Raw genomic sequence first — 56,966 nt, 5'->3', positions numbered from 1 at the left:
TATGATAAGACCTATATTACACGGACATATTTCTCATGTGCTGTAATGTAATATGTTTCTCCATTTGAATTCATTACTTGGTATTGATGTCCCTTACCTACGGAAATACGGTCAATTATTTTCGGAAAACCAACCCCTTTATTGATCGTATTAACGAGAGCTTTATCTTCCCACGAAGGAGTTGCATAATATCTTAGTTGGTCTACCTTACTTTCCACACGCCTCCCTATATACCAACGTTTGTTATTTCTTTGTCTACCGGTTGATTCCATTGATTGATACGGATGATTGATTAACTGACAAAATCCTTCGACAATGGCTTCGGCGTATGCTTTCCAATTATCCTTTAAGCGTTTTTGATCACCCTTAGTAGAATCAGCGAATCCATACTCAATAATAGTGGTAGCTACATTTCCTGTTTCTCGGTTCATAAAATAAAAATCGCGTTGACTATTATTTGGCAACGACCTCGTAAATATTCTCCTTACTGGCTGACCGGCGTTTTTTAAATGCCTTGCTAACATTTCAGCATGCTTTCCGTCATTGGTAATCGAATGAATAAACTCTGCCCCATCGCCACCTCCGGCATTTATATGATTGGAGTGACAAAAGCTTGCCCCACTTTCTCGTACACGTTTCGTTCGTTCTGTACTTGTAAGCGTTTGATCTCTAGTTCTTGTCATAGCAACAGGAACCCCCAAACACTGATATCGCTCATACTGATACAAAGAAATAGTCAAAACAAAATCTTTTTCAAGCCATTCTTGATTAGAACCTCCTCCGGGATCTCTTCCTCCATGCCCTGGATCAATAATAAGTATTGGTTTCAAAATAGCTCCTCCTCTCTTATAACATGATAAAAGACAGTAAACTATCCTAACCTGTCTTCATCGATATAATCGCAACATGAATTTCATTGCGTGTCTATAATAGAAGGATGTAGTCTTTAATGTAGTGGGTTTTTCGATTCTATCGCAAGCTTTAGTTTCTTTTGCATGTCTCCAATTCCTTGAGTTCCCAATAATGGATAGATTATTTCTTGATCCGTTAAGAAGAGTTGATCGATTACTTTTTTGTGTTTTTTTCCTGTTAATACAATAATTTGTTCATATTTAATGAGATCTTTTTCTTTCCATTGTTTCATTAATTGTTGATTAGTAATCACAGAAGGAGATCTTTTCATTCCAAATGTGAGATTATAGTTAGACGGTATTATCTCATATGGTAATTGAAACCCGTGTTTAGCAGACATAATTACCCATTGATCACAAAATAACGTTGCATATTGTTTGGTCAATCGATGTAAGACTCCAATATAAGCTTCATCTACTGTTACTCCTTGTTTTTGGGGATATTTATCCCAAATCTTCTTTTTACCACATGGAATAATAGCTAGCTGCATACGTTCAGCCCCTCTCTATCCTTATTATAACATGTATAGAAAGTGTCATAAATTTAGATATATTTTATAAGAAAATAGGAAGATAACGCTTTCGCTATTTTATTTTTTCCTTTATAGAAAAAATCAGAAAATTTTCACTAAACCTGTTGACCAATTTTAGAAATGATTGTATGATTGTCGACAACCAAATAATTAATTTTATTTTTTCTCATTCTTTTATTGTTTGAATTTTTCAAAAATTTTGTTTTCACTAAGAAATACTGTTCAAAAAAAGCTGTTGAAAATTGATTAAAAAAAGCTTTGGTCCTTTTACTGAACCCCTTGAACGTCCTCTTAGAAGAACAGGAACATAAGTTAAAGTTAGGAGCTGGCAACATGCGTAGTGACATGATAAAAAAAGGAATGGATCGAGCTCCCCACCGTAGTTTATTACACGCAACAGGGGTTAAAACAAGTGATTTAGGTAAGCCATTTATCGGTGTCTGTAACTCTTATGTCGATATTATCCCGGGTCACCGTCACTTAAATAAATTTGCAGAAGTAGTGAAAGAAGCTATTCGTGAAGCTGGTGGAATTCCATTTGAATTTAATACGATTGGTGTCGATGATGGAATCGCTATGGGACATATTGGAATGCGATACTCCCTACCTAGTCGTGAAATAATCGCTGATAGTGCAGAAACTGTAATTAACGCCCATTGGTTTGATGGGGTCTTCTATATTCCAAACTGTGACAAAATTACACCTGGGATGTTAATGGCATCGGTTCGAACGAATGTACCATCTGTATTTGTATCTGGTGGTCCCATGGAAGGTGGCATATCTCCGAGTGGTGAACACTTATCCTTAATGTCCATGTTTGAAGGTGTTGGAGCCGTTCACTCAGGAAAAATGACAGAAGCTGAATTAAAAGAGCTAGAGACTTTAGCTTGCCCAACATGTGGATCTTGTTCGGGAATGTTCACTGCTAACTCGATGAACTCATTAATGGAAATGTTAGGAATGACTGTTCCGGGTAATGGAACGATTGTTGCAACCTCTGATGAGCGACACGAATTGATCTATCAAGCTGCACATCATCTAATTGACTTAGTTAAAAAAGATATAAAACCTCGTGATATCATTACAAAAGATACTATTGATGACGCGTTTGCTTTAGACATGGCTATGGGTGGTTCAACGAATACCGTCCTTCATACATTAGCTATTGCAAATGAAGCTGGGATTGATTACGATCTTAAACGAATTAACGAAGTAGCAGAAAAGGTGCCTTACTTAGCAAAAATAAGTCCAGCGTCACAATATACGATGCATGATGTGCATCTTGCTGGTGGAGTAAGTGCTATCATCCGAGAGTTATGTAAATTAGAGGGCGTTATTCATAAAGATAGAATCACAATCACTGGAAAGTCAATTAGTGAAAATGTTAAAGATCACAAAATCTTAAACGAAGCCGTCATTCATCCACTCGATAACCCTTATAGTCCTGTTGGTGGCTTATCTATTTTACATGGTAACATCGCACCAAATGGAGGGGTAATTAAAGTAGGCGCAGTTGATCCTTCCATTAAGAAATTTGTTGGTAAAGCTGTCGTTTTTGAATCGCAAGACGAAGCTCAAGCAGGGATCAATGATGGAACCGTTAAATCCGGGGACGTTGTCGTTATTCGTTACGAAGGACCAAAAGGCGGACCGGGTATGCCGGAAATGCTTGCCCCTACTGCTGCAATTGCTGGTCGCGGATTAGATAAAGAAGTAGCGTTAATTACCGATGGTAGATTTTCTGGTGCGTCCCGTGGAATTTCCATTGGACACATCTCTCCAGAAGCTGCTGAAGGTGGACCAATTGCATTTGTAAATAATGGTGATGAGATTATCATAGACTTACCTTCACGAACCATTGAATTATCTGTAAGTGATGAAGAATTATCTAAACGGAAAGAACAATGGAAGAAGCCAGAACCGAAAATAAAAACTGGTTATTTAGCCAAGTACGCTAAATTAGTAACATCCGCTAACACTGGTGGAGTAATGGATTTCTAATTTCATAAAGAGAAAGCGATGATAAGAACAAAGGAATAAATCATTGTATTCACAGAGAGCCGGGGTTGCTGGAAGCCCGGAAATACAACTTATTCCGACATCGTCTTGGAGCGTTAAATTGAACGGTTTACACCTGATAGATTTAACCGGGTAAATTCACATTTACCCGTTATCAAAAGAAGCATTATGATCATAATGCTTCCTAAGGTTGTATTTAAGAAAATACAATGAATCAGGGTGGTACCGTGAAAAGAAAAGATCTTTTCTCCCTTGTAATTCTGCATTGGCGCAGTTTATTTGGAGAGAATTGGTCTTTTTCTTATTTTTTATTACAAAATACAAACAGCAACTACACTAAAAATTCACAATTATTCTATAGGAGGGATTAATGTGGTAAAGGCAAAAGCAGAACACCAGGACAACAACCCAACAATCTCACATGCACCAAAAACAGGAGCAGATCTGTTAATAGAAGCTTTAATTGATGCAAATGTCGACACGTTATTTGGTTATCCTGGAGGAGCCGTTTTACCGATTTTTGATGCGTTATATAAAAAGAAGAGTTCATTTAATCAAGTATTAGCTCGGCATGAACAAGGATCTATTCATGCAGCAGAAGGTTATGCAAGAGTTTCAGGTAAACCAGGTGTTGTTATTGCAACTTCTGGTCCTGGCGCTACCAATTTAGTAACAGGAATAGCCGATGCAATGATTGATTCTTTACCACTCGTTGTATTTACTGGTCAAGTTAATCAAGCAGTAATCGGTACCGATGCTTTCCAAGAAGCAGACATTATGGGAATTACAACACCAATTACAAAGCATAATTATCAAGTAAGATCAATTAGTGATCTACCACGCGTCATTAAAGAAGCTTTTCATATTGCAACAACCGGTCGTCCGGGGCCTGTTCTAATCGATATTCCAAAGGATCTTGCAGCAAATCCTTGTGCAGACAAATATGATGAAGCATTTTATTTACCAGGATATCAACCGACGATTAAACCAAATCCTTTGCAAGTTAAAAAATTGAAAGAAGCATTGGAAACTGCTCAAAAACCAGTAATTTTGACTGGCGCAGGTATTTTATTTAGTAAAGCTACGGAGGAAATTTTGAGTTTTGCAAAAACACACCAAATACCGGTTGCTTCTACTTTATTAGGTCTAGGTGCTTTTCCTGGGGAAGATGAATTATTTTTAGGAATGGCTGGTATGCATGGAACTTACGCTGCTAACCAAGCTTTATATGAAACAGATTTATTGATCAATATTGGCGCACGTTTTGATGATCGCCTGACCGGAAATTTAGACCATTTTGCTCCTTCTGCAATCGTCGCACATATTGATATTGATCCTGCAGAGATTGGGAAAAACATCACCACACATATTCCGATTGTTGGCGATGCTAAACTTGCTTTAAAAGAAATGTGTAAACAGATTAAAACAACACCTGATTTTAGTACCTGGCTCAGCCATGTGCAAGAAAACAAAGCGAATTACCCACTTTGGTATACGAAACCCGAGACAGATATGATTGGGCAATGGGCTATTGAACAAGTATTTAAAGAAACAAATGGAGATGCCATTATCACTACCGATGTCGGTCAACATCAAATGTGGACGGCACAATTTTATAAATTCAACAAACCAAACCGTTGGGTTACCTCTGGTGGCTTAGGGACGATGGGCTTTGGTTTTCCAGCAGCGATCGGTGCCCAATTAGCAGCACCTGAAGATATGGTAGTCGCAATCGTTGGTGATGGTGGGTTTCAAATGACTCTGCAAGAATTATCGATTTTGCAAGAACGTAACTTGCCAGTCAAAATTATCATCGTCAATAATGCAGCACTTGGTATGGTAAGGCAATGGCAGGAGAAATTCTATGAAAAACGCTATTCTGAATCTGTTTTCAGCATTCAGCCTGACTTTGTAAAATTAGCTGAAGCATATGAAATTAAAGGAGTTAAAATCGATACACAAGAAGAGCTATCAGAAAAACTCCCTGATTTACTTGCTTATGATGGACCTGTATTAATTGATTGCCGTGTGCTTCAACAAGAAAATGTATATCCGATGATTGCACCTGGTAAGGGACTTCACGAAATGATAGGAGTGAAACCATGAAGCGAATTATTACAGCAAAAGTAAGAAACAGAAGTGGTGTGCTAAACCGAATTACCGGTCTATTACAAAAACGTCAATTTAACATTGAGAGCATTTCTGTAGGCAGGACAGAAACAGAAGGAATTTCGAGAATGACATTTGTTGTAGAAGTTGAAGATTTTCAAAAATTAGAGCAGGTAACAAAACAATTGAATAAACAAATTGACGTATTAAAAGTTTCCGATATTACAGACAAAGCAATCGTTGCTCGGGAATTGGCCCTTATTAAAATCGTCAGCAATGGGCAACTCCGGGCAGAAATCCAAGGCATTATCGAACCGTTTCGTGCAACAGTCATTGATGTGAGTAAAGATACACTTTCTATTCAAGTAACTGGGAAATCAGAAAAGGTGGAAGCATTAATCGAATTATTACGACCATATGGAGTAAAAGACATTGCAAGAACAGGTGTGACTGCATTCATGCGGGGGCAACAACCTCAAGCCGGGCAAGAGCAAGCACCGTTCTCTTTACTTCATTAAGAAACAGGCAAAACAAAAGTTAAATGTACTTTACATTTACTATAAAACAAAAATTGAGAGGATTGATCACTATGACAAAAGTAGTTTATCACAATGACATTCAAGAAGAGGTATTAAAAGGAAAAAAAATCGCAATCATCGGATATGGTTCACAAGGTCACGCACATGCATTGAACTTAAAAGAAAGTGGTTTTGATGTAGTAGTTGGTCTTCGAAAAGGGAAATCATGGGATAAAGCAGTAGAAGATGGTGTTGAAGTTAAATCTGTTGCAGAAGCAACAAAAGCTGCTGAAGTAATAATGATTCTTCTTCCTGACGAGTACCAACCTGCTATCTATAATGAAAGTATCAAAGATAACTTAGAGGCTGGTAATGCGCTAGTCTTTGCTCATGGTTTTAATGTTCACTTTAATCAAATCGTACCGCCTGCTGATGTTGATGTATTCTTAGTTGCACCTAAAGGGCCAGGACACCTTGTTCGTCGTACTTTTGAAGAAGGTGCTGGAGTACCTGCATTGTATGGTATTTACCAAGATTATACTGGGAAAGCAAAAGAACTTGCTCTAGCATACGCAAAAGGTGTAGGTGCTGGTCGTGCTGGTATTCTAGAAACAACATTCCAAGAAGAAACAGAAACAGATTTATTCGGTGAGCAAGCTGTTCTATGTGGTGGAGCTACAAGTCTTGTAAAGGCAGGGTTCGAGACACTAACAGAAGCAGGATATCAACCGGAAGTTGCTTATTTTGAATGTCTACATGAATTGAAGCTAATCGTAGACTTGATGTATGAAGGTGGACTGGAAGGAATGCGTTACTCCATTTCTGACACAGCACAATGGGGAGATTTCGTTTCTGGACCACGAGTTGTGAACGAAGAAACAAAAGCTCGAATGAAAGATGTTTTAACAGATATTCAAACAGGGAAATTTGCGAAAGATTGGATTTTAGAAAATCAAGCAAACCGTCCACAATTTAATGCAATTAATAGAAATGAAAGTAACCATCCAATTGAGAAAGTAGGTAGAGAGCTTCGTGATTTAATGCCATTTGTTAAGCAAAAGGCAAACGCAAAGAAGGAAGTGGTCTCTGATGACTCAAATTAAGATTTTTGATACAACACTTCGTGATGGTGAGCAATCACCAGGAGTGAATTTGAACCAACTAGAAAAGCTAGAAATTGCTAAGCATTTAGAACGCTTGGGTGTAGATGTAATGGAAGCAGGATTTCCTGCTTCCTCCCAAGGGGATTTTGAGGCAGTAAAGAAGATTGCTGAAACCATTAAATCTTCAACAGTTGCCGCTCTAGCAAGAGCAAATAAACAGGATATTGATCGTGCTTGGGATGCCATTCAATATGCCCAAAAACCACGAATTCATGTTTTTATTGCCACCTCCCCTATTCATATGCAAGATAAATTAAAAAAAACACCAACAGAAGTTATCGATATTGCTGTAAACATGGTACGTTATGCTAAAACAAAATGTAACGATATCGAATGGTCTGCTGAGGATGCATCTCGTTCTGACTTGCAGTTTCTTGCTACCATTATTGAAAAAGTAATTGATGCTGGAGCAACCGTTATTAATCTTCCGGATACTGTTGGTTACACAACACCGAAAGAGTATGGGGAAATGTTTCGTTATATAAAAGAAAATGTACCAAACATCAATCAAGTTGATTTATCAACCCATTGCCACGATGATTTAGGGATGGCGCTAGCTAATTCTATTGCCGCTGTGCAAAATGGTGCTACTCAAGTAGAAGGAACGATTAATGGTATCGGAGAACGCGCTGGGAATGCCGCTTTAGAAGAACTAGCTGTAGCTTTTAAAATTCGAGAAGATTTTTACCCTTATTCAACTAATCTTGTCTTAAAAGAGATCAAGCGCACAAGTGATCTGATTAGCAAATTCACAGGTATGGTTGTACCTGGTAACAAAGCAATTGTCGGAAGAAATGCATTTGCACACGAATCTGGCATTCATCAAGATGGTGTTTTAAAAAACACACAGACTTATGAAATAATTACACCTGCATTAGTTGGGGTTCAGTCCAACAACCTTGTCTTAGGAAAACACTCCGGACGTCATGCCTTTAAAGATAAAATTGATCAATTAGGCTTCACGCTTACAGAAGAAAAATTAGCCGATGCATTTAAGGCATTTAAACAATTAACCGATCGCAAAAAAGAAGTAACGGATGATGATTTGTTTGTCATATTAATGGATATCCAAACAGATGTTAGTAATCGAAAACAATATCAGCTCCTCTCCTTCCAAGTTCAGTATGATAGTCGAAACTTACCGACTGCAACTGTTACCTTAAAAACTCCAGCCGGTGACGAGATCGAAACTGCACAAACTGGAAACGGAAGTGTAGAAGCTTTATATAATACAATTGAAGCACTTATTAGTGAACCTATTCAACTTACTGACTTCAATTTAAGTTCGATAGGAAAAGGAACAGATGCTCTAGCCGAAGTACATGTGAACATGAATGTAGACAATATTCCTGTCAGTGGACGTGGAACGGCCCAAGATGTATTAGAAGCTGCTGCTCATGCCTTTCTAAATGCTGTTAATCGTGTCTTTTTCACCCATTCATCGAGTCAAAAAAGCGAATAAAATGGAGGATATAATCATGCAGAAAAAAATTGTCCTTCTTCCAGGTGACGGAATCGGACCAGAAATAATGGATGCTGCTGTTGATATATTAGAAACAATTGCCAAAAAGTTTAACCATCAATTTATCTTCGATTATCAACTAATTGGCGGCGCAGCAATTGATCAATTGAACACCCCCCTCCCCCAGCAAACCATTAACTCTTGTGAAGTTGCTGATGCAGTTTTATTAGGAGCAGTTGGAGGGCCTAAATGGGACAATAATCCTTCTGATTTACGTCCAGAGCGTGGATTGTTAGGGATTCGAAAGGCGCTTGATCTTTATGCAAATCTAAGGCCAGTAAAAGGATTTAAACAATTACTTAGTGCCTCCCCATTAAAAGAAGAAATCATTCAGGGGAGTGACTTATTAATTGTTCGTGAGCTTACTGGCGGCCTTTATTTTGGGCAACCTAGTGAAAGAAATGCTGATCAATCCGCTGTGATCGATACCCTCGCCTATACGCGCAAAGAAATGGAACGGATCATTGATAAAGGATTTCAGAGTGCACAAATTCGAAACAAAAAACTCACTTCCGTAGATAAAGCTAACGTATTAGAATCTAGTAAGCTATGGAGAGAGATTGTTGAAGAAAAAAAGCAAATGTATCCTGATGTTGAAGTAGAACATGTGTTAGTGGATGCAGCTGCTATGAAACTCATAACAAATCCAAGTAGTTTCGATGTCATTGTAACAGAGAACATGTTTGGTGACATTTTAAGTGATGAAGCATCTGTTTTAACTGGTTCATTAGGTATGTTACCTTCTGCTAGTTTAGCAGAAAACGGAGTGGGCCTATATGAACCTGCACACGGTTCCGCACCTGATATCGCTGGTCTTGGTATTGCTAATCCCGTAGCTATGCTTTTATCAACTGCAATGATGTTACGTTATTCATTTGCACTTGAGGAAGAAGCAACAGTTATTGAAAAAGCCATAGAAGCGTGTATTGATAAGGGCTATTATACTGCTGATCTAGCTGTAAAATCGGGAGAAAAAGTTTCAACAAAAGAGATGACACAAGCGATTATTGCTTGTATAGAAGAATAATTAGCTTTAGTAGGAGGGATCTATGTCATGACAAAAGCCAAAACAATTATTGAGAAAATATGGGATAAGAATGTCGTACATCAAGAGGAAGGAAAACCAGGATTATTATACATTGACCTTCACCTTGTTCATGAAGTAACTTCTCCACAAGCTTTCGAAGGCCTAAGATTAAAAGGACGTAAGGTACGACAACCAAATCGTACCTTTGCTACAATGGATCACAATGTTCCAACTATTCATCAAAATATTGTAAAAGATGAAATTTCCAAACTACAGATGGATACATTGAAAAAAAATTGTGAAGAATTTGGAGTTCCGATTGCTGGCGTTGGTCACCCACATCAAGGGATTGTTCATGTTATTGGTCCAGAACTTGGACTGACACAGCCCGGTAAAACGATTGTATGTGGAGACAGTCACACATCAACTCATGGCGCATTTGGAGCATTGGCATTTGGGATTGGTACAAGTGAAGTCGAACATGTTCTAGCAACTCAAACTGTCTGGCAATCCAAGCCGAAAACATTAAATGTCAAAATTAATGGTAAATTAGGTGTTGGTGTAACCGCTAAAGACTTAATATTAGCAATTATCGGACAACAAGGAGTTGATTTTGGAACTGGTTATGTTATTGAATACACTGGTGAAGCAGTGCGCAACCTCTCCATGGAAGGACGCATGACAATTTGTAACATGTCAATAGAAGCAGGTGCGCGTGCGGGGTTAGTTAGTCCAGATGAAACTACAATTGAATACCTCCGAAATCGTCCCTATGCACCAAAAGGAGAGGAATTTGAGCAAGCTACAAAAGATTGGTTAAATTTAGCGACAGATGAAGGTGCAACATATGATCGAACCGTTGAGATTAATGCAGAGGAAATTGAACCTCAAGTTACTTGGGGAACCAATCCAAGCATGTGTGTACCCATTAATGCCAATATACCAAACCCAGATCAAGCAGATAATGAAAATGACAAAAATGAGATACAGCATGCATTAGATTATATGGGACTAACAGCATCTGTCCCAATCTCTTCTGTTACCATAGAACATGTATTTATAGGCTCTTGTACAAATTCTAGATTACAAGATCTTGAGCAAGCTGCTAGTGTAATCAAAGGAAGAAAAGTGCATCCTGATGTAACGGCAATTGTTGTACCTGGATCTCAAACGGTAAAATTAGAAGCTGAAAAATCAGGACTTGATCAACTATTTAAAGATGCAGGTTTTGAATGGCGTGAACCAGGCTGTAGTATGTGCCTTGCTATGAATGGAGATGCTGTCCCCCCTGGTGAGCGTTGTGCATCTACCTCTAATCGAAACTTTGAAGGACGTCAAGGCGCTGATTCTCGCACTCATCTTGTTAGTCCTGAAATGGCGGCTGCAGCTGCCATAGAAGGTCGATTTGTTGACGTTCGAACATTTGTCTAAAGATCTATTTCATAGAAGGAGGAAACAAGATGGAACCTATACGACAACACACAGGGCTTGTCTATCCACTAAATCGTGCGAACGTAGATACCGATCAAATTATCCCTAAGCAATTTTTGAAGCGAATCTCGCGACAAGGTTTTGGTAAATTTCTTTTTTATAACTGGAGATACGATGAAAACGAGGAACCAAGAAAAGATTTTTCATTAAATAATCCAAAATACCAAAGAGCAACGATTTTAGTTGCCGGAGAAAACTTCGGCTGTGGATCTTCTCGAGAACATGCTCCTTGGGCACTACAAGACTTCGGTTTCCGTATCATTATCGCTTCAAGTTTTGCGGATATTTTCTATAACAATTGTACGAAGAATGGTATCTTACCAGTTAAATTAACCGACCAGGAAGCTCAACAGTTAATTAAGAATGCAGAAGCTTCTGATTATGAATTAACTGTAGATTTAGAAGCAAAAAAAGTATATGATAGAGAAGGTTTCTCAGCCGATTTCGACCTTGCAGCCTACCAGCGTGAGATGCTATTAAATGGTTGGGATGATATATCTGTAACATTAACACACAGTGATAAAATCGATCAGTTTGAAAAAACACATGTAGTATACTAACTGATTATCTCAAATTCATACTTTATCGATTTAATAACGTTAGGGAGTTAAAAGCCCCTAACGTTATTTTTCATTTCTAATATTTTAGTGTTGATAAAAAAAATTCATAAACTGCTGTGTGTGATACTCCTTCCTTCTTTTCATTAAGGGTTGGAGCATTTTTCATTCATAGCCTAGAAGCGATCAGGTATTATGACGACGTTAGTGGCAATTTCCCCATCAATCTGAGCAAGATCAAACATCTTGATGAGGTTGCAGCTCTTTTTTTGGTCTTAACCTAAGCATAAGTACACAACTCCTTTCATACTCAACTTAGCCAAAAGCACGACATACGAATAACAGTACTTTACGATCCTCTATCTCATGTGAACATTATAAATCATTTACCACATAGTTTGTGTTAACTTAAAATATTGAAAGCATACATGTCTTGGTAAGCGTTTGAATCCTCCCATGTCTCCTCTCCTTCTACATGAATGACTATGGTTTCACTGATCCTAAATGATCAAGCTACAACGTATTTCTATCTGTATATGTTAACATCTCCATTATTAATCATGCCCCCGAGCTAAAATCCACAAGGAACTATTTAAACAAAAAAGTAACAAAAGGGATTTATTTCAAAAGTATGTAAGAAAATCTAACAAAATAGTTCACACCTATTGTAAACTTATATACACTAGGGTTGTAGGAAATTCTTACATGCATTTATTTTAAATTAATTGAATATTCTAAAATAAATGTCTATTTAATGAGTGCTTGTAAGAATGTTCTAAATGAGTTCAAAATGTGAGATTCATAGAACTCAATAAAAATTAAGGGGGATTTTTTAATGAAAGGTTCAAAAAAGGTTATGGGTTTTTTTGCTGGTATCTTCTTGGTAGTTGTCCTAGTGTTAACAGGCTGTACTTCTGATGATCCTGTTGTAGCTGATAATGGTAACAATGGAGATGACACCGAAGAAACAACCAATAATACAAGTAGCAACGGTTCCGAGGGAAGTACACTAGATACCATTCTAGATCGCGGTTACGTTATCGTAGGTGGAAATAATCAATTACCTGGATTTGGTTATCTAAACTCTGATGGTGAATATGAAGGTTTCGATGTGGATTTTGGTAGAACATTAGCAGCAGCACTGTTTGACGATCCTGAGGCAATTGAAATAAGACCTTTATCCGCACAGGAACGCTTTACGGCATTGCAAACAGGTGAAGTTGACGTTCTAATCCGAAACACTACTTGGACATTGGATCGTGATGTTGCCTTAGGTACGAACTTCACTCCAACAACTTTCTATGACGGCCAAGGAATTATGGTTCGCTCTGATAGCGGTATTACTAATCTTGAAGAACTAGAAGGTGCTAGAATTGGTGTGGAAACAGGTACCACAACCGAATCGAATCTAGCCGATCAATTCCGGAAATACGGTATTACTTATGAACAAGTATTATTTGATGATAGTGACTCTGTAGTGGAAGCTTATGAATCTGGTAGTATTGATGCTTGGACGACAGATAAATCTGGGTTAGTATCTCGTCAAGCTACTTTAGCAGATCCCGATGCACATACTATTCTTGTAGAAAGTTTATCAAAAGAACCACTTGGACCTACCGTACGACACGGTGATGATAATTGGTTTGATGTTGTAAAGTGGGTTACTCTAGCTACAATTGAAGCCGAAGAATTAGGAATTAATTCATCTAACTATGAAGACTTTTTAGATAGTGCTGATCCAGTTATTCGACGTTTTATGGGTCTTGAAGGAGAACTTGGTCAAATGTTAGGTATTGATGATGAATTCGCAGTACGTGTTATCAGACATGTGGGTAACTATGAAGAAATTTATAATCGTAATCTTGGACCAGATACCATCTTTAATTTAGAACGTGGTTTGAACGCTCTGTATACAGAAGGCGGAATCCTTTATTCTCCACCTTTCCGTTAAAAAACAAAATGGAACCTGCTTAGTTCAGTACATCTGAGCAGGTTCTTTCCTTTACTAAATAAGATGAGACTTCAATTAGTGTTGTTTTCATGTATTCCTCCACTAATAATTAGTCGCATCATTCGGGGTGCTAGCGTCAGCTACTTTCAACTAAACAACTTCTTTTCTTGTTGTTTTCAAGTGAGAGTCTTGCGAACGGTTGCTCCAAGATAAATACAATGAGGTGAAACATAATGTCTAAAAAAATTGGGGTATCCACACCGTTTTGGCGTGATAATCGAATTATTCCTATTTTATTTCAATTTGTCTTTGTATCTATTGTTGTTGCGCTAGGATGGTTCCTCATCAGTAACGCAATTGCAGGTCTAAATCGCTTAGGAATAAATTTTGGATTTCATTTTTTAAGGAGAACGGCTTCGTTTAATATCTCAGAAGCAATGATATCCTACGAACCTACCGATACGTATGCACGAGCTTTTCTCGTTGGGATTCTTAGTACAATAAGAATAGCTGTTATTGGTATTATTTTAACTACCATTCTAGGTGTATTTGTAGGGATTGCGCGCTTATCAAATAACTGGTTAGTTAAAAAATTATCTGGACTATATATCGAAATATTTCGTAATACACCATTACTTGTTCAAATTTTAATTTGGTATTTCGCAGTGATTTTACCATTACCACAAGTACAAGACAGTATTAGAATTGGTTCTTTTTACTTTAATAATCGAGGAGCTGCTATTCCATGGTTTACTGCACATGAAGGTACGATTATTTGGATAATAATTTTTGTGATTGGAATTGTCGGAGCTATTTTGATGTGGAAATATCAACTGACCCAACAAATGAAAGCAGGGAAAAGAAAATATCCATTTATTTGGTCGATTGGCACATTATTTGTGTTCATACTCCTTGCATTTATCGTTACACAATCTGGACCAGCTAATATTTCGACACCAGAACTCGGAACGTTTAATTTTTCTGGGGGTTTAAGAATATCACCTGAATTCGCAGCAATTCTCATTGGTCTGGTAATGTACACAGCAACCTATATAGCAGAGATTGTTCGAGCTGGTATTCAATCTGTATCAAAAGGGCAAACGGAAGCATCGAAAGCTTTAGGAATTAAAAACTCCACCATGATGCGCTTGGTTATTTTACCACAAGCAGTTCGAATTATCATTCCACCTGTAACAAGCCAATATTTGAATCTAACAAAAAATTCAAGTTTAGCGATTGCTGTTGGTTATCAGGAATTAGTTAGTGTAGGTGGAACAGCAATGAATCAATCTGGTCATTCTGTTGAAATAATCCTGATTATGATCTTTGTCTATTCAACGATCAGTTTAACTACCTCACTGTTCATGAATATATTTAACAAACGCAGTCAGATTGTGGAGAGGTGATAATAATGAGCGAAAACTTGAAATTAGTTGAATACACAAAGCCAATAGCTCCTCCAGTTAATTCTATCGGAGCATTAGAATGGCTAAAGAAAAATTTATTTAACAATTGGTTTAATTCCGTGTTAACCATTGTTTCAGCAATAGTATTATATTTGGTGGTAACAAACGCATTATATTGGGTATTTATTGAAGCTCAATGGGCAGTTATATCAAACAATTACAAACTTTTTATGGTTGGACAATATCCTGTCTCTGAATTGTGGCGCGTATGGGTTGCTTTACTATTTGCATCTCTGTTGTTCGGAATGTCATCTGGCGTATGGAAAGGTACGATGATACGTATAGCAAGTATTCTTACACTAATTTACCTATTGCACATCATCGTTCCTTTTACAGCTACAGAATCAAAAGTCTGGTTATCAGCACAGATTGGTGTATTAATTTTCGGGTATTTCTTAGGTTCTTTTCTACCAAAAGCAAAATGGATCACATTAATTGGTTGGTTCTTCGTCATTCCGGTAAGTATATTATTATTGCGCGGTTTCGGTATAGGGGCTTTTCCTCTCGTTAGAACAAACCTTTGGAACGGACTACTCTTAACTATACTCATTTCCATTGTTGCAATTGTTCTTTCTATGCCGATTGGTGTTCTCCTAGCATTAGGGAGAACGAGTAAATTACCAGCAATCAAATATTTTTGTATCAGTTATATAGAGCTTATTCGAGGAATTCCTTTAATTACGATTTTATTTATGGCGCAAATTATTGTACCTTTATTTTTACCTCCAGGAATGGCAATTGATAATGTAGTTCGTGTAATGATTGGGGCAACATTGTTCACTTCTGCTTATATGGCTGAAAATGTTCGCGGTGGTCTTCAATCAATCCCAAAAGGACAATACGAAGCAGCCAAAACGATTGGACTTAACCCTGTTCAAACAACAACATTTATTATTTTACCACAAGCTCTACGTGCAATTATTCCAACAATCGTTGGTCAAAGTATCTCTATGTTTAAGGATACGACCCTCGTTGCGATTGTTGGCTTAGTAGATCTACTAGGTATTGCTCAATCAGTGAAATCAAACCCGGATTTTTTAGGTAGACACATGGAAGTATATATTTTCATTGCATTTGTCTATTGGGTAATTGCATATACAATGTCTTACTCTAGCAGACGGTTAGAGAAATCATTAGGTGTCGGAGAACGGTAAGTATAATAAAAGGAGGAAATAAAATGGCACAATCGCAAGTAAAAATAGTAGAGGATCCAGCGGTTCAAGAAGGAGAGGCAATCATTACATGTACAAATGTTAATAAATGGTTTGGAGATATGCATGTTTTAAAAGATGTAAATTTAAACATCACGAAAGGAGAGGTATTAGTTATTTTAGGCCCTTCCGGTTCCGGTAAATCTACGTTTATCCGGACAATTAATGGATTGGAAGAAATTCAAAAAGGAGATATTGAAATTGATGGTGTCACTCTATCTCATGATATTAAAGCTGTAGAAGCTATTCGGAAAGATACAGGTATGGTGTTTCAGCAATTTAATTTATTCCCACATATGACTATATTAAAAAATATAATGTTAGCTCCAATCTGGGTACGGAAAAAGCCTAAAAAAGAAGCAGAGAAGTTAGCAATGGAGCTGTTAGAAAGAGTTGGTATTCCCGAACAAGCAGATAAGTACCCAGGGCAGCTATCAGGAGGACAGCAGCAACGTGTTGCTATTGCACGTGCCTTAGCCATGCAGCCAGAAATTATGTTGTTTGATGAACCTACATCCGCATTAGACCCAGAGATGATTAAAGAGGTACTAGATGTTATGAAAGAATTAGCAAGGTCAGGAATAACGATGATCGTTGTTACACACGAGATGGGCTTTGCAAGAGAAGTTGCTGACCGAATTGTTTTGTTTGATAACGGTGAAATAATTGAAATGGGAACCCCTGTAGAATTATTTGATAACCCACAACACGACCGAACAAAACTGTTCCTCTCACAAATACTTTAAAGTGAAACTTCAATCAGTGGGACGATCTTTCCCACTGATTGTTTAGTTGAACCATTCGGGGTGCTAACGTCCGTTACTCCCACTTCATCAACTTTGATTTTTTTGGTGCTTTATAGTGGGAGTCTTACGGACGATTGCTCCGGGATAAAGTGAAACTTCAATCAGTGGGACGATCTTTCCCACTAATTGTTTTTCTTAATCACCTTTTATCATCCAGAATGTTATCTTACATTTACCATTAGTTTCATCAGAAAAACCGGGGATTATCCTTCATCTCCCGGTTTTTCATTTAATTTAAAAATTTCACACATACCGCTTCAGGAGCAGGTACGTCTGTTTGTAATACCTTTAACTCTCCTGTTTCTTGATTACGTCGATAAAGCGTTAATGAGCCTGATTTCTGATTCGCTGCGACTAAATAGTTATTCGTCGGATCTAATACAAAATCACGAGGCCAATCTCCTTCTGTCGATTTCCATTCCACAAATGTTAATTCATTAGTGATCTCATTCACAGCGAAAACCGCAATGCTATTATGCCCTCGATTTCCAACATAAACGTACTTTCCATCATCGGATATATGGATTGCACTACCATCATTCACTTCTTTATAATCATCTGGAATAGCTTTAATCGCTTGCTTCTGGGTGAATTCCCCTGTTTCAGCTTGATAAGCTAATGTTAGGACCTCTGAACTTAATTCAGTCATCACATAAGCAAACTTTTTATTTGGTGCAAATACAATATGTCTTGGTCCGCTCCCCGCTTTTGTCTTACATACGTGCTCTTTCGTTAACTTATCACCAGCAACGCTATACGTTATAATCTCATCACTACCCAAATCCACAGCGATTACATAGTTTTCATCTGGAGTATACCCAGAAAAATGAATATGAGGCTTTTCTTGACGTTCATGGGGGCCAGATCCATCTTGTACAGCTATATCTGCAATTTCCTTTAACGAACCATTCGTATCCGTTAAATAAGATATGACTTCTTTCGTATGGTAATTGGCTGTGACAACATTAGTATTATCACTCTTCACACTAACATGACAAGGTGGTGAACCTGCCTTCGCAAAACTATTCAACAAGGTAAGTTCGTGATTAGCTGAATCTATTTTATAAGCAGTGATTCCACCTTTTTCTCCCTCTTTACTAACTGCATATAAATATCGATTATCATCAGAAATAGTTAAATATGTTGGATTATCTAACTTCGCAGCTGGCACAACGTCTGTAATACGTTCTTTCTCTAAATCCAATACAAACTTGTACACTCCTTCACTTTCCGCTTTTGTATATGTACCAATATAACCTGTTAATTGTTTCCCCATTAAAAGAAACCTCCTTCTGTTTATTTCATTCATTATAACAAACCCTAAAGAGAAACTTCAATCGGTTAGCCAAGGATGATCAGTTCTTTTAATTGAAATACTAAAAACCGATAGACCCAAGGAAGGTCTATCGATAATGTTATTGTTCAATTAGTTTGTTTTCATCATTTGATTTCTCAATGCAGAAGTTACAGTAGCGATCGGGTGCATGTTTCCATTTCGACGCATACCATAGTATGTGGCTGCTCCTACCCCAATTGATGCAAGAATAGGTATAATCATACCTTTTTGATTCATGGTGATTCACCTCCCTGACAAACTTATCTTGCCCTGAAAGAGATGATAATATCAGCTGAAATAATTGTTAACATACCCATTCTTCTTTTTAAAAAGCAACAACGAAAAAAATCTCATTGCTATTCATTTAAATTAGTTTTGCTCCTTATACATATGCTTTAATTTCTTTCTTGCACGGTGTAATCTTGTTTTCACTGCAGATAAGCTAATTTGTAATCTTCTTGCAATTTCTGCATCCGAACAATCATTGGTTAGTTTTAGATTTATCACTTCTTGTAAATTAGTCGGTAACTGTTTAACACATGCATGAATCTCTTTATATTGAAAATGTAATTCAGACTGTTGTTCAACAGAGTTCGTATGTTCTGGCGCTTGCTGACTTTCTTCATACATTTGTTCAAGGGATGTATAACTACATTTCGATATTTTCCGTAAAAAATCAATCGCAGTTCTTGTAACAATTGTACGTAACCATGCTCTTACTTTCCTGATATCTTGAAGCATTTCTTGACACTTATATGCTTTGACAAAGGACTCTTGTACAACATCTTCTGCAAAGTAATGGTCACGAACAATTTGTTTTGCCACAAAATACATTTCACGATAATAAATCACAAAATATTCATCAATATGTGTTTTCCTTCTTTCCATTAACAACTCCATCGATAATCGTCCCCTTTAACTTGCTAACTTACTATATCTCATCGAATACAAAGGAAGGTAGAAAATCCTTTTTCACCCAATACCATTGGAAATTTTCTTCCTCATCTTTCAAATAAATCCAAACAGCAAAGCGAGAATCAGACTCCTCCCCCCTCTCTGGAACAAGTGACTCGAATAATTGCTTAATTTCTTCCTCATCACTAATTTCTATCACACCTTCAGCATTGGGATTATGTTCCACATAATAGGATGCACCCTTCTCAGCCATTTCTTCGTTGATACTTTCATCGACTATGAACATTCGATCAATCTCATTAGGCATAAGCAACACATCTTCTGTCATCTTTTCTTTTTCTAACCACTCAAGAAAATAGTCATAGGTAGAATAAATCGGAAGGTAAAGATTAGAATGATAAAGAGATATGAATATATTTACTTCCCCTAAATACAGCTCCGGATTAACCAATTCTTCATAACTTTGAGCTAAAATATCCTTACGCAAAGCTTCTAAAGCTTCTGCAATTTGATTCGAACTATAGATCTGCACTTCTTTATGTCTCATATCACTTGTAACACTCATGCTACTGATATCAGTTTGATCGATCAAGAAAACCTCTTGTGTGTATTGTTTATAAGCATCTGATGCATGAATTTTTGTCAATTCTCCTGTATACTTTGACAAATCATCGAGGTGATATTGGCGCACCAATTGTCTCCCGTTCACAAGATCATAATGGATCGATACAGTTTGATTATTATAATCCAAAAAATCCTGTCGATTTGAATCATTAATAAATTGTTGATGCAAATTACGCACGATTTCAATTTCTTCAACTGCAGTAATACCAGGGTTTTCTTCGAATAAATCTTGGTATAAGTAAAATCTCGAGTGTTGATCATATAAGTACACCTGCTCAATTCTATCTGTTGCAGGAATGCGATTTTGAAAACCTGTAATATCTAAGATAATCAGTACAACCAAAAGTGTAGTACCTAATAAGAAAAATAAATACTCTTTCCATTGAGTAAATACTCGCCACGTTTTATGGATGATCATTTGCGCTATAAGATAACCAAAGATTGAAAATAATAAATACCCAAACAAAATCCAGTTGTATTCATGTTGAAGAATACCAAAATAAAAACCACCAACTAACATAAAGCAAAAGGTAAAACTATAGATAAAAATTGGTCTCAACCAGCGAAAAGCAACGGCTTGAGTTGCCACTTCCACTGGTCGAAATTTGTAAAGCACCATACTAAGACCAAAAAGAATAAGCGTGACAATGATATACCACACAAGGGTGGAAGTATCTGCTGCATCATTGAATATGATGTTAACACTATTGGTAATTGGGGAGAATTCAAATACCTTTTCGTCCATAAGATAGCTGTCTGCAATACCAATCATTGCATAATTTAAATTAAAGACAGCTAAAACGGTAATCCCTGCTGGAAACAAGAGAAAGATAAAGGAAAAGACCCCTTGTATAATTGACAATCCTGTCAATAGGCCGACAAAAATACTTACAGCGAAGACCAGGGAAAGGAGTACTGTAGTAACGCCTAACCAATAGCCCAACTCAGCTAATCCGTATAACTTGGAAACTTCAAGTGTATGGTGCATGATATACAAAATGAATCCCACTATATACACAGGTAACAATATCGAGCAATAGCCGAAAACAATTTGATGAATAAACACTTTTTCTCTTTTCAAAGGTAGACTGTGCATAAAATCGGTAGCATTTTTTTGATGTAAATACCGCATCAACAACATTGCTGTCATTACCGGGACAAGAAAGATAGCAAGAACCTGAAAAAATGAACCGAGATAGAACAAATTTATATCATAACCATAATAATATGATTCATTATGCCCTATTCGCATAAATATATTTAAGACGATCGCAACCAATAAAGAAACAAAGTAAACTAAGCTAATCCAACCGGTTTGCCGGAAATTTTGTTTTGTAAGTTCATGATTATACCAAGATGTTCTCAATCGCATATCCTACACCCTCCATTTCATAAACAAATATTTCTTCTAAAGTTAAAGGTAATAAGTCATAAACAACCGGTTGGCTATTTTGAATAAGTGGATCCAGTTTTTTTCGATCACCTTTTACAATGACTAAAAATACACTACCTCGCTTTTCTTTATGTAATACAGTGAAATCCTTAAACAATTCTTTTGGAGGGGTATCCTTAAATGCAATTTGGATTTTATGAATATCTGACTTTAGATCATCTAGATCCTTCTCAAGGATAAAACTACCGTGATGCAAAATTCCTACATGATCGCATATATCTTCAACTTCACGTAAATTGTGAGAAGAAACAATCACAGTCATTTGACGATCAGCTACATCTTGAATAATTAAATTTTTCACTTTTTTACGAATCACAGCATCAAGTCCGTCGAAAGGTTCATCTAATATAAGATAATCAGGCATTGCGCTAAGCGCTAACCAAAAAGCCACTTGTCGTTGCATTCCTTTTGATAATTGTTGTACTTTTTTCTTTAGATCAAGCCCTAATAATTGATGTAATGTGTGAAACCGTGTATTATTCCAATTCGGGTAAGTACTTTGATAAAAATCCGCCATTTGTTTGATTGTATATTGTGGGAAAAAATAAGGAAAATCGGGAATAAAGATGATCCGTTCCTTTAGAGATACGTTTTCAAAAACGTTTTCCTTTTCATACGATACTTGACCGCTATCTTGTTTATAAATACCAGCAATTATCTTTAATAAAGTTGTTTTTCCAGCCCCATTCGAGCCCAATAACCCGTAAATTGATCCTTTATTAACGTTAACCGTAACACTCGAAAGTACTTCGCTACGCTCAAACGATTTCTTTAAATCAGTCACACTAATCATTTGCTATTCCCCCTCCTGATTCTTCTTTTGCTTGATCAACTAATTTCTTTAAATCAGATTTATCTAAACCGAGAAACATTGCCTCTTTCATTAATTTCATTAGTTCACCTTCTATTTCTTTTAAGGCAGCACGATTTTCTACTTGAGCTGTTGCGTCTACAAAACTTCCCTTTCCTTTCACAGAATAGATATAGCCTTGTGATTCCAATTCTCGATAGGCTTTTTGAATCGTATTTGGGTTGATTGTTAACTGTTGCGCTAACACACGTACAGACGGGAGTTGTTCATCTTGTTTTAAAATATTACTTATAATTAATTCTTTAAACTTATCAACCAGTTGCTGATAAATTGGATCACGACTTCGTAAATCTAGATCAAATATCATTATCATCACCTACCCAACTGTAATAACCGTATTAGTCTTATTAGTACAGTTGAATTTTAATTGAAATTTAACCATTTGTAAATAGGTATTTTAAATAAAAAGATAAAAGATTGCTCAAGATGGTGCTCATTTGCTATACAAGTGATTTCTAACTAGAAAATAAAGGGAAGGTATAACTCGTTACGATTCACCTAGGGGCTATTATTTTGTGAGGTAGTTGATCAGTACGAACTTGGAGTGGATAATGAGGCCTTTAGCCATCATCACTGATTGTTCGTTAAACGATACAAAGTGAATCAACTTTTACTTTTCTAAATGGTTTTGATATAAGAGTCTTAACAGCGATTTGAAGATCAATTAGTTCTACTGAAAAAAATAACATCCGTGAGTAATTACTCACGGATGTTATTAAATCGCTATAAACAAATAAAATGAAACTTCAATCAGTGGGGTTTTTAGGTATTCCCCCGCTGATTGTTAGTCCTAAAGGATGACCTAAAGGCCCTTGAACCATTCGGGGTGCTAGCGTCCGTTACGCCCACTTAAACAACTTGCTTTTCTAGTTATTTTGAAGTGGGAATCTTACGGACGGTTGCTTCGGGATAAATGAAATTCATCTTACTTCTTTAAACCTAATGTTACTTGAATAGGTTATGATAACGTTCTGTACCATTCAGCTGCAGCTTCCACTTCAGTTTGTGTTAGTTGATGACCATTTTCTTCCCAATGAACCGACACTTCGGCATGATGGTCGGTTAAGATTGTTGCTAGCTCTTTTGTCTCTTGTGCAGAACAAAGTGGATCGTTGATTCCTGCTCCAATAAACACTTTCACCTCGGCAAGATTAGGTATATCCACATTGCGTCTTGGCACCATCGGATGATGTAAAATTGCTGCGCGTAAACTATCTTCATGATGAAATAACAAACTTCCAGCTATATTTGCACCATTGGAATAGCCAATGGCAATCACATTATCTCGATCAAAATTGTATTCTTTTGCAGCTTCTGTAAGAAAATCATTGAGTTCTACCGTGCGATTAATGAGGTCTTCTTCATCAAATACGCCTTCCTCTAAGCGACGAAAGAATCTAGACATTCCATTTTCTAACACGTTACCTCGAACGCTTAATACACTAGCATTAGGGTCTATTACTTCAGCAAGTGATAATAGATCTTTTTCTGATCCACCTGTACCATGTAGTAATAAAAGTGTTGGATGTTCCTTTTTTCCTGCTTGAAAAATATGTTTCATTATCCATCCTCCAATCGAAATATATTTCGAATTCAAGGTAATCGTACAAAATATTTATTTTCTCGTCAATTAAAATGCTTATTTCATCCGATAAATTGAAACGTGGGAGCTTTTAGGTATTCCCCCACTGATTGTTAATGCTAAAGGATGACCTAAAGGCCCTTAAACCATTCGAGGTGCTAGCATCCATTACTTTCCCGTAAACAACTCGTTATTCTCCTTGTCTTACGAACGGTTGCTCCTGGATAAAGGGCTACTTATGATGCAATTTCGTAAACTGGTCTAAGATTTTTACATCTTCCAATGGTTCGTTACTATATCTCGCCCTGCTATATAGCTTAGCAAGTGTTTCCCGTTCATGCTCTGTTAATATCCATTCGTCATTGACAAGAGTTACTGCTTCTAGCGCTGTGTCGCTTGCCTGAATCTGATATCCATCCCGCTCAGCTTGGATAATAAATTGCTTGTAAAGAAAACGTACTTTTTCTTGGTCAGTGAGTTTTTCCCAATTTATTCTTTTAGCAAATCTTTTTCTTACAAATTTTTTCGTATTATCAACAATTTTCTTGTGCCAATTTAGTTCGAGCAATGATTCTTTTTCATCATCATAACCTGTTTTGGAAGTTTGATTCCATTTATCTGATTTATTTGCAAGTACACCAATGATGTGTCGAACAAATTGACTAAACCTTACGAGTAACCTTGATAGTTTTTTGAAAGCGATGTAAACCAAAATCAAAACGGCAATTATTAATAAAATCGTAATAACAGTATACAGTATTTGATCAATTATTTCTGCAAGCCGTGATCGTTCACTAGTCTCTTCTGTAACAAAGAAATCCATTTCCCCCGCTGGACCTATGCGCCCCTCTTCTTCAGGGCTGCCTTGAAAAAGCTGAAGCAACCAAAGGAAAAATTGAAATACAGATCGAGCAAAATAACTTAGTACAGATCGAACGACATTGTATTGCGTAATGAGAAAAACCACAACAAACAACATAATCAAATAAAAGCGATTTTGACGTAGAACTTTATGATTGATGCGCTTCCTATCTCCTTTTGCCAACGTTGCATTTTTCAAATGGTCGTTATTTAAAAGAAATAAAAGCAGCACCATAAACACGACTCCAACGAAGGAGAGTAAATTTTCATCATAATCGAACGTTGCTGCCCAACGAAAGATTGGGTAACTAATAAAGTATAATGGTACGCTAAAAGCCCACATCAGTTCTAGTCGAAAGATTTGATCTGAACTCTCGTTTGCATACAAAATACCTCGATATAGAATCGCACTCATTAGTACAAACACAAGTAAAGTAATCCAAAGCGTATTCATATCAAAGAAATAAATGAAGATTCCTGACAGAAGCAGGATGTTTCCCCATTGTAATACCTGTTTATTGAACCAGCTCCCGACCATTATGCCTAGCCAATAATAACCTAACAAATAAAACCAATCAAATCCATCAAACGTATTCGATAAGAGCAAGCCATTGAACCAGAGGAAAACCGGAAATAAAGCGAGATACTCTAGAAAACTGTAGAAGAATTTCATCATATACCTTTTCATTATGCTAATTCCTCCTCTAGGCGTCCCATAGTGAGAATTTCAACAGTATTTCCATTTTTTTTGATTTCGTCAATCTCTTTTTCCATTCTTTCGTTTACATACTTTGTAATAATCAAAAAATCTTGCTTTCTATTTTTTTCTTCCTGATATAAATCCAACAAATAGTGAAAATTTCTACTTCTTTGATACGTTAAATTTGCCATTCTATCTAATACATGATAAAAATGTCCATTACCTGCATCTGCTTCTATTTGAACAAATGGTGGATTCTTTTCTGACTTATCATCCTCTAAAACGGCATTCGTTCCAAAACCTACTCGCTCTCCATTTTCTAGTAAGTAATGTGTTATTGTCGCAGCATAGCTTAATGCTTGTTCAAATAATGCTTCATCTTCAATAGGTAACCAGATATCATCCGATTGATCTGCATTAAATAGGATAATTATATCATGATCAGCTGTATAGTCATGAACATTTACTTGCATTTGATTTGTTCTTGCAGAAGCTTTCCAATTAATACGATGAGCAGGATCTGTAGATTGGTAGTCTCGTGTACCTACAGTAAGGAAAGGATCTTCCATAATCCAACGTTTTACTGTTTGATCTCCTAAAAATCGATGTGCAGGCAATGGTATCTCTTCGAAAGAAAGTAGTTCTGGATAGACCGTAATTGTTGCATTGGTTTGATAGAGATGAAAAATTTCTTGAAACCCAAACAAATCTCCTACCGTTAGTGCTACCGAAGTTAATGGATAAACACCACGCTTCATACATGTCAAATAATGTTTCCTTGTTACTTTTTGGTAAGGCAATAAAGTAAACAATGTACGATGAAATTCACTATCTTCTGATACTTCATCTTCCATTTGGTGTAACTGTAAATTACGATTAATCTTTGCTTCTAATCGAACCCAAGGTAATGGTAATAATTTTTTATTGGATACCTGATCCACCATAACAACTTCTTGTTTCGCAAAAACGTAAGATTTATCAAAACTACGATGGTAACTAATTTTACTCAGACCCCATTTGTTATAAAGAAAAATCTGAAAATAGATGATAAGAACCAAAATAAAAATGATCCAGGAAATATTCATCTATTACAACTCCTCTTTATTTTCCGTTGGAACGTGTACCTGTTTGAGCAAACTTTTTATCACTTTTTCTTTCCCATTTTGTGCGCGACTTGCCATCGGATTCAGAACTAAGCGATGACTAAGCACCCCAACAGCCATAGCTTTTACATCATCTGGAATAACATAGTTTCTACCCTTGATTGCCGCATAGGCCTGCGCTGCTCTTAATAAAGCCTGTGATCCACGTGGACTAATCCCGATTTCAACATCTTCATGCTTCCGTGATTGTTCAACTATTTCTATAATGTACTGATACAAAGGCTCCGTAACCTCAATATCTGTAAATTGTTTCTGTGCTTTCACTAATTCTACTTGATCTATGACAGGTGCCAAATCGAGAAGCGGGGTTGTTTTTTTAAACCGCTTTAGGATTTTTACCCCTTCATCTTTACTTGGATAACCAATGTTAATTTTTAAAAAGAATCGATCCAATTGTGCCTCCGGCAAAGGAAAAGTACCTTGACTCTCAATTGGGTTTTGCGTTGCTATAACGAAAAATGGTTGTTCTAGTACATGCGTTTTTCCATCAATGGTCACTTGATGTTCTTCCATGCTTTCTAACAGACTTGATTGTGTTCTTGGGGTAGCACGATTAATTTCATCTGCCAATAAAACATTGGTAAAAACAGGTCCCGGCTGAAAATCAAATTCACCTGTTTGTGGTCGATAAATAGTTAGACCTGTGACATCTGTAGGTAATAAATCAGGGGTAAACTGCACTCGTTTATATGTACAATCTAGCGAAGCTGCTAGTGTCTTAGCTAATAGCGTTTTTCCCGTACCAGGTACATCCTCAAGAAGTACATGGCGTGATGCTAATAAAGCTACAAGCATCTGATCAATTACATCCTCTTTACCAACGATTACTTGTTGAATATTGTCTTTCACTTTCTTTGCCAATGTTTCAATATCTACTGTATCCATCTAAATCCCCCTATTGATTGCGTTTTCATTTAAATAAAAAAAAGAAGTAATCCCCTACTTCTTTTTTTTATTTTCACTTATGCTTAATTCATATTTTATCAAATAAAATATACCGATGCCATTCATTTACTCACATTTATCTATCTTTTGAAAATATAGGTTTAAAATTCCATTAAACGGGAAAGATTATTAATGAAAAGTTAACGAAAGCGACTAAGGATCACTACATAAAACCAAATGACTACAGCGAGAAAAGTTATTCCACCAATTATTGCATTCTTTATTCGTGTAGTAAGCTTGTTCGGAATCAAGAAAAGTAATAACGTGACCACTACAATAGTGAGAACAATCAATAATGTTAAATATAAAAATATACCAAGAAAATTATTCACTGGCGACTGCATAGAGTCTAGTAAAAATTGCATCTTTTCACCTCATAAACGAACACAAGTCAAAATAACTCGTAATTCTTGCTAACAATCATATTAAATGATTTTTTGGAATTTAACAACTACTTATTGTATGTAAAAGTAATAAGACAACTTTCAAAAGAATTTTCCACTTGAGAAACGAAAGATTAACTAACTTAGCGAAAGAGGGGATTCGAATGAAGGAATTAACCAATGAACTATTAGTCGAAGCTTATTTTGCCGCATTAAAGTATAAGTTAGACCGCCATTTCATTTATCTGTTATTATTAGAAATTATTGAACGGAAAATCACCTTACAAGAAGTTCCTTATTACCATAAAAGCAAGTCCAGTTGAAAAACTGGGCTTGCTTTTTTTAAAAATACGTATTTTGACGTTCTTTATTTTCTTCTGTTAGAAACTTAAAGAATGGCTGTAAATCCATCTTCGTTTGCTTTTCTACAGTTAATATATAGATTTGTTTTCTATTTTCTTCTATGATGTCACTTTGCTTGATCCGCTCAACCATATGAGCCTTTCCAATTCGATGAATTTGTTTTTTAAGGCCTCTTGATTCTTGAAAAAGAGCAAGACCAATAGCAGCCATCAACGCATAAATTGCTGGCACAAGTATACTGTTCATCGTTAAGCTTCCTTGCGTGTAGTGCATCGCAATATTTAATCCACCTACAAGCATCAGTGGTAAACCAAACATAAAATAGGTTGTGTTTTTCTTTAATAACGGTTGTACTTTTTCAGCGATTTTTTCCATTTCTTTTTTAATAAATGGAGGTAAATGTTCAAAATGGGAAGGATTCATTATTAGCTCCTTTCTAGTTGTCTAACTTAACTGTTTTATCCCGAAGCAATCTTCCATATGACTTCCACCATAAAGCAACAAGAATATCTGAGCAATTTAAGTGGAATAACGGTGGCTAATGCCCCGAAAGCTTCAGCTAACAATCAGTATGAGGTTACCTAAAAAACCCCACTGATTTAAATTTCATTTTATCTTGTTATCTACTATTATATAATTATGCCGAATAACGGTCAATCAATACAGTTTATAAATAAAAGAATAATAATATAGGTGCCATGAAGACAGAACATCCGAATTTCCATTAAAAATAGCGTTCGTGAGTTACTACTCACGAACGCTATTTTCTGAATATCTAAAAAGATTATAAAATTTTGTCTAGAAAACTTTTTGCGCGTTCGGTTTGAGGATTTTCAAAAAACGGAATAGGCTCTCCTGACTCCACCAAACGACCTTCATCAAGAAATAACACTCGATCTGCTACTTCGCGCGCAAATCCCATCTCGTGTGTCACTACTGCCATAGTCATTCCGGAATGGGCCAAATCTTTCATGACATCTAACACTTCCTTAACCATCTCTGGATCAAGCGCAGAAGTCGGTTCGTCAAACAACATTAAATCCGGCTCCATCGATAACGCCCTAGCGATAGCAACACGCTGTTTCTGCCCGCCAGAAAGACTATTCGGATAAGCATCAGCTTTTTCAGCTAAGCCAACCTTAAGAAGTAGTTCACGTGCTTTTTCTTGTGCAACTGTTTTCGTTTCTTTTTTAACTTTCATTGGAGCATAGGTTAAATTCTCAAGCACCGTTAGATGTGGAAATAAATGAAAGTGCTGAAATACCATTCCTACTTTTTCTCGTGCTTTTGTTACATTAATTTTTGGATCTGTTAACTCTTGTCCAGCAACAAAAATCTTCCCAGCTGTTGGTTTTTCCAATAAATTAATACAACGAAGAAAGGTCGATTTTCCAGAGCCAGAAGGTCCGATAATAGAAACCACTTCTCCTTTTTTTACCTCTGCAGATATATCTTTAAGAACTTCATTATCCCCAAATTTTTTCGATAAATTTTCTACCTTAATCACTAACATTCAACCTCCGTTCAACCATTCTACCAAGTACAGATAATCCCGTAACCATAAGCCAGTATATCACACCAACGAAAAGTAATGGTTCAAAGTTCCGAAATAGACTAGATCCAACAACCTGTGAACGACGCATTAAATCTAAATATCCAATCGTAGAAACAAGCGCTGATTCTTTTGTTAATGTAATGAACTCATTCATCAATGCAGGCAATATGTTTTTCATTGCTTGTGGTAAAATAATATCGATCATCATTTCACGATAAGGAACACCAAGTGCTTTTGCCGCTTCTGTTTGCCCTTTATCAACCGCTTGAATGCCTGCGCGAATGATTTCTGAAACATACGCTGCTGAATTTAAACCAAACGCCAATATTGCGGACATAAATGGTGTAATGTCATAACCTGTAAGTTGTGGTACCGCATAATGAAACAGCATCAATTGTAAAATTAATGGTGTTCCCCGGAAAATAGATGTGTAGCTGCCAGCAATTGCTCTTAGTAACCGAATACTGCTAATTTTACAAAGAGCTAGCAATGTACCTAAAATAAATCCAAGGATAATTGCTACTATTACAAATCGTATTGTTACCCATATTCCTTCTAGCATAAAAGGAATATAAGGCACGATTTGGCTAAAATCCAAATTCATGCCTTACACCTCATTTCTATATAATAATTTCTATTTGTTTAGTCTTCTTCACTTAACCATTCGTCTCTTAATTCTTGCAAATATCCAGATTCCTCTGCACTCGCAATCGCTGCATTCACTCGTTCAACAAGATCGCTACCTTTTGGAAAAGCAACCGCCATTCCTGGTGAATTAGATGTTGGATCATCAAATCCCGCTAAATTTTGTGATTCGATAAATCCAAGCGCAGCGGATTTATCCATATACGCTATATCAATACGGTTCGTATTTAATTCTTGAATTAACGTTGTTGCCTGGTCAACTGCGTGTATTTCAATATCATATTGTTCTTTTAAGGCTTCTGCACCTTCTTCTTGAATGGAGCCTAGTTGGACACCGATTCTCTTTCCATTAAAATCTTCGATGGAAGTAATATCTGATCCCTGTTGTGTGATAAACATTTCAGCAGAATGATGGTATTCTGTAGAGAAGTCAACATTTTCTCTTCTTGATTCCGTTGCTGACATTCCAGAGATAACCATATCAACTCGATTGTTCTGAAGAGCTCCTATTAAACCATTAAAGTCCATGTCGCGAATTTCTAACTCATAACCTAATTCACCTGCAATATAATAAGCTAAAGCTATATCAAAACCAACAATCTCTCCACTAGTATCTCTAAATTCAAATGGTGGATAATCAGCAGAAGTTGCCATAATCAACGTGTCTCTTTCTTCCGGTTCACCATCATCATTGGAAGCATCATTATCCGCTTGGGTATTTTCGTTATTTACTTCTGTATTTTCATCACTTGGCTCTGTTACATCATTATCTGTCGTACCACATGCAACTAGTCCCAACGTGAATAAACCAATCAACATCATTAACAGTACAATTTTTTTCATTATTTCTTCCCCTCTTCATTTTGTATATTTATACATGATAATGAATTTTAACAAATAATTATCCGTTTGGGAAGTAAAATGTTTAAAAAAGCAAAAATAAATTTTTTCCTATCAAATTCCTCGTTCAAATTCTACTTTTATTTGGCTCAATAATGCTTTATCTGTGAGAACATCATAACCAGTTAACGCTAAAGCCAATACACCTCGAACAAGGGTCTGATGACCTGCTGGTGTGATGGTTTGATCTGCAAACGCTTGGGTGTGTGCAATCAATTCTGGTTTGTCTAACCCGATATATGGATGAATGGCGGGTACTACTTGACTTACATTCCCCATATCAATTGAGCCACTGCCTTTATCTGCTGGATAGATGGTTGTCTCACCAGCTTCTATTAGATTTTGATTAAAAGCTTCAGATAATGTTTCGTTCGTTCGCATATCATCATAACTTAATTCATATGGACGCATGGCTAAGGTAGCTCCGGTCATTTTCGCTGCAGCCTCTGCTATCGCTTTTACTTTCTCGACAACTTCATTTAGGTAGGAGCGTTCTTTTGCACGGATATAAAATTGAGCCACCGCTCGTTCAGGTACAACATTCGCTGCGACTCCACCTTCTGCAATAATTCCATGGATTCGAACATCTGACTTTACATGTTGACGAAGTGCGTTTATTCCATTGAATAATTGAATGACACTATCGAGTGCGTTGATTCCTTCCTCAGGTGAAGTTGCTGCATGACTAGTTTTTCCTTGATAAGCAAATTCAATCGCATCCATCGCAAGTGATGTCCCACTTCTACTGGATACCCCGTTTGGGTGAGCCATCATCGCAACATCAATATCCTCAAAAACATTCGCCTCTGCCATTGGCACTTTTGCTCCATTTGTTTCTTCTGCTGGTGTGCCAAGTACGACAATTTTCCCACCAACTTGATCTACCCGCTTGCTTAAACTAATCCCCGCTCCAACACTCATCGTGCCAATCAGGTTATGACCACATCCATGGCCAATTCCAGGCAACGCATCATATTCTGCTAAAAAAGCTATGGTTGGACCAGGCTTATTGCTATCATACGTTGCACGAAACGCAGTTGGTCGTCCCACAATATCTGTTTCTACAACAAAATGGTGTTGCTCTAATAATTTTACGAGTTTTTTCATGGACTCAAATTCTTGATCCCCAAGTTCTGGATGATTATATAAGTCATCACTTATTGCAATTAACTCTTTTGCTAACTGATCTACATCTTGTTTTAATTGACTTTTCACTATTATCCCCTCTTCTTCCCTCAAAATTCCTATCAAGCCCACTTGGCCCCAGATGGATCGGGACATCTTTTATATGCTAGCTTTGCCCGAAACGCAACAAAACAACCACAATAACCACATGTGGTTCCATATTGTAAGTTCGGACATCGTTCACAAATGGAAAGTCTTTCTTGATAGACTGAATTGGATACAACATCTATTTCTAATGCAAGTTGATCTTTCACTAATGCTTCTACTTCCGCTTTTGTATGTCTGACAGAAGCAGAACAGCCTTTGCAAGTCATAGTTACTCTCCTTATATTTATTGCTTTCTTTTTCTATTTTAGCAAATATTAATAGACCAGCCTATATCCTTTTATTAATTTTTCAAGAGAATCTGAATAAGAATTATTTGTGGATAAAAAAAAGGGAAAACCACTTGGTCTTTTTTTAAAAAATAAGAAGCAAATTTTATAAGGGGCTGATCGTGACATGCTAACGCTTGTTATGTCACGTTACAGCGTGTCACTTTCCAATAAGTAAGACGAAAGAAACGAGTATATGAAAGGGTGGGACTGCAGGATTTGCAATAGGGGATCATTACTTTTGATAAACTTTCCTTTTATCTTTGCATGACGAAGCAGATTGTAGCGGCTGACAACTATTTTTTAACACACAATCTTTACATGGTTCAATTTTATTCTTTTTGATTAAACGAAAAATTAGCCCCCCAATATAACTAATTAACAACATCACCACAATAACTTCCATCATGAATATACACTCCTATATATAATTTGTGTTCTTACCAAATTTTTTTCATTTTGATTTTTGAATTCATAAAATATGCGATCAACAAAATGAGAATTAGACAAAATGGATAATGGTAGGTCAAGATTGTTTCAGATTTCAACAATCGATATACGATAAGATTGATTATAGTTACCCCCATTCCTCCCACCGTAATGGGAAGTCCCTGGTAAACACCATAAAATTTTTTCACATTGTAACAAGCTAGGCGATAAGCACCCGAAAGAACGTAGATGAATACCACAATAAAGCCAAACCATCCGAAATTTGATAGATACAAGTGAAACGCGATTAGAATGGGAGCAAAGCCAAATGAAGTGATGTCGGCTAATGAATCTAGTTCTTTTCCCACCAATGTCTCTGCTTGCCATCTTCTCGCTAAATGCCCATCCAAAAAGTCTGTGATTGCAGCTAGAAAAATTAGAATAGAGCTGATCAAAAAAGTAGAACCATTAGGATTCATGCTTATTAATAAAATTGCTAATAATCCGCAGAGTAAATTTAAGAAGGTTACAAGGTTTGGAATTTTTTTCTTAATAGCCATGTGTAAAATCCTTTCATGAATAAATAACTTATGCTGATGAAAAACACTAACCAATATGTAGCAAGGCGAAACAATAGAGCAATAGCAAATACGATGTCAGTGGATGCGCCAAACGAGGTAAGAAACAGGATAAGACTAGCCTCAAAAGTACCAATTCCTCCTGGTAGCATTGGAATCATTCCGATCAAGTATGTTATATATGTCATCATCGCAATAACAAAAAAAGGAAGGTTAAGATCAAAAACACTACACAAATAAGCTAGTTTAACTGCAAACAATAACCAAATAACAATCGAAAGGATTAACTGATAAATCAAATAACAGTAATTGCTTTTCAGTTGCTTAACCGTTTCTTCTAGTTGAACAAAAAAATCCTCGATTTTATTATTGTTCTTCCATCGTTTAAAACGGATAATGCCTTTTTTTATTTGTCCTGGATATAGGAATAGATACAAAACGAGCAAAAAGAGGATAATAAGCAATAATAAACTGATGATCAATAACCAATGATTGATAACACGATAATTACCTATTAGAAAGAATAGAGTACTAATAAAATTCAAACATAAGAACCCAGCTAAACTAATGATTTTCTGTGTTCCAACATAAGCAGTAGCCACACCAGCCTTCAAGTGATTGTTCTTCGCAAGCCAAACCACCTTCGTAACTTCTCCACCTGCCTTGACAGCGGGAGTAATCACTTCAACTAAATTACCTAACATATTCATTTCTACAATAACCGAGAAAACCTGATCCAACTTCAACCAACGATTAATTGACAACCACTGCACGTTTATCAATATCATCGATACGATTTGAAGAAAAAATAAAACAATAAAGTACTCAAAATGAATCTGGCGAAATCCCTGGACGATATCTGTAATATCAATGAAAAATAGAAACACAATAAGTAAAAGCAGACAACTGAAAATGTATTTTTTTCTTTTCATTCTGATTACCTAACAAGTAACGTTGTTGCATTCATTTTTCTAACCAAACGTGCTAGTAAACCTCTATCGTTTTGTTGCCGAACCAAAATACGAGTTCCTCGAATGGAGCGAAGCCATACAGACTGAAGTACTCTTTTTTGAGGAAATACTTGTCTAGCGATATGTACAACAGAAAAATCTTTCGGACATATTTCTTCGCCACCTGCTTGAATTACATCAATAAGATCTGTTAACTTTAACTTTTTTATTACTTTGTTCGCTCTGTTAACGGCATCAGCATCTATATCAATGACAGTGACATTTGCCTTCGTTTTTTGGGCGATGACAATAGCAGTAGCCGGGACTGAACCTCCTCCGATACACAGCACGCGATCTTCCGCACCTATATTGCCTAAATCAATTTCTGTTGTAACGATGTTTCGGTAATATTTTTCAAACAAATACCAACCAATACAGCGACAAGACGCAGATTGCTCTAACCACTTTGTTGTCCAACGAATAAAACACATAGATATCACCTATCTTTCTAACAAAAATAATACAAATCTACCAATTTGATGAATAAGCCCACCAAATAATAATGCTAAAGTCGTAGTAGCAAGAAAAAGATAGATCGCTACTTTTAGTTTAAATTCCTTTACTAATACAATAAACACAGAAATACATGGTAGATAGAAAAGGGCAACGACTGAACCAACAATTAATTGTAATACACTTAAATTCATCTCTAACAAAGGCATCACGGCTAATTCACGTCGAATAATGCCAAGCAGTAGCGTAATACTAGCCTCTTTTGGTAAACCAAGCCAATGAACCATTAGTGGCTCAAGCCAACTTCCAAGTAAATGAATAAGAGCTGTTTCAAAAATTAAGGCTGCCAAGATAATTCCTAACATCATCGGTATTTCAGCTTCTAATAAAAAGTGTTTCAATCGAATCCAGATCTTTTTCATAAAAGAACTAAAGTTAGGTACTAGTAAGCTAGGAACATCGATAATCACTGGTTCTGCTCGGCCTGGGACCCACCGATTTAACATCGTACCAGCGAAAATAATAACACCAAAGGATAAAATAAAAATAAATAATAAGGCAAGAATGGATTGATCACCTAATAAAGCGATAAATGCTCCCGTTTGTGCTGTACAAGGAACTCCAATTGAAATAAGACAAGTAAGAATTAATCGTTCTTTGTAGGAGGTTGAAGCTCTCGTACCTAAAATAGCAGGAACGGCGCACCCATACCCCATAATAAATGGAACAATATTGTGACCAGGTAGACCTACTTTTCGTAATAATCCATCTACTAAAACGGCTAGTCTAGGTAAATATCCGCTATCTTCTAGAAAAGAAAGCACAAAATAAAACAACAACACATATGGTAATATTAAGGCAAAGGGCCACTCAATACCTTTTACTAAAACACCAAATTCACCAACTAATATATTCTGAAGTGCTCCCTCAGATAGAAATCGTTCGACTAGTGCAGTAATATTTGGAACATAAAAGTCATTTACTATTGGTAGCAACAGAAGGGAGCGTAGTGCTTTCCCTCCACCTACAACGATTCCTAAAGAAAGGGCAAGAACAAACATTGCAATTGGCACCCCAGGTATCGGCCTTAACATAGCTTCACCAATTCGATCGATCCATGTTTGCTTAACCGTTGAAATCGTTTCAACCTGATTAACAATTTCGTCGATACTCTCATCATGAAGTGTTTTAAATGAGGAATCCAATCGCTCACTCGAATCAATACTTGCATGATAAAAATAAGCAATTGATTCTTTTAATTGTGGGATTCCTATGTTTTTCGTTGCAACTGTTTCGATTACAGGAGCATGTAATAACCTTCCTAATTCCTTGCTATCGATCGAGATCCCCTTGCGTTCTGCAACATCAACCAAATTTAAAGCATATACAATGGGAACCTGAAATTTTTCTAGCTCTCTCGCTAACATTAAGTCGCGAGCTAAATTCGTTGCATCTAATACACAAACAATCACTCTTCCACCTTGATTAAGTATATTCACTGCCACCATTTCAGCCTCTGAATTAGCTTGTAAAGAATATGTTCCCGGTAAATCAACCACAGGAACCTTTGCTTTATTTGCCTCCATTTTTCCTGTCATTAATTGAACCGTTGTCCCAGCATAGTTGGATGACATCACATGTATACCAGTTAATTTGGAAAAAATAACACTCTTACCTACGTTAGGGTTACCAATTAGCAACACAGCATTTTTATGATCAAACTTCCCATCATACTCAACATGACAATCCATAAACTAATTCACCAACCTAACATCAATGTTTAAAGCAAAGTGTTTATCAATCGCAATATTTCTATGTTTGTGCTTAACTACGATCGGGCCATGAAAAGGTTGTCTTGTTAACACACAAATCTCACATCCCGGTCTAATTCCAAAAATAGAAAGCAGCTGATTATTGGGAACACCTTCAATAAAACAACGTGTGTTTTTCTTCATCTCATATAAATTCATGTTCAACCCTCCTTAATAATGATAATCATTATCATTATGTCTTTTTAAAAAAAGCCTCTATGGCTAGGAACTTCATGTACACGTTCTAAATGATAACTATTCTCACTAAATTCATTATAGCAGAATATTATAACGAATTTATGTGAAAAACATCACATAATTGTGAACATTTTATGTCTTTTTCGCTTTCAAAAAACAATGGAAAAGCCTGCATTGTGTGAATCATTCACAATACAGGCTTTTCTAATTCATTATTCTTTTGTATTGTTTTCTTTTTTCTCCTGTCTACCTTGCACATATAGATCATTACTGAACATGAATAAAACGGAGATAATCATCAGGATCATGATTACCGTAAACGGTAGTGCAACAACTATAGATGCGGTCTGAAGTGCATCCAATCCTCCCTCTCCACTTAGCAAAAGCACACTAGCGGTTCCTGCTATTAATATCCCCCATACAAATTTAACCCACCGTTTAGGAGAAAGACTTCCTTTTGAACTCATTACCCCCAATACATAAGAAGCTGAATCAGCAGAAGTAATAAAGAAAATGATAACAAGTAAAACGGCTAAAGTAGATGTAACAGTGTGTAATGGCAATTCAGCCAACATTGCGAATAACGCAACCTCAACTTCATTATTCACAAGCTCTGCAATTCCACCAGATTGAATCATTTCAATATTTAAGGCTGTCCCACCGAAAACAGAAAACCAAAGAATGGCGACTAAGGAAGGTACAACTAACACTCCCGCAATAAATTCACGAATCGTTCTTCCTCTAGAGATTCGTGCAATGAACAAACCAACGAAAGGAGCCCATGATACATGCCATGCCCAAAAGAAAATAGTATTTCTCCCCAGCCAATCTGAATCAGAGAATGGTGTTAATGTTAAGCTCATCGGAATAAGATTACTTACATACCCCCCTAATGTTGTAACCGTATTTTCTAATATAAAAATTGTCGGTCCTACAACGATTACAAAGGTAAACAATAATACCGCTACCACTAAATTTGTGTTACTTAATATTTTGATCCCTTTATTGACCCCTCTTGCCGCAGAAATCATGAATAAAATCGTTACGATTCCTATAATCACCATTTGTGTGGTGGCATTATTAGGGATATTGGTTAAATAAGATAGTCCACCACTAATTTGTAAAGCACTTAAACCAAAAGTAGTAGCTACACCTATTGCTGTCGTGATAACTGCAAGAAAATTAATTGCCTGTCCTGTTTTCCCATTAGCCTTTTCCCCAATTAATGGATAGAAGGCAGAACTTATTAAGGCCGGTTGATCCTTTTTGTATTGAACGTAAGCGAGCGTTAGTCCGATAATGGAGAAGATCGCCCATGGGTGCAGTGCCCAATGAAAAACGCTATAGCGCAAACTAGCTAACGCAGCTTCAGTCGTATTCGCCTCCACTCCAATTGGTGGGGGATCACCAAAGTATAGCAATGGTTCAGCCACTCCCCAAAAAACAAAACCAACACCTACTCCCGCCGCAAATAGCATACCTATCCATGAAAACCATGTGTATTCGGGTAAATCATCCGGTTTTCCTAACTTTAGCCTTCCATAAGGACCTGCAGCTAAGCCAATCACAAAAACCACAAACGATAGTGTTACCAGCATATAAAACCAGCCAAAATGATGAATCATCCAATCCAACGCTTCTGCTGTTGCTTCATATAAAGAAGAAGGCGTGATCGCTCCCCATAAAACAAATAACGAAACAATTACTGCTGAACAGTAAAAGACAATCGATGGTTTTTTTGTGCGGTATTGATAACTTTCTTCATTCATTGTTTTTCTTCGTAAGATGCAATTCACTTCTTTCTCTTTGATAGAATCATATGAAGAATTCGAAACAAATCTTATACTGGAGCAACCGTCCATAATAAAAACATTGCACGGATCTTCTGTTTTACTTTGTCACTAAGCCAACCAATGTAAGCCCATGTAAAATTCCATCATCACTAACATCCTTGGTCACATATTTAGCAACTTCTTTTACTTCTTCTACCGCGTTACCCATTGCGACACTATTAGGAATACTTCGAAGCATTTCAATATCATTTAAACCATCTCCAAAAGCATATTGATTTGCTTCTGAAATTCTTAATGCTTCTAACACATACTTAATTCCATTCGCTTTTGAACCACCTTTAGGTAGTACATCAACTGATAATGGATGCCACCGAACAAAATCAAAGGAAGGATATTTCTCTTGATAATACACCTCTTCCCCTTCTGTACAGAAAAATAACGATTGATAGATATCTCGACCTTGATAATAAGCTGGATCATGGGTTGGAAAATGTTTGATTTTTAATGTAGCAATACTTTCGTTTATGTATGCATGTTCAGGTACATTTGCTTTCATATCAGTCGCATCCATATAAACAATTGGATGATTTCTTGCAAGTCCATCTGCTGTCATTTTTTCTAACGAAGGAATATCTAATGGATTTGTGAAAATTTCCTTCCCTTCTACAACGACGTAAGAACCATTATAACTAACATATGTATCAATCGATAACTCTTTCCGAAGGTCTTCATACATAAACGGGGCACGACCAGTTGCTATAGCAACGATATGTCCCGCTTCTTTTAATTGTTTTACAGCTTTCTTTGTTGATAATGGTAGCTGTTTTTCGTGGTCTAATAAAGTACCATCAATATCAAAAAAAATAACCGATTTATTCTTCATTATTATCTGCTCCCTCTATTTTTGCTCGAAATTCGCAATGAATTTTATTTCTTCTTATTAACCGTGCCTTTTAAACATAAGTAAAGCCAAAATCATTCAGCAAAACATGTTAAAGAAAAGTATATCATATTTAATGTATTCGTTTCTAATAGGTAACTTTTTATTTTCATATAGGCACTTCCTGTTCTTACCGTTGCGATTATATGGACGAAAGGAGGTGCTTACCATGGCAGTAGCTGAAAAAGTAGATTCACGTTTGCAGTTAGTTTTCGTAACAGGTTTTGACGACATTAGTGGCGATGTAATTACGAAGACAAAGGCATTTAATAATGTCAAAACAGATGCAACATCAGAACAATTGCTTGCAATCACGGATGTATTAGTATCCTTGCAACAACTTCCTTTGCAAACCGTACGTCGTAATGATACGACACTCTTAACCCGTGCGTAATCACTGAAAAAACAGATGAGAAAAGAGGTGAATGATTGATGAAAACATTAGAATTGAAATTCCTTAATGAAGAAAACCGTGTCGTTACTTTCACATTAGATGAACCAATCGAACCCGCTGATCCAACAGCAATTAATGAAGCAATGGATCAAATGATTTCAGAGAACGTGTTCTATTCTACGGGTGGCGATTTAAAAGAAAAGCATAGTGCGAGAATCGTCGAGCGTACTGTTGAAATGATTGAAATTTAACCCAACTGGAGAGAGGGATAATGTGTAAGCATTACTCCCTCTTTCTATTAAATTAGGAAAGGAGTTACTTTCTATGGAGGAGACATTGCTATCGTTTCTAACAGATGTTGGCTTTCCAATTGCAGTAACATTTTACTTGTTACATCGAATTGAAGGAAAACTAAACACATTAATTCAATCCATTGTAGCATTGCCTGATAAGATAAAGTAACCAAAAAACGCACCCTCCTGGTCATTCCTAACAGAAAACCAGGGGGGATTTTTTTGAAAAGGACTTATCCCCGCTGCTAACACCCAGAGTTACTATTTTTAAGAAGGCAAAATTGAGAAACACTAATGCAGTGAAATAACTAACGAATAATATGAAAATTCACACTTCTCTTCGGGATTTTTTTCTAATCTGTTGCCGATATTGGAAATGGTGGCTATAATGATTAGACAGGACTATGTGGGGGGAGATGGTGAACGATGCCAATTAATATTCCAAAGAAATTACCTGCTCGATCTATTTTAGAAAAAGAGAATATCTTCTTAATGGATCCAGATCGAGCAACATCACAAGATATTCGACCATTAAATATATTAATTCTTAATTTAATGCCCGAAAAAGAACGTACAGAAACTCAGTTATTACGCTTACTTAGCAACTCGCCATTACAGGTTTATGTTGATTTTATTCACACAGAAAGCTATCAATCAAAAAATGTTCCAAAATCTCATTTAAAGCAGTTTTATCAAACATTCTCCGATATTAAAAGCAAGCACTATGACGGAATGATAATTACTGGAGCACCTGTTGAACATTTAGCTTTTGAAGAAGTGAGTTATTGGCAAGAGATAACCGAAATCATGAAATGGACTAACACAAACGTTACCTCTGTTCTTCACATCTGTTGGGGAGCACAGGCCGCCTTATATTATCATTATGGCATAACAAAATCAGATCGACCCGCAAAAATTAGTGGTATATTCAATCATCACATTATTAAACCAACATGTAAGCTCGTTCGCGGAATAAATGATGAGTTTTTTGCACCACATTCTCGAAATACAGATGCAGATTATGAAGCAATCGACAATCATCCTGATCTATTCATCTTAGATAAATCAAAAAATGCAGGTCCATTTTTGATTGCTTCAAAAGATGAAAAACATATCATGATCACTGGACATATCGAATATGATGCTACAACACTAGCAGAAGAGTACAAACGTGATTTAGCTAAAGGGTTGAATATACATATGCCTACAGATTATTTCCCAGAAAATAATGTGGATAATGCTCCAATAAATCGTTGGCGCTCTGAGGGTTATTTATTATTTTCCAACTGGCTAAATTATTATGTCTATCAGGAAACTCCATACCAATGGACATAAATCCCTTCGTAATGTTTCCTAGTTAAGCCCAATTGTCCTTGTTTTAAGATGAAAAAGCTAAACGCACAGTTTTTTTGACATCCTGCGCATTTAACTATGATAATAACGTAGGGGAAAATATTTCCCCCTACGTTATTATAGTAACATACTTAGAATAAGTAATAATCCAAACGACAGATGCAGTTTGTTTGTTTCGGGAACCAAGGCCTTCTGATCTACCGCAACCAATCGATAACTTTTCATTGCTAAAGGAATCGTAAGCCAAGTAACAAGCGAATATATAGGTAGCCTATTGATAAGAACAAATAGAAGAACCAACAAATAGCATGAAACTAGTAAACCTATGTAGAGATTGCGTCCAAAACGAAATCCTAGACGGACCGTTAATGTCCGAATTCCTAAATCTTTATCTCGGTCAAAGTCGCGCAATTCATTGCTTAACATAAGTGCTGGTATCAATAAACTTACAGGTAAACCTAATAAAATCGGTGCCCATGAAAATGATTCAGAAAACACCACGTAAGCTCCATAAACCATAAGTGGGCCCATTAAGAGAAAAGACAAAGGCGTTCCTAATCCTCTCTTTTTATAAACGATAGGCTCCCCAGTATACGCATAGCTTCCGATCATCCCTAAAATACCAACGAGTAGCACAGCACGTGAGCTGATGGCTAATAAAACGATACCAATCAGTCCAGTCATCGCAAAACATACCATTCCAAATAAAAAGATTGAAATATCAAAAAGCGTTCGATCTTTCCCTAAAAACCGATACTTCGTTATACTTTGCGGTCGATATTTATACTCACATTCAAAATAATCATTAATTAGATTAGCCCCCGCTTGTACAAATAATCCCGCAATCGTAACTAATATTATCTTCACTAGATCGATTAATAGATTATCTGATTGAAACAAGAATCCGTCATGAGAAGCAAGTACAATACCAATCGTTGTTGAGTATAGAGCTAAAGTCAGGGATAACGGTCTTGTTGCATAAAAATAATCCATTAGTATTCTCTTTGTTAATCTTGGCAAATCATGTCGTACTAATTGTTCTTCCATATGAAATTCTCTCCATGCAATTAATATATATTTCTATTATTGACTTTCATTATTTTTTCACTAGAACAGTTAAAAGTCAATGTTTGATAGAGTATCATACATTATTTTACACACTTTAATTCATAAAATGTACATAAAAGTTCATCATTTCACATTGATTTTTTCATTGGCAGTGATTAAAATGAGAAAGAATGTTGATTTTTGTAAATAGAAAGACGAAAATTTCATAAACTTAGGGGGAGAAAAATGAGAAAAAGAAGTTTTATTCTGATCATGGGATTACTTATTTTAGTGTTAGTAGGATGTAATACTAACGAAACAGAGGAAGGGAGTAATTCTGAAGAACAAGCAGAAAACAATCCTTCTACATCCGAAGAGGAAAATGATACGCTTAAAATTGGCATTATGCCCGCTGTCGATGGTGCGCCAATCTTCGTTGCTGAAAGTGAGGGGTATTTTGAGGAATTGGGACTAGATTTAGAGGTAACTATCTATTCCAATGCAAACAACCGTCAAAGCGCACTACAAACTAACGAATTAGATGGAGCAATGACAGATTTAGTTGCTGTATTAAATAATCACCATAACGGTTTTGAAACCAAACTTGTCACTAGCACAGACGGAAGCTTTGCGTTTTTAACACAAGAAGATTTTGATGGAGAAGGCACCAAGGACCTAGGTCTTATGGAAATAAGTGTGTCAAATTATTTGGCTGATTATTATGTAGCACCTAACTATGATGTTAACAAAGTATTTATTAACGAAATCCCAGCTCGACTTGAAATGATTAATACTGGACAATTAGATATTGGTTTCATCCCAGAGCCAGCCGCATCAACGGGCGAGTTAAATGGTTTAACAAAGTATATTACGGTTACCGATGATAATGGTTCTTCGTTACAAGCGATGGTCTTTACAACGGAGTCATACCAAAATAACCATACGGCAATCGCAAAGTTTGTTCAAGGCTACAACAAAGCTGTCGAAGCAATCCAAGAAGATCATAATTTAGCACTTGACGCTCTACTTTCCGAACTCGACTTAAATCCAGAGATCAGAGAACTTATTCATTTGCCAGACTATCAATTAGCAAGAGTACCTAGTGAAGATTATGTAAATCAAGTGATCTCCTGGGTGGAAGAAGTACAAGATATGGAGCTTGATGTCGATTATCAAGAAATGATTACCTCGGAGTTTCTAAATCAATGATTGAAGTAAAAGACTTATTGATCAAGTACGGGAATCATACCGTACTTGATCATCTTCAATTACACGTTGGCTCACAAGAAAGTATTGCAATAATCGGACCTTCAGGTTGTGGTAAAAGCACCTTACTTTATGCACTAGCTGGTATAATCAAACCTCAATCCGGAACAATAGAAATTAACGGAGAAGCAGTAAATGGCACGCGCAAAGAAACAGGGGTTATCTTACAATCCTATGGACTCTTGCCATGGAAAACAGTTTGGGAGAATGCTAGTTTAGGTTTACAAATTCGAAAACTTCCAAAAAAAGATATTCAAACAAAAGTAAGTAAGATACTAAAACAATTACATATCATCGATCAAAAAAATAAATATCCTGTACAGCTTAGCGGCGGACAACAACAACGTGTTGCCATTGCTAGAGCACTCGCAATAGAACCAGATTTATTATTAATGGACGAGCCCTTCTCTTCACTTGACGCAATTGTACGTGAAGAATTACAACATGTATTGGTGGACACTTATTATCGAAAAAAGCTGTCGATCTTATTTGTTACGCACAATATTGAAGAAGCGGTTTTTCTAGGACAAAAGATTATCGTTATGCAACCCAATCCTGGAAGTATTAGAGCAATTGTTGAAAATGAACATTTTGGCGATCCGGATCTCCGAAAGAAGAAAAGTTTTCACGAAACTTGTGTCAAAGTACGTCAATTAATGGAAGGGCAAACCGAATGATACAAACTTTCTTATCAAAATACAAAACCATTTATGCGAGTTTATTTGTCATTACTTTTTGGTATCTATGTCATCTATTTATTCAGTCCACTATAATCCCAAATCCGCTTCATACATTTGTAACATTTTTCCGATTACTTCAAGGAGATATGTTATTACATGTTGGAGCAAGCTTACTTCGTATTTCTGTATCTGTTTTTATTGCAATTGTGATCGGGGTTTCACTTGGATTATTTCTTGGTCTCCACAATAAATTGGATCGCATCTTTGGACCAGTCGTCTATCTTTTATATCCATTGCCTAAGATTGCATTTTTACCTATTTTTATGATTTTATTTGGACTAGGGAATACGTCAAAAATTATCTTAATTACTGTAATCATTTTATTTCAAATTTTAGTCACCATCCGTGACAGTGTAAAAGGTCTAAGTAAAGAACTTTTCTATTCTATTCGTTCCTTAGGTGCTAGCAAGGTACAAATATATCGACACCTTATTCTTCCAGCAATAACTCCAAAATTACTAACCGCTCTTAGAATTAGTGTTGGAACAAGTATTTCAGTCCTATTTTTTGCAGAAAATTATGCTACCAGATATGGAATTGGATATTTTATCATGGATGCTTGGATTCGAATCAATTACTTAGAAATGTATGCTGGAATTATCGCAATAAGCATATTGGGGTTAGTTGTCTTTAAGGCTATTGACTTAATAGAACATGGTATTTGTAAGTGGACGTTATTAGAAAAAGGAGAGAATAATTCCTATTTCTAGTTTTATCCCGAAGCAACCGTCCCTAAGACTCCCATTTCACAACAACAAGAATACCAAGTTGTTTCAGTGGGAGTAGCGGACGCTAGCACCCCGAATGGTTCAAAATCCTTTAGGTCATCCTTTAGGGCTAACAATCAGTGGTGGAATATCTAAAAACCTCCACTGATTGAAGTTTCTCTTTATTTGATAAAAGTTCCTAACCCTTGGGATCTTAACAAAAAACTCATCCTTTTCTCTACAAAAAAAACAGGTACTCTAAATAATGGTACCTGTTTTCAATATTATTTAAGTCGATATACTCTAGCTTCATAAGGTCTTAACTGGAATTCTCGGGCAAATTCATTATCGATTTGATAATTACTCAATTCCAGGGTATCAACCGTCAAATCAGTTGGCAAGGTAAAACTAGTCTGTTGAGCAAACATATTTACAATAATGATAAAAGCACCCGTTTGATCCGATCTTGTGTAAGCATAAACTTGTTCATGATCTTTAGCTACAAGTCGATAACTTCCATAAATAAGCGTTGGTGTTTTTTTTCGAAGTGTAATCATTTTTTTGTAATAATGATAAATCGAATTCGGATCTTCTACATTTTGTTTGACATTAATATCTGGATAGTTAGGGTTTACTTTTAACCAAGGCGTACCTGTAGTAAAACCAGCTTGTGGCTCACTTGACCACTGCATCGGAGTTCTAGAATTATCTCGACCATTCTTCCAAATAATATTCATGATATCTTCATGACTTTTTCCAATAGCTCGTTCCATCTTGTAGAGGTTTTTCATCGCCACATCATTATATTCTTCAATCGTCTCAAATTGAACATTTGTCATACCAATTTCTTGCCCTTGATAAATGAATGGTGTACCTTGCATTAAAAAGTATAATGTGGCAAGAGCTTTGGCTGAAGTTTTCCTTAGTCCATTATCATTTCCCCAGGTCGAAACAGAACGGGGTTGGTCATGATTTTCTAGAAATAACGCATTCCAACCAGTTCCATCTAATCCGGTTTGCCACTTCGTTAATGTTTGTTTTAATGCCGATAAGTCTAAACCACCACTTACATTTTTCCCCCATAAATCTAAATGTTCAAACTGAAAGATCATATTAAAATATCCGTTATCCTCACCAACCCACTGACCAGCATCCTCTAACGTAACACCATTTGCCTCTCCTACTGTCATTACATCATAGTTGCGAATCGTCTTATTAGCAAACTCAGTTAAAAATCTATCAATCCCGGGACGATTCATATGTCCTTGAAAAGAAGGAACATATTTTTTCCCATATGGATTTGGCATATCAGGGAAACCTGGTTCTTTTTTGATGTGCGAAATAGCGTCTACTCGAAACCCATCGATTCCCTTATCTAACCACCAATTAACCATTTCATACAAACTCTCTCGAACGTTCGGATTTTCCCAATTTAAATCAGGTTGCTTTGTTGAGAAAACATGAAGATAATATTCTTCCGTCTTTTCATCAAACTCCCAGGCAGATCCACTAAAGATGGATTCCCAATTATTTGGCTCTTCACCGTTTTTTCCGGGATGCCACACATAATAATCACGGTAAGGGTTATCTTTTGAACAACGCGATTCAACAAACCATGGATGTTCATCAGATGTGTGATTGATTACTAAATCCATAATTAACTTCATTCCACGATTATGTGTTTCAACTAGGAGTTGATCGAAATCTTCCATTGTACCAAATTCATCCATAATCGCTTGATAATCACTAATATCATAACCATTATCATCATTAGGTGATTGATATATTGGGCTTACCCAAATAACATCAATTCCCAATTCTTTCAAATAGTCTAGTCTTTGTATAATTCCTTGGATATCACCAATTCCATCCCCGTTTGAGTCTTGAAAACTCCGAGGATAAACTTGATAGGCAACTGCCTCTTTCCACCACTTTCTGTTCATCATAGTTGTCCCCATTTTTCATTAGTTTAGTATATATACAACGGCTTCATATGGTTGTAATGTAAAAGCTTTCAGATCTCTTTCTATATCAAGATCCATATTTGCAATCAATATCTTTTCTGTTTGATGCTTAATTGTATCAGGTAATTGAAACATCGCAGTTTGATCTGAAAAATTACAGATCACGAGTAGACGCTCATCATTCCATGTCCTAGTATAGGCATAGAGTTGTTCGTCATCAGGAAGAAGTAATTGATATTTCCCATGTACAATCACCGAATATTTTTTTCTTAAATTAATTAATCTTTGATAATAGTAAAAGATTGACTCTTTATCTGCCAATGCTCGGCGAACATTAATTGTTTTATAGTTAGGATTAACAGGAATCCAAGGCACACCGTTTGTAAAACCTGCTTCTGGTTCATCACTCCAATGCATGGGAGTCCTAGCATTATCACGACTTCTCTTATGAATCGCCTCTAACATCTCTTCTTTTGTTAATAACCCATTAGTTGTATAATCATGATAAGCATGAATGGTCTCGAGATCTCGATAGTTATCGATCGAATCAAATTGGACATTCGTCATTCCAATTTCTTCACCCTGATAAATGTACGGGGTTCCTTTTAACATATGAAGACATGTCGCCAGCATTTTCCCAGATCGTTCTCGATATTGTCGTGATGGATTACCAAAACGTGAAATAGCACGAGGTTGATCATGGTTACTCCAATAAAGACTGTTCCAACCTTCATTTTCTAATCCTTCTTGCCAACGCGAAAATATTGCTTTTAGTTCGGTTAACTTCCATTCTTGTGGTGTCCATTTCCCTAATTTCCCGTCCCCTAAACTAACATGGTCAAAATGAAACACCATATTTAATTCATTTCGCTCTTTCCCAGTGTATAATTTCGCTTCTTCCACATTTACTGCAGGCATTTCTCCCACCGTAATTGTATTGTACTTACGAAGTACTTTTTGATTCATTTCTTGTAAATACTCATGAACTCTTGGGCCATTAAAATAATACGGCCCTCCATCTCCATAGCCAGTAGCTTGCTCTACCCCATCTGGGTAACTTGGATCTTTCGAGATCATGTTAATTACATCCATACGAAATCCAGCCACACCTTTATCTAACCAATAAAGCATCATTTGATAAATATCATTTCTTAAAGCAGGGTTCTCCCAATTGAGGTCTGGTTGTTTTTTGCTAAATAAATGCAAGTAATATTGACCACTTTTCTCATCATATTCCCATGTACTTCCTCCAAAGGCAGCTCCCCAGTTTGTTGGCGCTGATCCGTCTGGCAAAGGATCTTTCCAAATATAATAATCACGATAAGGACTATTCCTATTGTTTTTTGCTTCGATAAACCAATGATGTTCATCAGATGTGTGATTCACGACTAAGTCCATCATAATATTGATCTCCCTAGTGTTTGCTTCTGCAATAAGCTGATCAAAATCTTCCATCGTTCCAAATTCATCCATGATTGCCTGATAATCACTAATATCATAGCCATTATCATCATTAGGTGATTGGTATACTGGTGACAACCAAATTACGTCAATCCCAAGAAATGCTAAATAATCCAACTTCTCAATAATACCTTTAATATCTCCAATTCCATCATTATTACTATCATTAAAACTGCGTGGATAAACTTGATAGACAACGCTTTCTTTCCACCACACGGACTTTTCCCTCCTTTTTATAAACTCAACAAATTATCAATAGAACCAATGAATTTTCATCCTTTATTATTACTAATAGGGTTTAACGGCAAACGATTGCACATTTCAGAATATCATAGGAAATGTACCCTTGCAACAATTTTTGATCATACTTTTCATAATCTACTATCTATTCGTTTATTATCCTAGTGTTTCGATTATTTTATCCTGTTTTCGGGTATATCTACCGTAAAGTCAAAATTCAAGCAGTGTGGGTTTTGATTAAGAAAAGGGGGGTCATAATGAGAGAAAATATATATGATTTAATTGGTATCGGTATTGGTCCATATAATTTAGGTTTAGCTGCACTGATTGATGAACAAGAAGGAATCAACGGTTTGTTTTTTGAACAGACAAACAAATTTGAATGGCATCCAGGTATGTTAATTGATGGTGCAAATTTACAGGTTTCTTTTTTAGCTGATTTAATCACCATCGCAAACCCCAAGAGTCCTTACACCTATCTGAACTACTTACACACACACCAACGTCTTTACTCATTCTTTTTTCTACATAAGTTTGAGATTCCAAGACAAGAATATGACGCCTATGCCCGATGGGTCGCAAACCAATTAACTCATTGTCATTTTGGTTCAGAAGTAGTTGACGTGATCGATCATCAACAATATTATGAAGTCAAAGTTAAAAACAAGAAAAAGAATGCAGTGGAACGATATTTTACTAAACATATTGTTCTTGGCACCGGTACAAAGCCGGCTACCATCTCTGATACACAACAACATCCGAATGAAGATGTCCATCATTCTAGCCAATATCTATTCCATAAAAAGACAACAAAAGAAGCACAATCCATTACATTGGTTGGATCAGGACAAAGTGCTGCAGAAATTTTTTTAGACTTACTGAAGACACAGAAAGATTATGACTATCAGCTTACCTGGCTGACAAGAAGTGCTGGATTATTTCAACTGGATCAGTCGAAGCTTGGACAAGAAATATTTTCCCCAGATTATGTTGATTATTTTCACCGCTTATCCTTTGCTCAGAGAAAGGAAGCACTTGAATTACTTGAGCCTTTACGAAATGGTGTACAAGAAGCCACTTTACATGAACTATATGAACTTCTGTATCATCAATCCATTCAAGGCAATCCATCGAATACTATCATTCGCCCGTTGATTGAAGTAAAGGGAATTACAACTGTTGATCAAAAATACGTGCTTGATTGTTATCAATGGCAAAAAAAGCAATCCGTACAGTATGTAAGTGAAAAAGTTATTTTAGCTACTGGTTATGTCCCAAACATACCGGATTGGTTTTATACTCGCTTCCAAGATAAAATTGTTTGGGAGGATGATAAGAGGTATAAAGTTACAAAAGATTATCGACTTATATTTCAGGAGGACACTGCTAGTAATAAAGACAATTATTTTTTCACACAAACAAACTTAGAACACTCACATGGTAGTAGTGCAACAAACCTTGCTTTAACAGTCGACCGTAATGTGCAAATTGTTAATACAATAGCTGGAAAAGAGTTATATCAGAGACAAACAGGAAGAACTTTTACGGACTTCACTTAAAAATTTTTTTCAATTCGAATAGTGAATTATTTTGTCGTTCTTAAGCTTTTTCCGTCTCAACACAACAAAAGGACAGTTAATGATTCTAACTGTCCTTTTGTTTGATTTCATTTGATTTCTTTAATTGTTTACTACGCAACTGTCCGCATGCTGCATCGATATCGGACCCTTGTTCCACTCTAACCCCACAATTGATCCCTTCTTTTAACAAAGTTTCATAAAAGGTTAAAATGGATTGTTTTGTGCTTCTCTCATATTGATTGTGTTCTTCCACTGGATTATATGGAATCAAGTTAACATACGATAAATGCCTTTTATCTTTAAGCAATTTCGCAAGTTGGATTGCTTCTTGTTTCCCGTCATTCACGCCTTTTAATAAAATATATTCAAAAGTGATCCGACGATTTGTCGTCTTTAAATAATAATCAATCGCATCCATTAATTTATTAATTGGAAAAGCTTTATTAATTTTCATAATTCGGGTACGGAGCTCATCATTCGGTGCATGAAGAGACACTGCTAAATTTACTTGCATTGGTTCATCAGCAAATGCTTGGATTTTATGAGCTAAACCACTAGTAGAAACAGTAATGTGTCTCGCCCCAATGGATAAGCCCTCTTGATCATTTACTACACGCAAGAAATTCATCGTATGTTCGTAATTATCAAAAGGTTCACCAATTCCCATTACGACAATATGACTAACTCGCTCTTCTTTCCCACGGGAATCCAAGTGATGCTGAACTTTCATAATTTGCCCAACAATCTCTCCACTAGTTAAATCTCGATTTTTTTTCAATAATCCACTTGCACAAAATGTACAACCTATATTACAACCGACTTGGGTCGTTACACAGACAGATAGCCCATACGAAAAACGCATTAGAACGGTTTCAATTAAATTCCCATCTGTCAATTTAAAAAGAAACTTTATTGTACCATCTTTGGACTCTTGTACAATTTCTTCTTCCAATGTTTCTATTTCAAAAGTGTTTGCTAATAACTCCCGGCAATCTTTGTTCACGTTTTTCATTTCATCAAATGAAGTAACGCGTTTTTGATATAGCCAGTCCCAAATTTGCTTTGCACGAAATTTTTTCTGACCATTAGCTAATAACCAATCGGTTAATTGTTTTTTTGTTAATCCATAAATGGATTGCTTTCGATTCATCTCTATAATCCCTCATTTACACATTTTACTCTTCCAATAGATCTTCAATCTTTTTATTATAACTATTTTGGTTCAAAATCGCAATAAAGATGTTAAAAAAAGCCTATATTACAGTTTTTTTGGATTATTTCTCAAAATACCTTGGTAAGGGGTTGCATTCTAAAGATCATCTTGTTATAATTGCATTAGCTATTTTGTTCGACAAAACACTTCAAGTAACTAGCAACGTGAAAGTTTTCGTTTTGATGCATGAGCAAGAATAGTAATACATTGTGTGGACAATCCACACTAGGAGGAAAAGTAATATGGCACAAGGAACAGTAAAATGGTTTAACGCAGACAAAGGTTTTGGATTTATCGAAGTTGAAGGACAAGACGACGTATTCGTACACTTCTCAGCAATCCAAGGCGACGGCTTTAAAACACTTGAAGAAGGTCAAAGCGTAACATTTGACATCGAAGAAGGAAACCGCGGACCACAAGCTGCTAACGTTGAAAAAAACTAATTAGAGCTTTTGAATAAAAGATCGCTTCATTTTATATGAAGCGATCTTTTTTTGTGTTCAAATCCATCTTCCCTTAGCCTAATTTCACTTTCCATGGAGCGATTACGCGCTATACAAAATCTCACCGGCAATCTCCATGCAATGAATTGAATAGTAATTCGTGTTTTTCTTCATTCCGATTATTATAGGAGGAAAGTCTAAGGAATGCGCAGACAGATTAACTATTTTTGAACAAATAAGATAGCGTGATTCTAGGAGTTTCTTAACAATTTAACTTTTCCATTCATTCCTCTTTTAGCGGTAACCATTGCAATACTCTTTTTATATGCTCATCCCAGTATCCCCATTCATGTGTTCCAACATCAAAAGTAGTTTTAACATCTAATTTTGTCTGATCTGCAATCGACTTAAATAACTTATTCCCTTCAAACAGAAAATCTTCCGTACCACAGGCATGATATATTTTAGGTTTAGGACCACTAGATTGATCTACTTTCTTTAGTAAATGCAGTACATCATGCATACTTCCCTCAATGTCTTCCTCTCCAAATACATGAAAGAGCGTTTGCTCCAATGGTTCTTCCTTATTTTTCACATGACTAACAAGATCAACAACACCAGACAATGTAGCGGCAGCAGCAAATTTTTCTGGTTTATTTAACGCCCATTTCATTGCGCCATATCCACCCATTGATAATCCTGCAACAAAATTGTCCTCACGCTGATCAGATAAAGGAAATAGCTCTTGAGCAACTCGAGGTAATTCTTCTGTTAAGAATGTCCAATAATTTTTACCATATTTCATATCTGTATAAAAACTATGGTCTACATCAGGCATGACAACTGCAAGGCCATGCTCTGCTGCGTACCGCTCAATGGAGGTTCGACGCGTCCAAATAGAATGGTCATCACTAAATCCATGGAGCAGATACAGTGTAGGATGCAAGTTCTTTGTCCGCTTTTTATTTTTTATGTCAAATTGTTTTGTAGTCTGTTCGGGTAAGAGAACAGTCATCGTTGTATTCAACATTAAGGTATCTGAAAAAAAGTCACAGGTAATTCTCGCCATTTTCATATCATCCTTTTATAAAAAATAGTAAAACCTATGTCGATGTCGAGTGAAACAAATAAAAAATCTTTTAAATATATCCCCACCCTTACACTTGCTATTTGTCATCCTTATCTTCTACTATATCGTCTTCTTCTTTTTCCTCACCCTCTTTCTCTTGACTATCCTTTTTTACATCTTCTTGCTCTTCTTCTCCTGAATCATCTTCTTGCTCGGGCTTTGGCTGTGTGTCTGGTTCTGGTTCAGGATCTGGCTTGGGCTTTGGTTCTGGTTCTGGTTCTGGTTCTGGCTTCGGATCGGGATCTGGTCTTGACTCTGGCTTCGGATCGGGTTTGGGTTTCGACTCTTGTTCTGGCTCAAGTTCTTTTTTAGAAGACGTTGTACGTTCTTCCTTCTGATCCTTGGTTTCTTCAGAATTCGATGTAGAGCGTGAAGAAGAATTCCCATTTGAACTAGTCTCTTGATTGTTTTGAACTGGATTAACGACATCCGATTGTTCCGATTGTTGATCCTCAAATTCATTTTCTAATTCTTGCATTTCATCTTCTTCCCTATCTTTCTCGTCCTGATCAGTTACTGTCTGTTCAGTAAAAAAAGATAAAGTGCTTTTATTACTTCGTTCACGATATGGTTTACTATGATCTGTACCGTTTTGATTGCGAACACGACTTTCTGGTCCCTGATAATCTGTTCTGGACATTTGTGCGCCAGTCTGGTTACTTAAAATAAGTGGTACAATAATACCGATGCATAACATCATTGCAATTGCCACCAACAAGACTTGCTTCTTTTCCATCTACTCACCTACTATTTGTTGACATTAAAATCAGTTATTATTAATACTGTAGCATATTTATGGTTAATTTTGTCGCATTTCGCTTTTTTTTTCATAAAAATACACAGTGCCTATGAAAAGGCACTGTGTACCGTACTAAAAAACAAAGTTTCCAATCATCCATATTAAGAAGAAACTTAATAGCATCGTCACATTGGATGTTGTTCCAACAAATTGTTTATCATAACCAAATTCCACAGAATAAGGTAGTAATGACAAAGGCATTGGTAATATCATACCAATTAATAACGTGTTACGAATCATCATCTCGATTGGTAAAAAGAAAAAGATTAAAATACCTATAAACAGACCAACACCATAACGAATCGACACATACTTTGTAATTAATCGTACATATTCCTTATTAAAATTAAAATTCATGTACATACCTAACAATAACAGTGATAATGGCATGTTCGCACCAGCCAAGATAGATGCCGTATCTAGTATGAGATCTGGTATAGAGAAATTAATAAAATTTAAAATAAAGATTACAAAATAGGTGACCAGAGGAATGGAATTAGACAACTTTTTCACCATATCCTTTACAGTAAAAGTAACATCATCCTCCGAATAAAAACTACCAAGCAGATAGGCAAGGCCGAACACGATAAAAGCATTTCCTACGTCAAACATACCAAAATACTTAACCCCATCCGCTCCCCAAAAACCTTCGACTAAGGGATAAGCGAATAAACCAATATTGTATCCAGGCAGCATCATAATCAGCATGCCTTTTATTCCTTTCGACTCATTTCTGAACAATCGTATTCCTAAATAGGCAAATAGGAATCCAAACACTATTCCAGCTACTACTAAGAGCATTAATGATGGTTCAAAAACAAGGTTATGAAACGAAACAACAATAAGTGCCGGTAATGTCACATTAAAGATTACACGCGCAACAGCCTCTCCATCATTATCTTTAAACCAATGAGTCCTTTTTAAAAGATAGCCGAGACCGATAATAAGTAATGAAAAAATAAATTGTTGATTAAAGCTGCCCACATTAAAGTCCCCTTATTATTTATATATCTTCAAATCTATGTATTTAAAAAACCCTTATCATACAGTTAGTTTCATAAGAGTCAGATATTTTTAGACTCTAAGCAATACTATACCATATACAATAGTACGAAAACAGACCATCATCATTTATTCTCTAGATAGATTGTGATAAAATTACTTTACTTGAAATGAAGAAATGAAGGAGATTATCATGTCAAATTATTCTGTGCTATTTCTTGATATCGATGGAACTATATTAAAAGCAGATCATACAATTGAAGATTCGACTAAAGAGGCAATCAAGCAGATAAAACAACAAGGAATAGAGATTTTTTTAGCAACCGGTAGACCTCTACATGAAGTTTACCATATTGCTGAAGAACTCGATGTTCGTTCTTTCATCGGTTATAACGGTGCTTACGCTAGTTATCGAAAAGAAATAATCTATAATCGTCCTATGAATCCAAAAATTGTTAATCATTATATAGAAATATGTGCAAAACATGATCACGAAATGGTCCTATACACTACATCGCAAAATTTGTTTACAGAAATCCATACAGATGTCGTGCAACAATTCATTCACTATTTTGATTTAAAAGAGAATGCAAGCTATGATCCCAAATACAATGATCAAATTCTTGGCATTACATTAATGAACTTAAAAGAAAATGAGCCGAAATTATATGAGACAGACGCTCCTATTTTCTTTTCACAGGTAAATGTTCATGGGCTCACCCATAGTTATGATGTTATTCAAGATCAAGTAAATAAAGGAAATACGATTCGTCATGTTCTTGATTTATTAAAACTTTCACCTGAACAGGCAATAGCTTTTGGTGATGGTTTGAACGACAAACAAATGCTTCAAGTCGTCGGTACAAGTTTTGCGATGGAAAATGCTCATCCTGATTTGTTTTCTTATGCAAAATATCGAACCACTAGCGTAGACGATAATGGGATTTACAACGGATTAAAAACCCTTGGCTTAATAAAGTGAAA

At 36.2% G+C, this 56,966-nt stretch carries 56 protein-coding genes; 23 read left to right on the top strand and 33 right to left on the bottom strand.

Going from position 1 to position 56,966, the window contains the following annotated elements; genetic code table 11:
- Nucleotides 1-11: 11 nt before the first annotated feature.
- Nucleotides 12-830 (bottom strand): N-acetylmuramoyl-L-alanine amidase family protein, encoded by an 819-nt coding sequence (locus tag OWO01_RS00990; protein ID WP_268778545.1) that lies wholly within the window; start codon nt 828-830, stop codon nt 12-14.
- 116 nt (nt 831-946) lie between these two features.
- Nucleotides 947-1,402, bottom strand: coding sequence for a DUF6884 domain-containing protein (locus tag OWO01_RS00985; protein WP_268778544.1), 456 nt, complete (start codon nt 1,400-1,402; stop codon nt 947-949).
- A gap of 375 nt (nt 1,403-1,777) precedes the next feature.
- On the opposite strand from OWO01_RS00985, the gene ilvD reads away from it, so the two are divergent.
- The 12 genes from ilvD to OWO01_RS00925 all read left to right on the top strand — a co-directional run bounded on the left by ilvD (nt 1,778) and on the right by OWO01_RS00925 (nt 17,224).
- Nucleotides 1,778-3,445: a dihydroxy-acid dehydratase gene (ilvD, locus tag OWO01_RS00980; protein WP_268778543.1), complete on the top strand. Its 1,668-nt coding sequence runs from the start codon at nt 1,778-1,780 to the stop codon at nt 3,443-3,445.
- Nucleotides 3,446-3,835: 390 nt separating this feature from the next.
- Nucleotides 3,836-5,569, top strand: coding sequence for a biosynthetic-type acetolactate synthase large subunit (gene ilvB / locus OWO01_RS00975; protein WP_268778542.1), 1,734 nt, complete (start codon nt 3,836-3,838; stop codon nt 5,567-5,569).
- Nucleotides 5,566-6,090, top strand: coding sequence for an acetolactate synthase small subunit (gene ilvN / locus OWO01_RS00970; protein WP_268778541.1), 525 nt, complete (start codon nt 5,566-5,568; stop codon nt 6,088-6,090). The genes ilvB and ilvN overlap by 4 nt, the downstream gene beginning before the upstream one ends.
- 71 nt (nt 6,091-6,161) lie before the next feature.
- Nucleotides 6,162-7,193, top strand: coding sequence for a ketol-acid reductoisomerase (gene ilvC, locus OWO01_RS00965; protein WP_268778540.1), 1,032 nt, complete (start codon nt 6,162-6,164; stop codon nt 7,191-7,193).
- Entirely contained in the window at nt 7,180-8,715 is a 1,536-nt protein-coding gene (locus OWO01_RS00960) for a 2-isopropylmalate synthase (RefSeq protein ID WP_268778539.1), read from the top strand. Before ilvC ends, OWO01_RS00960 begins: the two co-directional genes overlap by 14 nt.
- 16 nt (nt 8,716-8,731) lie before the next feature.
- On the top strand, nt 8,732-9,802 hold the full coding sequence (gene leuB, locus OWO01_RS00955; protein WP_268778538.1) for a 3-isopropylmalate dehydrogenase: 1,071 nt from the start codon (nt 8,732-8,734) through the stop codon (nt 9,800-9,802).
- Nucleotides 9,803-9,829: 27 nt separating this feature from the next.
- Nucleotides 9,830-11,233, top strand: a complete 1,404-nt coding sequence (gene leuC, locus OWO01_RS00950) for a 3-isopropylmalate dehydratase large subunit (RefSeq protein WP_268778537.1) — start codon at nt 9,830-9,832, stop codon at nt 11,231-11,233.
- 29 nt (nt 11,234-11,262) lie between these two features.
- On the top strand, nt 11,263-11,853 hold the full coding sequence (gene leuD, locus OWO01_RS00945; RefSeq protein WP_268778536.1) for a 3-isopropylmalate dehydratase small subunit: 591 nt from the start codon (nt 11,263-11,265) through the stop codon (nt 11,851-11,853).
- Between the two features lie 832 nt (nt 11,854-12,685).
- The gene (locus OWO01_RS00940) at nt 12,686-13,801 is read left to right on the top strand and encodes an amino acid ABC transporter substrate-binding protein (RefSeq protein WP_268778535.1); all 1,116 of its coding nucleotides are present in this window, start codon (nt 12,686-12,688) and stop codon (nt 13,799-13,801) included.
- Nucleotides 13,802-14,034: 233 nt separating this feature from the next.
- The gene (locus tag OWO01_RS00935) at nt 14,035-15,207 is read left to right on the top strand and encodes an amino acid ABC transporter permease (RefSeq protein WP_268778534.1); all 1,173 of its coding nucleotides are present in this window, start codon (nt 14,035-14,037) and stop codon (nt 15,205-15,207) included.
- A 5-nt stretch (nt 15,208-15,212) separates the two neighbouring features.
- Nucleotides 15,213-16,421 carry an amino acid ABC transporter permease gene (locus OWO01_RS00930; protein WP_268778533.1) on the top strand — a complete coding sequence of 403 codons (1,209 nt, stop codon included), beginning with the start codon at nt 15,213-15,215 and terminating at the stop codon, nt 16,419-16,421.
- A 23-nt stretch (nt 16,422-16,444) separates the two neighbouring features.
- The gene (locus tag OWO01_RS00925) at nt 16,445-17,224 is read left to right on the top strand and encodes an amino acid ABC transporter ATP-binding protein (protein ID WP_272505948.1); all 780 of its coding nucleotides are present in this window, start codon (nt 16,445-16,447) and stop codon (nt 17,222-17,224) included.
- Nucleotides 17,225-17,513: 289 nt separating this feature from the next.
- On the opposite strand, the gene OWO01_RS00920 is transcribed toward OWO01_RS00925, so the two are convergent.
- From OWO01_RS00920 to OWO01_RS00870, 11 genes are all read right to left on the bottom strand, one after another.
- On the bottom strand, nt 17,514-18,560 hold the full coding sequence (locus tag OWO01_RS00920) for a lactonase family protein (protein WP_268778532.1): 1,047 nt from the start codon (nt 18,558-18,560) through the stop codon (nt 17,514-17,516).
- Nucleotides 18,561-18,710: 150 nt separating this feature from the next.
- Nucleotides 18,711-18,857 carry a hypothetical protein gene (locus tag OWO01_RS00915; RefSeq protein WP_268778531.1) on the bottom strand — a complete coding sequence of 49 codons (147 nt, stop codon included), beginning with the start codon at nt 18,855-18,857 and terminating at the stop codon, nt 18,711-18,713.
- A gap of 132 nt (nt 18,858-18,989) precedes the next feature.
- Complete coding sequence (locus OWO01_RS00910; RefSeq protein ID WP_268778530.1) at nt 18,990-19,520, bottom strand: RNA polymerase sigma factor; 531 nt, start codon at nt 19,518-19,520, stop codon at nt 18,990-18,992.
- A gap of 31 nt (nt 19,521-19,551) precedes the next feature.
- Complete coding sequence (locus OWO01_RS00905) at nt 19,552-21,531, bottom strand: ABC-2 family transporter permease (protein ID WP_268778529.1); 1,980 nt, start codon at nt 21,529-21,531, stop codon at nt 19,552-19,554.
- Nucleotides 21,506-22,405, bottom strand: coding sequence for an ABC transporter ATP-binding protein (locus OWO01_RS00900; RefSeq protein ID WP_268778528.1), 900 nt, complete (start codon nt 22,403-22,405; stop codon nt 21,506-21,508). The genes OWO01_RS00905 and OWO01_RS00900 overlap by 26 nt, the downstream gene beginning before the upstream one ends.
- Nucleotides 22,398-22,787: a GntR family transcriptional regulator gene (locus OWO01_RS00895; protein ID WP_268778555.1), complete on the bottom strand. Its 390-nt coding sequence runs from the start codon at nt 22,785-22,787 to the stop codon at nt 22,398-22,400. The genes OWO01_RS00900 and OWO01_RS00895 overlap by 8 nt, the downstream gene beginning before the upstream one ends.
- Nucleotides 22,788-23,441: 654 nt before the next feature.
- Nucleotides 23,442-24,044 (bottom strand): alpha/beta hydrolase, encoded by a 603-nt coding sequence (locus OWO01_RS00890; RefSeq protein ID WP_268778527.1) that lies wholly within the window; start codon nt 24,042-24,044, stop codon nt 23,442-23,444.
- 253 nt (nt 24,045-24,297) lie between these two features.
- Nucleotides 24,298-25,614 (bottom strand): DUF4129 domain-containing protein, encoded by a 1,317-nt coding sequence (locus tag OWO01_RS00885; RefSeq protein WP_268778526.1) that lies wholly within the window; start codon nt 25,612-25,614, stop codon nt 24,298-24,300.
- Complete coding sequence (locus OWO01_RS00880) at nt 25,614-26,711, bottom strand: DUF58 domain-containing protein (RefSeq protein WP_268778525.1); 1,098 nt, start codon at nt 26,709-26,711, stop codon at nt 25,614-25,616. The genes OWO01_RS00885 and OWO01_RS00880 overlap by 1 nt, the downstream gene beginning before the upstream one ends.
- Nucleotides 26,712-26,714: 3 nt before the next feature.
- Nucleotides 26,715-27,674, bottom strand: coding sequence for an AAA family ATPase (locus OWO01_RS00875; RefSeq protein ID WP_268778524.1), 960 nt, complete (start codon nt 27,672-27,674; stop codon nt 26,715-26,717).
- 200 nt (nt 27,675-27,874) lie between these two features.
- On the bottom strand, nt 27,875-28,099 hold the full coding sequence (locus OWO01_RS00870) for a hypothetical protein (RefSeq protein ID WP_268778523.1): 225 nt from the start codon (nt 28,097-28,099) through the stop codon (nt 27,875-27,877).
- A gap of 182 nt (nt 28,100-28,281) precedes the next feature.
- Here OWO01_RS00870 and sda point away from each other — a divergent pair, with 182 nt between their 5' ends.
- Entirely contained in the window at nt 28,282-28,440 is a 159-nt protein-coding gene (gene sda, locus OWO01_RS00865) for a sporulation histidine kinase inhibitor Sda (protein WP_268778522.1), read from the top strand.
- A gap of 19 nt (nt 28,441-28,459) precedes the next feature.
- Here sda and OWO01_RS00860 read toward each other — a convergent pair whose 3' ends face one another.
- The 13 genes from OWO01_RS00860 to OWO01_RS00800 form a co-directional block, all read right to left on the bottom strand.
- Nucleotides 28,460-28,903 carry a DUF5392 family protein gene (locus OWO01_RS00860; RefSeq protein WP_268778521.1) on the bottom strand — a complete coding sequence of 148 codons (444 nt, stop codon included), beginning with the start codon at nt 28,901-28,903 and terminating at the stop codon, nt 28,460-28,462.
- 361 nt (nt 28,904-29,264) lie between these two features.
- A complete protein-coding gene (locus tag OWO01_RS00855; protein ID WP_268778520.1) occupies nt 29,265-29,987 on the bottom strand; it encodes an amino acid ABC transporter ATP-binding protein in 723 nt (240 codons plus the stop codon).
- Nucleotides 29,980-30,639 carry an amino acid ABC transporter permease gene (locus tag OWO01_RS00850; RefSeq protein ID WP_268778519.1) on the bottom strand — a complete coding sequence of 220 codons (660 nt, stop codon included), beginning with the start codon at nt 30,637-30,639 and terminating at the stop codon, nt 29,980-29,982. The genes OWO01_RS00855 and OWO01_RS00850 overlap by 8 nt, the downstream gene beginning before the upstream one ends.
- Nucleotides 30,640-30,677: 38 nt before the next feature.
- Nucleotides 30,678-31,523, bottom strand: a complete 846-nt coding sequence (locus tag OWO01_RS00845) for an ABC transporter substrate-binding protein (protein WP_268778518.1) — start codon at nt 31,521-31,523, stop codon at nt 30,678-30,680.
- Between the two features lie 111 nt (nt 31,524-31,634).
- Complete coding sequence (locus OWO01_RS00840) at nt 31,635-32,795, bottom strand: M20 family metallopeptidase (protein WP_268778517.1); 1,161 nt, start codon at nt 32,793-32,795, stop codon at nt 31,635-31,637.
- Nucleotides 32,796-32,827: 32 nt separating this feature from the next.
- Entirely contained in the window at nt 32,828-33,079 is a 252-nt protein-coding gene (locus OWO01_RS00835; RefSeq protein WP_268778516.1) for a DUF6171 family protein, read from the bottom strand.
- A gap of 500 nt (nt 33,080-33,579) precedes the next feature.
- On the bottom strand, nt 33,580-34,128 hold the full coding sequence (locus OWO01_RS00830; protein ID WP_268778515.1) for a CDP-alcohol phosphatidyltransferase family protein: 549 nt from the start codon (nt 34,126-34,128) through the stop codon (nt 33,580-33,582).
- Entirely contained in the window at nt 34,095-35,078 is a 984-nt protein-coding gene (locus tag OWO01_RS00825) for a lysylphosphatidylglycerol synthase transmembrane domain-containing protein (RefSeq protein WP_268778514.1), read from the bottom strand. The genes OWO01_RS00830 and OWO01_RS00825 overlap by 34 nt, the downstream gene beginning before the upstream one ends.
- Before the next feature lie 5 nt (nt 35,079-35,083).
- Nucleotides 35,084-35,587, bottom strand: coding sequence for a hypothetical protein (locus OWO01_RS00820; RefSeq protein WP_268778513.1), 504 nt, complete (start codon nt 35,585-35,587; stop codon nt 35,084-35,086).
- A 9-nt stretch (nt 35,588-35,596) separates the two neighbouring features.
- A complete protein-coding gene (locus OWO01_RS00815; protein WP_268778512.1) occupies nt 35,597-37,360 on the bottom strand; it encodes a ferrous iron transporter B in 1,764 nt (587 codons plus the stop codon).
- A 3-nt stretch (nt 37,361-37,363) separates the two neighbouring features.
- Nucleotides 37,364-37,579 (bottom strand): FeoA family protein, encoded by a 216-nt coding sequence (locus tag OWO01_RS00810; protein WP_268778511.1) that lies wholly within the window; start codon nt 37,577-37,579, stop codon nt 37,364-37,366.
- A gap of 251 nt (nt 37,580-37,830) precedes the next feature.
- Nucleotides 37,831-39,414, bottom strand: coding sequence for a BCCT family transporter (locus tag OWO01_RS00805; protein WP_268778510.1), 1,584 nt, complete (start codon nt 39,412-39,414; stop codon nt 37,831-37,833).
- Between the two features lie 94 nt (nt 39,415-39,508).
- A complete protein-coding gene (locus OWO01_RS00800; protein ID WP_268778509.1) occupies nt 39,509-40,294 on the bottom strand; it encodes a Cof-type HAD-IIB family hydrolase in 786 nt (261 codons plus the stop codon).
- Nucleotides 40,295-40,520: 226 nt separating this feature from the next.
- Between OWO01_RS00800 and OWO01_RS00795 the strand changes: the two genes are divergently transcribed.
- The 4 genes from OWO01_RS00795 (at nt 40,521) to metA (ending at nt 42,373) form a co-directional block, all read left to right on the top strand.
- Nucleotides 40,521-40,745, top strand: coding sequence for a DUF1659 domain-containing protein (locus OWO01_RS00795; RefSeq protein WP_268778508.1), 225 nt, complete (start codon nt 40,521-40,523; stop codon nt 40,743-40,745).
- Nucleotides 40,746-40,783: 38 nt separating this feature from the next.
- Nucleotides 40,784-40,996: a DUF2922 domain-containing protein gene (locus tag OWO01_RS00790; RefSeq protein WP_268778507.1), complete on the top strand. Its 213-nt coding sequence runs from the start codon at nt 40,784-40,786 to the stop codon at nt 40,994-40,996.
- Between the two features lie 73 nt (nt 40,997-41,069).
- Nucleotides 41,070-41,207 (top strand): YvrJ family protein, encoded by a 138-nt coding sequence (locus OWO01_RS00785; protein ID WP_268778506.1) that lies wholly within the window; start codon nt 41,070-41,072, stop codon nt 41,205-41,207.
- A gap of 257 nt (nt 41,208-41,464) precedes the next feature.
- Nucleotides 41,465-42,373 (top strand): homoserine O-acetyltransferase MetA, encoded by a 909-nt coding sequence (gene metA / locus OWO01_RS00780; protein WP_268778505.1) that lies wholly within the window; start codon nt 41,465-41,467, stop codon nt 42,371-42,373.
- Nucleotides 42,374-42,508: 135 nt separating this feature from the next.
- Here the strand turns inward: metA and OWO01_RS00775 are convergent, their stop codons facing one another.
- Nucleotides 42,509-43,438 carry a prenyltransferase gene (locus OWO01_RS00775; RefSeq protein ID WP_268778504.1) on the bottom strand — a complete coding sequence of 310 codons (930 nt, stop codon included), beginning with the start codon at nt 43,436-43,438 and terminating at the stop codon, nt 42,509-42,511.
- A 246-nt stretch (nt 43,439-43,684) separates the two neighbouring features.
- Between OWO01_RS00775 and OWO01_RS00770 the strand changes: the two genes are divergently transcribed.
- From OWO01_RS00770 to OWO01_RS00760, 3 genes are read left to right on the top strand one after another with little or no spacing between them, the layout of a single operon-like run.
- On the top strand, nt 43,685-44,647 hold the full coding sequence (locus OWO01_RS00770) for an ABC transporter substrate-binding protein (protein WP_268778503.1): 963 nt from the start codon (nt 43,685-43,687) through the stop codon (nt 44,645-44,647).
- The gene (locus OWO01_RS00765) at nt 44,644-45,381 is read left to right on the top strand and encodes an ABC transporter ATP-binding protein (protein ID WP_268778502.1); all 738 of its coding nucleotides are present in this window, start codon (nt 44,644-44,646) and stop codon (nt 45,379-45,381) included. Before OWO01_RS00770 ends, OWO01_RS00765 begins: the two co-directional genes overlap by 4 nt.
- A complete protein-coding gene (locus OWO01_RS00760; protein WP_268778501.1) occupies nt 45,378-46,154 on the top strand; it encodes an ABC transporter permease in 777 nt (258 codons plus the stop codon). Before OWO01_RS00765 ends, OWO01_RS00760 begins: the two co-directional genes overlap by 4 nt.
- A 281-nt stretch (nt 46,155-46,435) precedes the next feature.
- Here OWO01_RS00760 and OWO01_RS00755 read toward each other — a convergent pair whose 3' ends face one another.
- Together OWO01_RS00755 and OWO01_RS00750 are read right to left on the bottom strand one after the other, a co-directional pair.
- The gene (locus OWO01_RS00755; protein ID WP_268778500.1) at nt 46,436-48,094 is read right to left on the bottom strand and encodes a glycoside hydrolase family 13 protein; all 1,659 of its coding nucleotides are present in this window, start codon (nt 48,092-48,094) and stop codon (nt 46,436-46,438) included.
- A 21-nt stretch (nt 48,095-48,115) separates the two neighbouring features.
- On the bottom strand, nt 48,116-49,792 hold the full coding sequence (locus tag OWO01_RS00750; RefSeq protein ID WP_268778499.1) for a glycoside hydrolase family 13 protein: 1,677 nt from the start codon (nt 49,790-49,792) through the stop codon (nt 48,116-48,118).
- Nucleotides 49,793-50,073: 281 nt separating this feature from the next.
- On the opposite strand from OWO01_RS00750, the gene OWO01_RS00745 reads away from it, so the two are divergent.
- Complete coding sequence (locus tag OWO01_RS00745; RefSeq protein WP_268778498.1) at nt 50,074-51,375, top strand: lysine N(6)-hydroxylase/L-ornithine N(5)-oxygenase family protein; 1,302 nt, start codon at nt 50,074-50,076, stop codon at nt 51,373-51,375.
- An 85-nt stretch (nt 51,376-51,460) separates the two neighbouring features.
- On the opposite strand, the gene rlmN is transcribed toward OWO01_RS00745, so the two are convergent.
- A complete protein-coding gene (rlmN, locus tag OWO01_RS00740; protein ID WP_268778497.1) occupies nt 51,461-52,546 on the bottom strand; it encodes a dual-specificity RNA methyltransferase RlmN in 1,086 nt (361 codons plus the stop codon).
- A gap of 305 nt (nt 52,547-52,851) precedes the next feature.
- Here rlmN and OWO01_RS00735 point away from each other — a divergent pair, with 305 nt between their 5' ends.
- A complete protein-coding gene (locus OWO01_RS00735) occupies nt 52,852-53,052 on the top strand; it encodes a cold-shock protein (protein ID WP_091494684.1) in 201 nt (66 codons plus the stop codon).
- Between the two features lie 283 nt (nt 53,053-53,335).
- Here OWO01_RS00735 and OWO01_RS00730 read toward each other — a convergent pair whose 3' ends face one another.
- From OWO01_RS00730 to OWO01_RS00720, 3 genes are all read right to left on the bottom strand, one after another.
- Entirely contained in the window at nt 53,336-54,121 is a 786-nt protein-coding gene (locus tag OWO01_RS00730) for an alpha/beta hydrolase (protein WP_268778496.1), read from the bottom strand.
- A 97-nt stretch (nt 54,122-54,218) separates the two neighbouring features.
- Nucleotides 54,219-54,917, bottom strand: a complete 699-nt coding sequence (locus tag OWO01_RS00725) for a hypothetical protein (protein WP_268778495.1) — start codon at nt 54,915-54,917, stop codon at nt 54,219-54,221.
- 135 nt (nt 54,918-55,052) lie between these two features.
- Entirely contained in the window at nt 55,053-55,964 is a 912-nt protein-coding gene (locus OWO01_RS00720) for an AEC family transporter (RefSeq protein ID WP_268778494.1), read from the bottom strand.
- 211 nt (nt 55,965-56,175) lie between these two features.
- Here OWO01_RS00720 and OWO01_RS00715 point away from each other — a divergent pair, with 211 nt between their 5' ends.
- Nucleotides 56,176-56,964: an HAD family hydrolase gene (locus tag OWO01_RS00715; protein WP_268778493.1), complete on the top strand. Its 789-nt coding sequence runs from the start codon at nt 56,176-56,178 to the stop codon at nt 56,962-56,964.
- Nucleotides 56,965-56,966 lie beyond the last annotated feature (2 nt).

It is taken from the genome of Natronobacillus azotifigens, assembly GCF_026805325.1.
In the GTDB taxonomy this organism is placed as follows: domain Bacteria; phylum Bacillota; class Bacilli; order Bacillales; family Amphibacillaceae; genus Natronobacillus; species Natronobacillus azotifigens.
The sequence above is the reverse complement of the archived record's forward strand: the minus strand, read 5'-3'. Positions and strand labels throughout refer to the sequence as shown.

Bases quoted from the DNA above. Each gene is read 5' to 3' on its own strand.
- ilvC (WP_268778540.1), top strand. From the start codon at position 6,162: ATGACAAAAGTAGTTTATCACAATGACATTCAAGAAGAGGTATTAAAA.
- OWO01_RS00800 (WP_268778509.1), bottom strand. From the start codon at position 40,294: ATGAAGAATAAATCGGTTATTTTTTTTGATATTGATGGTACTTTATTA.
- OWO01_RS00860 (WP_268778521.1), bottom strand. From the start codon at position 28,903: ATGAATCCTTCCCATTTTGAACATTTACCTCCATTTATTAAAAAAGAA.
- OWO01_RS00940 (WP_268778535.1), top strand. From the start codon at position 12,686: ATGAAAGGTTCAAAAAAGGTTATGGGTTTTTTTGCTGGTATCTTCTTG.
- OWO01_RS00820 (WP_268778513.1), bottom strand. From the start codon at position 35,587: ATGTGTTTTATTCGTTGGACAACAAAGTGGTTAGAGCAATCTGCGTCT.
- OWO01_RS00910 (WP_268778530.1), bottom strand. From the start codon at position 19,520: ATGGAGTTGTTAATGGAAAGAAGGAAAACACATATTGATGAATATTTT.
- OWO01_RS00915 (WP_268778531.1), bottom strand. From the start codon at position 18,857: ATGAATCAAAAAGGTATGATTATACCTATTCTTGCATCAATTGGGGTA.
- OWO01_RS00930 (WP_268778533.1), top strand. From the start codon at position 15,213: ATGAGCGAAAACTTGAAATTAGTTGAATACACAAAGCCAATAGCTCCT.
- rlmN (WP_268778497.1), bottom strand. From the start codon at position 52,546: ATGAATCGAAAGCAATCCATTTATGGATTAACAAAAAAACAATTAACC.
- OWO01_RS00900 (WP_268778528.1), bottom strand. From the start codon at position 22,405: ATGATTAGTGTGACTGATTTAAAGAAATCGTTTGAGCGTAGCGAAGTA.
- OWO01_RS00835 (WP_268778516.1), bottom strand. From the start codon at position 33,079: ATGACTTGCAAAGGCTGTTCTGCTTCTGTCAGACATACAAAAGCGGAA.
- OWO01_RS00925 (WP_272505948.1), top strand. From the start codon at position 16,445: ATGGCACAATCGCAAGTAAAAATAGTAGAGGATCCAGCGGTTCAAGAA.
- OWO01_RS00765 (WP_268778502.1), top strand. From the start codon at position 44,644: ATGATTGAAGTAAAAGACTTATTGATCAAGTACGGGAATCATACCGTA.
- sda (WP_268778522.1), top strand. From the start codon at position 28,282: ATGAAGGAATTAACCAATGAACTATTAGTCGAAGCTTATTTTGCCGCA.
- leuB (WP_268778538.1), top strand. From the start codon at position 8,732: ATGCAGAAAAAAATTGTCCTTCTTCCAGGTGACGGAATCGGACCAGAA.
- OWO01_RS00885 (WP_268778526.1), bottom strand. From the start codon at position 25,614: ATGAAAAGGTATATGATGAAATTCTTCTACAGTTTTCTAGAGTATCTC.
- OWO01_RS00890 (WP_268778527.1), bottom strand. From the start codon at position 24,044: ATGAAACATATTTTTCAAGCAGGAAAAAAGGAACATCCAACACTTTTA.
- OWO01_RS00775 (WP_268778504.1), bottom strand. From the start codon at position 43,438: ATGGAAGAACAATTAGTACGACATGATTTGCCAAGATTAACAAAGAGA.
- OWO01_RS00870 (WP_268778523.1), bottom strand. From the start codon at position 28,099: ATGCAATTTTTACTAGACTCTATGCAGTCGCCAGTGAATAATTTTCTT.
- OWO01_RS00735 (WP_091494684.1), top strand. From the start codon at position 52,852: ATGGCACAAGGAACAGTAAAATGGTTTAACGCAGACAAAGGTTTTGGA.
- OWO01_RS00755 (WP_268778500.1), bottom strand. From the start codon at position 48,094: ATGAACAGAAAGTGGTGGAAAGAGGCAGTTGCCTATCAAGTTTATCCT.
- OWO01_RS00810 (WP_268778511.1), bottom strand. From the start codon at position 37,579: ATGAATTTATATGAGATGAAGAAAAACACACGTTGTTTTATTGAAGGT.
- OWO01_RS00790 (WP_268778507.1), top strand. From the start codon at position 40,784: ATGAAAACATTAGAATTGAAATTCCTTAATGAAGAAAACCGTGTCGTT.
- metA (WP_268778505.1), top strand. From the start codon at position 41,465: ATGCCAATTAATATTCCAAAGAAATTACCTGCTCGATCTATTTTAGAA.
- leuD (WP_268778536.1), top strand. From the start codon at position 11,263: ATGGAACCTATACGACAACACACAGGGCTTGTCTATCCACTAAATCGT.
- OWO01_RS00985 (WP_268778544.1), bottom strand. From the start codon at position 1,402: ATGCAGCTAGCTATTATTCCATGTGGTAAAAAGAAGATTTGGGATAAA.
- OWO01_RS00905 (WP_268778529.1), bottom strand. From the start codon at position 21,531: ATGCGATTGAGAACATCTTGGTATAATCATGAACTTACAAAACAAAAT.
- OWO01_RS00935 (WP_268778534.1), top strand. From the start codon at position 14,035: ATGTCTAAAAAAATTGGGGTATCCACACCGTTTTGGCGTGATAATCGA.
- OWO01_RS00825 (WP_268778514.1), bottom strand. From the start codon at position 35,078: ATGAAAAGAAAAAAATACATTTTCAGTTGTCTGCTTTTACTTATTGTG.
- OWO01_RS00795 (WP_268778508.1), top strand. From the start codon at position 40,521: ATGGCAGTAGCTGAAAAAGTAGATTCACGTTTGCAGTTAGTTTTCGTA.
- ilvN (WP_268778541.1), top strand. From the start codon at position 5,566: ATGAAGCGAATTATTACAGCAAAAGTAAGAAACAGAAGTGGTGTGCTA.
- OWO01_RS00960 (WP_268778539.1), top strand. From the start codon at position 7,180: ATGACTCAAATTAAGATTTTTGATACAACACTTCGTGATGGTGAGCAA.
- OWO01_RS00760 (WP_268778501.1), top strand. From the start codon at position 45,378: ATGATACAAACTTTCTTATCAAAATACAAAACCATTTATGCGAGTTTA.
- OWO01_RS00920 (WP_268778532.1), bottom strand. From the start codon at position 18,560: ATGGGGAAACAATTAACAGGTTATATTGGTACATATACAAAAGCGGAA.
- leuC (WP_268778537.1), top strand. From the start codon at position 9,830: ATGACAAAAGCCAAAACAATTATTGAGAAAATATGGGATAAGAATGTC.
- OWO01_RS00880 (WP_268778525.1), bottom strand. From the start codon at position 26,711: ATGAATATTTCCTGGATCATTTTTATTTTGGTTCTTATCATCTATTTT.
- ilvD (WP_268778543.1), top strand. From the start codon at position 1,778: ATGCGTAGTGACATGATAAAAAAAGGAATGGATCGAGCTCCCCACCGT.
- OWO01_RS00745 (WP_268778498.1), top strand. From the start codon at position 50,074: ATGAGAGAAAATATATATGATTTAATTGGTATCGGTATTGGTCCATAT.
- OWO01_RS00715 (WP_268778493.1), top strand. From the start codon at position 56,176: ATGTCAAATTATTCTGTGCTATTTCTTGATATCGATGGAACTATATTA.
- OWO01_RS00725 (WP_268778495.1), bottom strand. From the start codon at position 54,917: ATGGAAAAGAAGCAAGTCTTGTTGGTGGCAATTGCAATGATGTTATGC.
- OWO01_RS00850 (WP_268778519.1), bottom strand. From the start codon at position 30,639: ATGAATTTGGATTTTAGCCAAATCGTGCCTTATATTCCTTTTATGCTA.
- OWO01_RS00815 (WP_268778512.1), bottom strand. From the start codon at position 37,360: ATGGATTGTCATGTTGAGTATGATGGGAAGTTTGATCATAAAAATGCT.
- OWO01_RS00785 (WP_268778506.1), top strand. From the start codon at position 41,070: ATGGAGGAGACATTGCTATCGTTTCTAACAGATGTTGGCTTTCCAATT.
- OWO01_RS00875 (WP_268778524.1), bottom strand. From the start codon at position 27,674: ATGGATACAGTAGATATTGAAACATTGGCAAAGAAAGTGAAAGACAAT.
- OWO01_RS00730 (WP_268778496.1), bottom strand. From the start codon at position 54,121: ATGGCGAGAATTACCTGTGACTTTTTTTCAGATACCTTAATGTTGAAT.
- OWO01_RS00830 (WP_268778515.1), bottom strand. From the start codon at position 34,128: ATGGCTATTAAGAAAAAAATTCCAAACCTTGTAACCTTCTTAAATTTA.
- OWO01_RS00770 (WP_268778503.1), top strand. From the start codon at position 43,685: ATGAGAAAAAGAAGTTTTATTCTGATCATGGGATTACTTATTTTAGTG.
- OWO01_RS00845 (WP_268778518.1), bottom strand. From the start codon at position 31,523: ATGAAAAAAATTGTACTGTTAATGATGTTGATTGGTTTATTCACGTTG.